Consider the following 55617-nt stretch of genomic DNA (forward strand, 5'->3'; position numbering starts at 1 on the left):
AAACCTTTCAAGACAGCGCCGACGTCACCTTCAGCACCTCGTCCGCCGTGGTCACGCCTTCCACCACCTTCATGGCGCCGGCGATGCGCAGCGGCTTCATCCCATCGGCCACGCTCTGACGTCGCAGCGCCTGGATATCGCCGGACTCGCGCAGCAGCCGCCCGAACCCGTCGCTCACCGTCAGCAGCTCATAAATCCCGGTCCGTCCGCGATAGCCGGTCTGGCGGCACTCGGGACACCCCACCGGGCGATACACGGTCGCAGGCTTGTCGATCTTCCACGCCCCGCCAATGCTCTGCCACACCTCATCGCTCAGTTCGCCACCCGGCTCCTTGCACGCAGGGCAGAGCGTGCGCACCAGCCGCTGCGCCATCACGCCGATGAGCGTCGCCTCGAGCAGGTAATCCGGCACACCGAGCTCGATCAGGCGCACCACGGCCGCCGGCGCATCGTTGGTATGCAGCGTCGAAAACACCAGGTGCCCAGTCAGCGCCGCCTGGATCGCCATCTCGGCCGTCTCCAGATCGCGGATCTCGCCGACCATGATGATGTCCGGATCCTGGCGCATCAGCGAGCGCACGCCGTCGGCGAATGACAGGTCGATTCCCGGCTGCACCTGCATCTGGTTGAACGAGGCTTCAACCATCTCGATCGGATCTTCCACCGTACACACATTGACTTCGCTGGTCGCCAGCGCCTTGAGCGTGGTGTACAGGGTGGTGGTCTTGCCGGAGCCGGTCGGCCCGGTCACCAGGATGATGCCATGCGGGCGCTGGGTCAGCGCATCCCAGCGCTGCGCCTCGATCGGTGGGAAGCCGAGCTCCGGCAGCGTCTTGACCACGACATCGGGATCGAAAATACGCATTACCAGCTTTTCGCCGAACGCGGTCGGCATGGTCGACAAACGCAGCTCGACTTCCTGTCCATTGCCGGTGCGCGTCTTGATGCGGCCATCCTGCGGCCGGCGCTTCTCGATCACGTCCATCCGTCCCAGCAGCTTGATGCGCGCCGTCATCGCGATCATCACCACCGCCGGCACCTGGTACACCTGGTGCAGCACGCCGTCGATACGGAAGCGGATGACCGCGAAGTCGCGCTTCGGTTCCAGGTGGATGTCGGAGGCGCGCTGCTCGAACGCGTAACTCCACAGCCAGTCGACGATGTTGACGATGTGCTGGTCGTTGGCGTCGAACTGTTTATTCGATTTGCCGAGCTCGACCAGCTGCTCGAAGTTGTTGCGCATCGCCACGTCCTGGCCGCTGTTGCGGTTGGCGTCGCGGATCGACTTGGCCAGGGCGAAGAATTGCGAGATGTACTGGGCGATGTCAAGTGGATTGGCCAGCACCAGTTCGATGCGGCGGCGCGAGACCTTGGCGATCTCGGCTTCCCATTCGGTCAGGGCCGGATCGGCGGTCGCCACCACTAGCGTAGTGGCGTTGATCTCGATCGGCAGGATGTTGAAACGCGCCGCGTAGCCGGCCGACATCACGTCCGCCACCCGGGTGAAGTCGATCTTGAGCGGATCGATGCGCATGAAGGGCAGGCCGACCTTGGCGGCGCACCATTCGGTCAGCACGTCCAGCGTCAGCAGCCGGTGCGGCGGCAGGTTCGACACCAGCTTGCACTGCGCCACCGCGGTGAGCGGATGCATGATGCCGGGCGCATTCTTGAGGATGCCCTGGGCCTGGGCGAAATGGGCCTTGACGCTGTCCTTGGTGACGATCCCGTCGGCCAGCAGCCACGAGAAAATCGATTGCAGGTCGAGTTTGCGGAGACTGGCTGGCTTGTGCGGGGCGTTCACGGTGGCCTTATCAGGTAATCAGTCGGTGGCGAACAATCCCTTGACCCAGGATTTGGCCGGCAGCTTGGTCTCGGCCACGATCTGCGCCGCGCGCGCGGCCAGTTGTTCCTTGTCGAGCACTGGCCGGTTCTTGAAGCACAGCGCCACCACGTTACCGTCGTGCACCTCCGGCAGGCAGATCACGTGGCCGAAGGCGAATTTCATGGCCTTCAGGTTCTTGGCGAAGCTCGGGTGGTCGCCGAACAGGTTGACGGTCATGATGCCGTTCTCCGTCAGGCAATTGGCGCACGCCTGGTAGAACTCCGGCGTGTCCAGCACCGGGCCGCGCGCGGTGGCGTCGTACAGGTCGCATTGCAGCACGTCGAACGCCTCATGGTTGGCCGGATCCTCGACGAAGTCGAGCGCATCCATTTCCAGCACCTGCAGGCGCTCGTCCTGCGGCGGCAGCTTGAACATCGAGTTGCAGATCGCGATCACCGACTCGTTCAGCTCGACCGCAGTCACGGTCGCTTCGGGGAACTGGCGATAGCAGAACTTGGTCAGCGTCGCCGTGCCCAGCCCCAGTTGCGCGATGGCGCGCGGATTGTCGAGGAACAGCATCCAGGCCATCATCTGCTGCGCATACTCGAGCTCAGGCCAGTCGGGTTTGCGGATGCGCATGGCGCCCTGCACCCATTCGGTGCCGAAGTGGAGGTAACGGACGCCGTCCTGTTCGGACAGGGTAACGGGGGCGAATTTGGGCTTGCGGGCGGGACGGCGCGAGGACTCGGCCAGTTCGATGGATTTGCGTTTGATGAGCATAGGACAGCCTGATGGAATCGCCCTATTATCGGGGCGCTAGTTCCCGTAGCGCAAGCACGCATGAAACAGAACGCAAAACGCGGGAACGCAAAACGACAACGCGGCCGAGGCGTCGCCGCCCGGCCGCGCTGCTTGCAACTATTTCAAAGAAGCTCAGTACTGGCTATAGGCCTGGCTGGCCGTATCGACCGGCTGCACCGAGACGCGCAGGCGCACGCGGTTGCCTGGATCGCTGTTCATCAGCGAGGTATAGGTCTGGCCGCGGTATTCATAGGTCACGTTGTAGCCGGCGGTACGCTGCTCGATCGCTTCCACGGTGCGGCACTGGCGCACGGCTTGCTCCTGCACGGTGCTCGGCTGGCCGTTACGGTTGTCGACGCGGTCGCCGACCATGGCACCGGCGATCGCACCGGCCGCAGTGGCTGCCACGCGGCCATTGCCGCTGCCGATCTGGTTACCCAGCAGGGCGCCGGCGATACCGCCGACGATGCCGCCGCCGGCGCTGCGTTCCTGTTGCACCGGCACTTGCACGTAGTCGGTACGGCATTCCTGGCGCGGGGTGCGCACTTGCTCGACGCGCGGCTCGACGCGCACCACGCGGCCGAAGTCTTCGAAATCGGCAGCCTGCGCCAGCGGCAGGGCGGCAATGCCAAGGGCCGCGACGATGAATTTGGCTTGGATGTTCATGGTGTCCTCGTAGGTGGTGCGGCCAGCGAGCCGCGAATTCTTTTTCAGGCCTTCATGGTAATCCTTTCGCTGAAAACCGTTCGAATCCGCGTGGCAACAAAATGTAACAGCGATATAGGGTCGTTACGAGTCGCGCCAGAATGAGACAAGGCAATCCAAGCTGACTTTGTGTGACAGTCTCTCCTACCATTTCTTACAAATGGGTATGTGAAACTCACATTTGGGTTGCTTCCAATACCACAAAACGTTACCCTTACACAAATCATGGATTTATTGGCGTATAGCAACGACAGCGGGGGAAGCAACAGCGGCGTCATCGGGCGCCGCGACGGGTGGCGCTTCGGCGCGGGTCTGACAGGTCAACTTGAGGAAAAAATGAGTTTGTTGATGAGGGTGGCGCCAAATCTTGTGCAAGCAATCCGCGCGTTTCGCGTTGACGATCTGCAACAGGAGGCCGGGAAACTGGGCCATCACTTCTTGTATGCGCATTGCGCCAATACGCTGACCAAGCAGCAAGTGTGCGCGCGCATCGGCGAGAACTTCCACTTTCCCAAGCCTTGCAGCAAGAATTTCGATGCGCTGCGTAAGTGTCTGACCGAAACCATCCATGAAGCCGGACCACAGCCGGGCTTCCTTGTTGTGCTCGAACAACTACCTAGCGCCCAGAAATTCGACAAGGAAGCGCGCGAAAACCTGCTTGACGTGTTCCGCGACGCGGCCGAATTCTGGGCCGAAAAGAAGGTCCCGTTCCGCGTGTTCTACTCGTTCGCCACGGTCCTGCAGACCGACGTCCAGCCCGGCTGAAGCGGGCTGAAGCCCTGCTAGTACCTCGGTAAAACCCGGCCCAAGGGCCGCGGTTGGCCGGCGGCGATACGGTACAATGTCGGCCATGAAAAACATCGTGATCCTCATTTCCGGCCGCGGCAGCAATATGGAAGCGGTCGTGCGCGCGGCCGAAAGCCAGCAATGGCCGGCGCGTATTGCAGCGGTGATCAGCAACAAACCCGAAGCCGGCGGCCTGGCATTTGCCCAGGCGCGCGGGATTCCCACCGCCGTGGTCTCGAACAAGGATTACGCCACCCGCGCCGAATTCGACGACAAACTGCAGGAAACCATCGACGGCTTCGCGCCCGACCTGGTGGTACTGGCTGGCTTCATGCGGATTCTCACCGCGCCGTTCGTCGAGCATTACGCCGGGCGCATGCTGAACATCCACCCGTCCCTGCTGCCGCTGTTCCCGGGGCTGGGCACGCACCAGCAGGCGATCGATGCCGGCGTGACGGAGCACGGCGCCACCGTGCACTTCGTCACCGCCGAACTCGACCATGGTCCGGCGGTGCTGCAAGCCCGGGTGCCAGTCTTGCCGGGCGATACCGAAGACAGCTTGTCAGCACGCGTGCTGGTCGAGGAACACAAGATTTACCCACGGGCGGTGCAGCTGTTCGTGGAAGGGCGCCTGAGCATCGAAGACGGCGCCGTACGCATTCTCGATCGTGCTCACACCGAGCAGACGACCGACACCATCAGTATTTAATCAAGGATTTACATGAGATTGCCTCCAGCGATCGTCACCAAGACCGAAGAAGTCTTGCGTGACATTCTGCGCTTTACCGCTCCCGCCGACGTCACCCTGTCGCGCTTCTTCAAGGACAACCCGCGTTTTGGCGGCCGCGAGCGCGGCGTCATCGCCGAGGCGGTCTACTCCGTCCTGCGCAATAAATCGTTCTTCACCGATTTCGCCAGCGGCGGCAACACCCCGTCGATGCGCCGCCTGGCACTGCTGGGCCTGGCCGAAACGGCCGGCATCGATTCGATCGGCGGCCTGACCGAAGACGAAACCCATTTCCTGACCCGCATCCAGGAAGTCGACCGCAACCTGCTGCCGGCGCCGATCCGCGCCAACCTGCCGCAATGGCTGCTGGACAAGCTGGTGAACCAGTTCGGCGAAGCCGAAGCACTGGAACTGGCCGCCGTGCTGAACACCCCGGCGCCGCTCGACCTGCGCGTCAATTCGATCAAGGCCGAGCGCGACGAGGTGATCGCCAAGCTGGCCGAAGCGCCGATCGCGGCCGAGCCGATGGCCTATGCGCCGCTGGGTCTGCGCGTGTTCAAGAAGCCTGCGCTGCAGAACCTGCCGCTGTTCAAGGAAGGCGCGATCGAGGTGCAGGACGAGGGCAGCCAGGTGCTGTCGCAGATCGTCGGCGCCCGTCGCGGCGAGATGGTGGTCGACTTCTGCGCCGGCGCCGGCGGCAAGACGCTGGCCCTGGGCGCCTCGATGCGCAACACCGGCCGCCTGTACGCCTTCGACGTATCTGAGAAGCGCCTGACCAAGCTCAAACCGCGCATGGCGCGCAGCGGTCTGTCGAACATCCACCCTGTGCTGATCGCGCACGAGCGCGACGCCAAGGTAAAACGTCTGGCCGGCAAGATCGACCGCGTGCTGGTCGATGCGCCATGCTCGGGTCTGGGCACGCTGCGCCGCAATCCGGACGTCAAGTGGCGCCAGCAGCCGGGCGCCGTGGCCGAGATGCAAGAGAAGCAGGCCTCGATCCTGGATGGCGCCTCGCGCCTGGTGAAGGGCGGCGGCCGTCTGGTGTACGCCACCTGCAGCCTGCTGAACGAAGAAAACGACTTTATCGTCGAGCAATTCCTGGAAAGCCATCCGGACTTCGAACTGGTGCCGATGAACAAAGTGCTGGCCGAACAGAAGATTCCGCTCGAAATGGACAAGTACCTGAAACTGCTGCCGCACAAGCACCAGACCGACGGCTTCTTCGCCGCGGTGCTGGAGCGCAAGGCCGTGGTCAAGGCGCCGAAGGCAGCCCCTGCGGCTGAAGCCGAAGGCGACGACGCCGAATAAGGGACCAGGTAAGGAATCCGGATGCCGCTGTCAGACCTGCTGGGCGACCTGCTCGCCGACTTCCGCAATCCCGCCATCCTGTGGCAGGCCCTCGCCATCGTCGCCTGCGTGGCGGTGGGCTGGGGGCTGGCGCGGCTGATCCACGGTTCGCTGCTCAAGGACCGCGGCCAGCAGGGCGGCCTGCTCAGCGTCGGCCTGGGCAGCTTCAGCCGCGTGCTGGGGCCGCTCCTGATCGTGGGCCTGCTGGCGCTGGCCAAGACCATCATGGAGCGCTATTACAGCGTGCACCTGTTGCGGGTGGCATTGCCACTGTTCATGTCGCTGGCGGTGATCCGCACCTTCTTCTACCTGCTGCGGCGCGCCTTCTCCCGTCGCGGCCAGCTGGGCGCTGCGCTGCAGACCTTCGAGCGTGTGTTCGCTTTCGTGGCCTGGATCATCGTCGCGCTGCACCTGACCGGCGTGCTGCCGGACGTGATCCATGCGCTCGAGCGCACCGTGCTGCCGATCGGCAAGAACAAGGTCTCGATCGCCGACCTGCTGCAGGGCGCGATCTCGATCGTGGTGCTGATGATGCTGGCGCTGTGGGCCGGCGCCGCGCTGGAAGAACGCCTGATGGGCTTCGAGCGCATGCACAGTTCGCTGCGGGTGGCGATGGCGCGCGTCGGGCGCGCGGCGCTGATCCTGATCGCGCTGCTGTTCAGCCTGTCGCTGGCGGGCCTCGATCTGACGGTGTTGTCGGTGTTCGGCGGCGCGCTTGGCGTCGGCCTTGGTCTGGGCATGCAGCGTATTGCCAGTAACTATGTGTCCGGTTTCATCATCCTGTTCGAGCGCAGCCTGTCGATCGGCGATCCGATCACGCTCGACAAATACTCCGGCAAAGTGGCGCGCATCAACACCCGCTACACGGTACTGCGCAGCGCCGACGGCACCCAGACCCTGCTGCCGAACGAAATGCTGATCACCGGTGTGGTGCTGAATCAATCGGGTACCAACCGCAACGTGCGCGCGATCACCAAACTGGTCGTATCGTACGACAGCGATCTGTCGGTCGTGATGCCGCTGCTGGAAGAATTGCCGAAGGACGTGGCGCGGGTGCTGGAAACGCCGGCGCCGAACGTGCTGCTCAACGCCTTCGCCGCCGACGGCTACGAACTCGAGGTCGGGTTCTGGCTGGGCGACCCGGAAAACGGGCAGGGCGGGCCTATCTCCGAAGTCAACCGCAAGATCTACGCGCTGGTGCAGGCCGGCACGATCAAGCTCGGCCATCCGTCGATGGATACGCGCCTGCTCGACGCCCATATCACCTCGGTCGTGGCGCGCACGCCGCACGCCGAAGATCAAACAAGCGCAGACTTGCGCAAATAATGCGTCCGGCACGCACGTGCCTACATCTGCACTACAAAACTTGCGTGCCGCGTGTCAGTAGAACCGCGTAAAATGCCCGGGTTATGCACGTGCAGTCGCGGTGGTTGCACGTCATACAAGACCCCTTTGGAGACTGAATGAATTTCTTTAACGACGCCTGGCACGCTGTGCTGTCGTTCCTGTCGACCGGCCTGCTAGACTTTTCGGCATGGGAAGTCGTGCTGTACACGCTGGTGGTGACCCACATCACGATCGCCAGCGTGACGATCTATCTGCACCGTCACCAGGCGCACCGTGCGCTCGACCTGCATGCGATCCCGAGCCACTTCTTCCGCTTCTGGCTGTGGCTGACCACTGGCCAGGTGACCAAGGAATGGGCGTCGATCCACCGCAAGCACCACGCCAAGTGCGATACCGAAGAAGATCCGCACAGCCCGCAGACGCGCGGCATCCGCAAGGTGCTGCTCGAAGGCGCCGAGCTGTACCGTATCGAGAGCAAGAATAAAGAGACCATGGAGAAGTATGGCCATGGCACGCCGGACGACTGGATCGAGCGTAATGTGTACACCAAGCACAGCGCGGCCGGCGTGGTGGCACTGCTGTTCATCAACGTCGCCCTGTTCGGCGTACTCGGCCTGACCGTGTGGGCGATCCAGATGATGTGGATCCCGATCACCGCGGCCGGCATCATCAATGGCCTGGGCCACTGGTGGGGTTACCGCAACTACGATTGCAACGATGCCGCCACCAATATCTTCCCGTGGGGCATCCTGATCGGCGGCGAAGAGCTGCACAACAACCACCACACCCACGCCACCTCGGCCAAGCTGTCGAGCAAGTGGTACGAGTTCGACCTGGGCTGGGGCTATATCCGCACCCTGGAAATCCTGGGTCTGGCCAAGGTGAAGAAAGTGGCGCCGAAGCCGAAGCTGGACAAGAACAAGGCGCAGGCCGACTTCGACACGCTGCAGTCGGTGATCGCGAACCGCTACGATGTGATGGCCAAGTACGCCAAGTCGGTGCGCCATGCCTTCCGCGAGGAATTCGAGCACCTGAAACACAAGGCTGAGCTGGAAGCGCGCTTCCTGAAGAGCTCGCGCAAGCTGATGCAGCGCGAGCCGGGCAAGCTGGAGCTGTCGCAGAAGCAGCAGCTGGTCGAGCTGTTCCAGCACAGCAAAGCGCTGGAAACGATGCATCAGATGCGCGTCGAGCTGGGCGCGATCTGGGAACGTTCGCACTCGACCCGCGATCAGTTGCTGCATCAGCTGCAGGACTGGTGCAACCGGGCGGAAGCGTCGGGGATCAAGGCGCTGCAGGAGTTTTCGTTCAGGCTGCGTAGTTACGCCTGATTCGGCGGCTTGATTGTCAAACGGCTCCTTCGGGAGCCGTTTTTTATTGGACTACGGTCCCACGTAGGGTTGGCGGCTTTGCCGCCGACGCGGTGATCGCTACCGGCTCCGATGTCGTGCTTGATGATCGTGCTTTTAACTATCACCGCGTCGGCGGCGGAGCGCGGGGCCGCCTAGGCCAACCCTACGATAATTCTGTCCAAAATAAAAAAGCCGCCAGGCTTGCGCCGGCGGCTTTTTCAAAGAACCGAGGATCAATTACTTGATCTTGGTTTCTTTGTAGATCACGTGCTTACGTGCTTTCGGGTCGAATTTGGTGATTTCCATCTTCGCCGGCATCGTGCGCTTGTTCTTGGTGGTGGTGTAGAAGTGACCGGTACCTGCGGTCGATTCCAGCTTGATTTTGTCGCGGCCAGTTTTTGCCATGATAGCTCCCTAATTAAACTTTTTCGCCACGGGCACGCATGTCGGCCAGCACGGCGTCGATGCCGAGCTTGTCGATCACGCGCAGGCCGGCGTTCGACAGACGCAGCGAAACCCAACGGTTTTCGGATTCGACGTAGATACGGCGATTCTGCAGGTTAGGCAGGAAACGACGCTTCGTTTTGTTGTTAGCGTGGGAGACGTTGTTACCAACCATCACACCCTTGCCGGTTACTTGGCAAACACGTGCCATAGCGCACTCCTTAAATATGTTCCAGACTTGGAAAAAAGAGAGTATAGCGTGAAAAACGAAGCGGAATCAATCACTTGCGAAAAACAATGGTGTCTTTTCGGACTAGTAAAATTTAACAATTCCTGTCGAGTGTCGTAACTCGCTGTTTACGTTGTGTAATTTCGTGCAAATGTCCATACCACCATGCTGTCGCCTGTAGCGTCTGGTGCAGCATCCGCGTCACAACTGCCCACTCTCGGCAAAGGAATGCACCTGCGTACCCGCCACCACGAAGTGATCCAGCACCCGTACGTCCACCAGCGACAGCGCCTGCACCAGGCTCGATGTCAGGCGCAGATCGGCCTCACTCGGCTCGGCCACGCCGGACGGATGGTTGTGCGCCAGGATTACCGCCGCCGCATTGCGCCGCAGCGCCGCCTTGACCACCTCGCGTGGATAGACACTTGTATGTGTCAAGGTACCCCTGAACATTTCCTCGCAATTGATCAGGCGATTCTTCACATCCAGGAACAGCACCATGAACGATTCATGGGTCTGCAGCGCGAACTGGCTGCGCAGAAACTGGCGCACCGCTTGCGGCGAGCACAGCGCTTCGCGGCGGAACTGTTCGGCCACTGCGCGCCGCGCCAGCTCGAGCGCCGCCTGCAGTTGCGCGTACTTGGCCGGACCGAGCCCGTGCAAGGTACCGAATTCGTTGGAGTCGGCATGCAGCAGCCGGTGCAGCGATCCGAAGTGGCTAAGGGCGTCGCCCGCCAGCGTCACCGCGCTTTTGCCGGCCACGCCGACGCGCAGGAAGATCGCCAGCAGTTCGGTATCGGACAGGGCGCCGGCGCCGTCGCGCAGCAGCCGCTCGCGCGGGCGATCCTGTTCCGGCCAATCGCAAATTCCCATAGTTGATCCTTCGCCAAAAAAAGAGGCACCGAAAAGCACTACCGGGGGCGCAAGGCGCGCGCGTGGCTTACAATAGCGGTTTGCCTGATCAGGTATCCCTGTCACCACAAAGAACATGTCCATCGCACCAGCCGTCGTCACCGAATCGTCGTATCTGACTCTGCATTACCGTCTGGCAGTTGCCGGCGGCGCAGATATCGTCACCACCTTCAATGGCACGCCAGCAACGCTGCTGCTGGGCCAGGGCCAGCTGGCGCCGTTCCTGGAGCAACGCCTGATCGGCCTGCCGGAAGGTACGCACCAGACGTTCGAGCTGAATGCGGGCGAAGGCTTCGGCGACCGTAATCCGGACCTGATCCAGTCGGTGTCGAAGGCCACGCTGGAAGAGAACTCGGTGCCGGGCACCGATTACACGGTGGGCGAAGTGGTCGAGTTCAACGCGCCGAAAGGCGGACGCTTCGCCGGCGTGCTGCTCGAGATGCGCGACACCACGGCCCTGTTCGACTTCAACCACCCGCTGGCCGGCCAGCCGCTGCAATTCGAAGTGAAACTGATTTCGGTCCTGTAACACCGGACACCAGGAAAACAAATGGAAAATGAAATTCTGCTAGCCCAGCCGCGCGGTTTTTGCGCCGGCGTGGACCGTGCCATCGAGATCGTCGAGCGCGCCCTGCGGCAATTTGGCGCCCCGATCTATGTTCGTCACGAAATCGTGCACAACGCCTATGTGGTCGATGACCTGCGCAACAAGGGCGCGATCTTTATCGAAGAGCTGGAAGACGTCCCGCCCGGCAATACGCTGGTGTTCTCGGCCCACGGCGTCTCGAAAGCCGTGCGCGCCGACGCCGAAGCGCGCGGCCTGACCATTTTCGATGCCACCTGCCCGCTGGTGACCAAGGTCCACGTGGAAGTGGCCAAGATGCGCAAGCAGGGCGCCGAGATCATCATGATCGGCCACGACGGCCACCCGGAAGTCGAAGGCACCATGGGCCAGGCCGAAGAGGGCATGCACCTGGTCGAGACGGTCGAGGACGTGCAGAAACTGCAGGTGCGCAACCCGGACCTGCTGGCCTACGTGTCGCAGACCACCCTGTCGGTCGACGATACCGCCGAGATCATCGAAGCGCTGAAGGTCCGCTTCCCGAACATCATCGAGCCGAAGAAGGGCGACATCTGCTACGCCACCACCAACCGCCAGGAAGCCGTGAAATTCCTGGCGCCGCAGGTCGAAGTCGTGGTCGTAGTCGGCAGCCCGAACAGCTCGAATTCGAACCGCCTGCGTGAGGTGGCCGACAAGATGGGCACGCCGGCCTATATGGTCGATAACGCGAGCAAGATCGATCCGGCCTGGATCGCCGGCAAGAAACGCATCGGCGTTACCGCCGGCGCCTCGGCCCCGGAAGTGCTGGTGCAGGCCGTGATCGATCGCCTCAAGGAACTCGGTGCTGCCAGCGTGCGCGCGCTGGAAGGCGTCGAAGAGCATGTCACCTTCCCGCTGCCGAAAGGCCTGGACGGCATTCGTCATGATGCCAAGACGGATAGCGCGGAGCCGGCGGCCGGAACATTATTTGCCGTTGCCCCGGAAAACGAAAATACCCCCGCGCGTTGATTAACCGTTGTTAGTTTTCCAAAAGCCAAGCTATGATTGCGACGCTCGGAAATATGTCATGCCGGTGGTGAACACACCGCCCGGCTAATCGCAGATCACGGTACACACCATGAACGGCACTTCGAGATTCTCGATGTGCCGTTTTTTGTTGTCGGTCCACGCAGGCGGAAAACGATGGAAACTTTTCTCCAACAATTACTTAATGGCCTGGTGCTGGGCAGCATGTATGCCCTGGTCGCGCTCGGCTACACGATGGTGTATGGCGTCCTCAACCTGATTAATTTCGCCCACGGCGACGTGCTGATGATCGGCGCCATGATCGGTCTCACCATCCTGCAATTGCTCGACAGCGCTTTCCCTGGCTTGCCCGGCTATGTCCAGCTGGCCGTGGCGATCATCGGCGCCATTCCCGTCACCATGCTGGTCAATATCCTGATCGAACGCGTGGCCTACCGCCGCCTGCGCAACGCGCCGCGCCTGGCGCCATTGATCACGGCGATCGGCATCTCGATCCTGCTGCAGACCTTTGCCATGATGATCTGGGGCCGTAGCCCGATTCCGTTCCCGCAACTGCTGTCGCCGGAACCGATCGTGATCGGCGGCGCCATGATTTCGCAGACCCAGGTGCTGCTGCTGGTGCTGGCCGCCGTCGCCATGGGCGCGCTGGTGCTGCTGGTCGAGCGCACCCGCATGGGCCGCGCGATGCGCGCAGTGGCCGAGAATCCGCGCGTGGCCGGCCTGATGGGTGTCGATGCAAACCGCGTGATCGTCGCCACCTTCGCCATCGGCGCCGCGCTGGCGGCCGTGGCCGGTGTGATGTGGGGCGCCAATTACGCCTCGATCACGTTCACCATGGGCGTGCTGCCGGGCTTGAAAGCGTTCTGCGCCGCGGTGCTGGGCGGGATCGGCAATATCTACGGCGCCATGGTCGGTGGCCTGCTGCTGGGGATCATCGAAGCGCTCGGCGCCGGCTATCTGGGCGACCTCACCGGCGGCTTCCTCGGCAGCCATTACCAGGACATCTTCGCCTTCGTGGTGCTGATCCTGGTGCTGACCCTGCGTCCGTCCGGCATCATGGGCGAGCGCGTCGCCGACCGCGCCTGATGCGCTCGAAAGGAAACTGACATGGCTCTCCTGACCTTCGACACGCGCCACAAGCCGCGCCAGGCCTATATCAGCATGGCCGCGCTCCTGGGCGTGATGCTGGTGTTCCCGTTTTTCGCTTCCCAGTTCGGCAATTCCTGGGTGCGCATCATCGACATGGCGCTGTTGTACATCATGCTGGCGCTGGGCCTGAACATCGTGGTCGGCTTCGCCGGCCTGCTCGATCTCGGCTACATCGCTTTCTTCGCCGTCGGCGCCTACCTGGTCGGGCTGTTCTCGTCGCCCCAGTTCGCGGCGCTGCTCGAGTCGCTGATCTATTACTTGCCGGCAGTCGGCGAAGCGCTGGTGGCCTTCTTCGGTCCCGAGATCCAGCAGAACGGCATCCACCTGTCGGTGTGGGCAATCGTGCCTCTCGCCGCGCTGGTCGCCGGCCTGTGCGGTGCACTGCTGGGCGCGCCGACGCTGAAGCTGCGCGGCGACTACCTGGCCATCGTGACGCTCGGCTTCGGCGAGATCATCCGCATCTTCATGCTCAACCTGAACGACCCGATCAATTTCACCAACGGCTCGCAGGGCATCAATATGATCGACCCGATCCGCGTGTTCGGGGTGTCGCTGGCGGGCGAAGCGGGCACTAACTCCACCGTCTATATCGGCAGTTACGCGATGCCGTCGGTGAATGCCTACTATTTCCTGTTCCTTGCCTTGGTGATCGCCACCATCTTCGTCACCAGCCGCCTGCAGCATTCGCGCCTGGGCCGGGCCTGGGTGGCGATTCGCGAAGACGAGATCGCGGCCAAGGCGATGGGCATCAATACCCGCAACGTCAAGCTGCTGGCGTTCGCCATGGGCGCCTCGTTCGGCGGCGTGGCCGGCGCGATGTTCGGCGCCTTCCAGGGCTTTGTGTCTCCGGAATCGTTCTCGCTGACCGAGTCGATCGCGGTGCTGGCGATGGTGGTGCTGGGCGGTATCGGCCACATCCCGGGCGTGGTGCTGGGCGGCGTGCTGCTGGCGGCCTTGCCCGAAGTGCTGCGCCACGTGGTCGATCCGGCCCAGCAGGCGCTGTTCGGCCGCATCGTGATCGAGGCCGAAGTGCTGCGCCAGCTGCTGTACGGCCTGGCGCTGGTCCTGATCATGCTGGTGCGCCCGGCCGGATTGTGGCCGTCGCCCAACAAGGAAGAGCGCCCGAATGCGGCACTGGCGCGTGAAGACGAAGAAGCGTCGACCGCCTGAGGAACAGAACATGAGCGAACAAGTCCTCCTGAATATTTCCGGCGTCAATAAGCGCTTCGGCGGTTTGCAAGCACTGACCGACGTCGGCATCCGCATCCTGCAAGGGCAGATCTATGGCCTGATCGGGCCGAATGGCGCCGGCAAGACCACCTTCTTCAATGTCATCACCGGCCTGTACCAGCCGGACAGCGGCAGTTTCGAATTGGCCGGGAAACCGTATTCTCCGTCGGCACCGCATGCGGTAGCCAAAGCCGGCATCGCGCGCACCTTCCAGAACATCCGCCTGTTCGGCGAGATGAGCGCCTTGGAGAACGTGATGGTCGGGCGCCACGTGCGCACTAAACAGGGCGTGCTGGGCGCGATCCTGCGCCACAAGGCGGCGCGCGAGGAAGAAGCGGCGATCGCCGCGCGCGCCCAGGAGCTGCTCGACTTCGTCGGCATCGGCGGGTTCGCCCATCGCACCGCCAAGTTCCTGTCCTACGGCGACCAGCGCCGCCTGGAAATCGCGCGGGCCTTGGCGACCGAACCGCAGTTGCTGGCGCTGGATGAGCCGGCGGCCGGCATGAACGCCACCGAAAAACTGGCCCTGCGCGAGCTCCTGGTGAAAATCAAGGCGCAAGGCAAGACCGTGCTGCTGATCGAGCACGACGTCAAACTGATGATGGGCCTGTGCGACCGCATCACGGTGCTCGAGTATGGCAAGCGCATCGCCGAAGGGCTGCCGGCCGAGATCCAGAAGAACCAGGCCGTGATCGATGCTTATCTCGGAGGAGCGCACTGATGCAAGACATCATTCTGAACATCGCCGGCCTGAAGGTCGCGTATGGCGGCATCAAGGCGGTCAAGGGCGTTGACCTGACCGTCGCCAAGGGCGAACTGGTGACCCTGATCGGCGCCAACGGCGCCGGCAAGACCACCACGCTGAAGGCGATCACCGGCACCCTGCCGCCATGCAAGGTCGAAGGCGAGATCACCTATCTGGGCCAGCCGCTGCGCGGCACCGAATCGCACCGCCTGGTGCAGCAGAAGCTGGCCATGGTGCCGGAAGGGCGGGGCGTATTCACCCGCATGTCGATCCACGAAAACCTGTTGATGGGCGCTTACACACGCAACGACAAGGGCGGCATCGAGGCGGATATCGAAAAGTGGTACGCGGTGTTTCCGCGCCTGAAGGAGCGCTCGACGCAGCTGGCCGGGACCTTGTCCGGCGGCGAGCAGCAGATGCTGGCGATGGCGCGTGCCCTGATGTGCCACCCGACCCTGCTGCTGCTGGATGAGCCGTCGATGGGGCTGTCGCCGATCATGGTCGAGAAGATTTTCGAGGTGATCCGCGACGTGTCGGCGCAAGGGATCACGATCCTGCTGGTGGAGCAGAATGCCAAGCTGGCGCTGCAGGCGGCGCACCGGGGTTACGTGATGGATTCGGGGGCGATCACGATGACGGGCAATGCGCGCGATATGCTGAACGATCCGCGCGTGCAGGCGGCGTATCTGGGCGAGTGATATTCGGATGCAGTAAAGAAAAAAGGCCGGAACGCGCTTGCGTTTCCGGCCTTTTGCTTGAAGCTGAACGACTTAGGCAGCTGCAGCCGCGGTAGCAGCGCTGGCGGCGTTGGTCGCCTTGCTGGCGGTGGTCGAGAACTGCGACACCGCGGCGTTCATATTGTTTTCCATCGCTTCGACCGCCTGCTTGGTGGTCTTGCTGAACTGCTCGTAACCGGCGTTGGCGTTGCTGATCGCGGTCTTGACAGCGGCGACGAAGCTTTCCGAACCGGCCGGGGCATTCTTGCTCACTTCGTCGACCAGCGAGATCACCTTGCGGTTGGCTTCGACGATCTGGCTTTCGGCGGCTTTCGAGAATTCGGCGCCGGTGCCGGTGGCGATGGCGGCCACCTGGCGGGTGTACGACACGGCTTTTTCGGCGTTCGGCTGGGCTTGCGCGGCGGTCACCGAGAAGAATTCCTGTGGGTCCTTGGCGCCCAGCAGCTGGCGGGTGACGGCCGACGAATTTTCCAGATTGGCGCGGGCGGTGGCAATGTTCAGTTCAACCAGTTTTTCCACGCCTTCGAACGTCTTCGAGGTCAGCGACGACAGCAGAGCGAACTGCGATTCCAGGCTGGCTTTGGTGGCATTCGAAAACTGTTCAGGGATTGCAAACATGTGGCTCTCCAAAATTGTTACGTTTCATGAATGGACTATTGCTCAGGTGTGGGCAGGTTCTTGTGAAAAATCGTCGAAACTCTTTTTTGTGCACCGCAACAGGGCAGATTTTTAACCAGTTCTGTTGAAGCGTCAAGCGTTTTTTGGTGCGATGCACCATCCGCGCTACATAAAATATTTGAATGCATTTCTTACAAGAAATGTCAATTGATGGATGTCAAACGAATGTCACTTATAGCCAGCTGACACATGCTGCTGGACGGCATGCTAGACTCGGCGCTTGTGTTTTCTTCAACGGCGGCGCGCCGCCGATGCTCCGGACCATGTTCAGCCGCGCATCCAATTCTTCCAGCCAGCTTGCCGGTGCCACTCCCGGCTGGCTCTCGCCCATCCCGCTGTTTTTCGTCTTCCTGTGGAGCACCGGCTTCATCGTCGCCAAGCTGGGCTTGCCGTACGCGCCGCCGCTGACGTTCCTGATCGTGCGCTGCCTGGGCGTGCTGGCCGTGCTGCTGCCGGTGGTGCTGATCTGGCGCGCGCCATGGCCGCCGCGGGAACAGATCGGTCATCTGGCTGTGGCCGGCCTGCTGCTGCAGGCAGGCTACCTGGGCGGCGTCTGGGCCGCGATCAAGCTCGGCATGCCGGCCGGACTGACTGCCCTGATCGTCGGCATGCAGCCGATCCTGACCGCCACCGCCGCGCCGCTGATCGGCGAACGCGTGCGTCCGCTGCAATGGCTTGGCCTGCTGCTCGGCCTGGCGGGCGTGGCGCTGGTCGTGTATGCCAAGCTGACGCTGACCGGCTTGTCGCTGCCGGCGCTACTGCTGTGCGTGCTGGCCTTGCTCAGCATTACCGCCGGCACCATGTACCAGCGCCGCTTCTGTCCGCGCTTCGACCTGCGCACCGGCACCGTGGTGCAGTTCGGCGCCACCGTGCTGGTGCTGTTGCCGCTGGCGGTGTGGCTGGAAGGACTCGATCCGGCGCTGTCGCACGTCACCTGGAGCCATGACTTCATCGTCGCCTGGCTGTGGTCGGTGTTCGCGGTGTCTATCGGCGCCATCTTCCTGCTGTTCCGCCTGATCGGACGCAGCCAGGCGCTCAACGTTACCAGCCTGATGTACCTGACCCCGCCGACCACGGCGGTCATGGCCTGGCTGCTGTTCGGCGAATCCTTCGGCCCGCTGGCCCTGGCCGGCATGCTGGTGGCCGTGACCGGCGTCGCCTTCGTGGTCAGGAAACCCTAGTCAACAACCGCAAGGAGGTTCCATGCTGTCCAGTCCCCAGCAAGAAGCGGTCGACGCCGCCATCACTTCGCGCCGCTCGATCCGCGCCTTCCTCGACAAGCCGGTCGAGCGTGAGGACATCGCGCGCATCCTCGACGTGGCGGCGCGCGCGCCGTCGGGCACCAATACCCAGCCATGGAAAGTGCATGTGCTGCTTGGGGCTGCGCGCGAGCGGCTGTCGGACGCGATCCTGGCGGTGAACGCCGATCCGGAGCAGGCGCGTGCCCACGCCGAAGAGTATCCGTATTACCCGCGCGAGTGGGTGTCGCCCTATATCGATCGCCGCCGCAAGGTCGGCTGGGATCTGTACAGTCTGCTCGGACTGACGCGCGACAACAAGGCCGGGATGGCGGCCCAGCACGCCCGCAACTATGCGTTTTTCGACGCGCCGGTGGGCCTGATCTTCACCATCGACCGCATCATGGAGCAGGGCTCGTGGCTCGATTACGGCATGTTCCTGCAGAACATCATGGTGGCGGCGCGGGGACGCGGCCTCGATACTTGCCCACAGGCGGCTTTTACCCAGTATCATCGGATCATCGCCGATCAACTGGCCTTGCCCGAACACGAAATGGTGGTGTGCGGCATGGCGCTGGGCTGGGCCGACCCGGCCAAGATCGAGAACACGCTGCTGACCGAGCGTGAGCCGAGCAGCGGCTTCGCGCGCTTCCTGGAATAGCGTATTTACGCTATCTCATTGATATCAAAAGGAAGTTTTTTGCTGCCGGGGCTGTTGTTTTGGTGGGATTGTTTCCGCACAGAACCAGAATCCGCTTGCGATCGGGGTCTGTTCGGCTACACTTCAGCAGTACCTCATCAGTTTGCGTCCAAGGGCTTTACCATGTTTAAACTTGCTTTGGCTGCCATCGTTTCCGCACTGTTCGCCTTGACGCCAGTGCAAGCCGCCGGGGCTGGCGCGGGCGCCACCGAAAAAGCCCAGACCTCCAAGACCAAGAAGGCCGCGAAGAAGGCGCCCAAGCGCAAGGTCGTGCGCAAGGCCAAGCGTGCCAAGCGCCAGGATGTGGCCAAGGCCGACGAAGACCGTCCGCGCATGGTGCGCCGCGTGAAGACCGTGCGCGGCAAGCGTGTGGTGACCTATGTGCCGGTGCGCCGCGCCGCGGTCGCCGGCGCCGCCGTCGCTGCTGCCGCTTACGCCCCGCGTACCATGGGCGATATCGCCGGCCTGAATAAAACCGAGGATCCGCTCGCACTGCGCTCCAGCGTCGCCTTCGTGATCGACCAGAACAGTTCGGAAGTGCTGTTCGAAAAGAACGCCAACGTGGCGCTGCCGATCGCCTCGATCACCAAGCTGATGACCGGTGTGGTCGTCACCGATGCCAAGCAGGACCTGGACGAAGTGCTGCAGGTGACCGACGCCGACGTCGACCGCCACAAGTTCAGCAGCTCGCGCCTTCCGGTGGGTGCGCGCATGACGCGCCGCGAACTGCTGCACATCACCCTGATGAGTTCGGAAAACCGCGCCGCCTCGGCGCTGGGCCGCAACTATCCCGGCGGCAAGGAAGCCTTCGTCGCGGCGATGAACGCCAAGGCCAAGGAGCTGGGCATGAACGACACCCGCTACGTCGATACCAGCGGCCTGTCGAGCCAGAACGTGTCGAGCGCGCGCGACCTGGCCAAGCTGGTCACGGTGGCGCACCGCGAACCGCTGCTGCGCGAATTCTCCACCACGCCGAAGTCGACCGTGAGTGCCAGCGGCCGCACCATGCACTACAACAATACCAACTACCTGGTGGCGCTGCCGGACTGGAATATCGGCCTGCAGAAGACCGGCTTCATCAACGAAGCGGGGCGCTGCCTGGTGATGCAGGCCATGATCCATGGCCGCAACGTGGTGATGGTGTTCCTCGATTCGAAGGGCAAGATGTCGCGTACCGCCGACGCCGGACGCATCCGGCGCTGGATCGAAGCGCTGCCGGACCGCATGGATGTGGATGCGGTGCGTACGCCGACGATCACCGCCAGCGCGCCTGCGGCGCCTGATCTGCACTGATGCGCGCTTGATTGCGTAAGGTTGGTGGCGGAGCTGCCAACCCTACGGTGTTCACACCGCCGCGACCGGCCGATAACCCAGCGTCGACGAAATCCTGGCCGCCGTCTGCACCAGGTCTTCCAGCCAGTCTTCCTGCAACCGGTCCGCCGGCGCCGAGATCGACAGCCCCGCCACCAGCTTGCCGCTGTCGTCGTGAATCCCGGCCGCCATGCAGCGCACGCCCAGTTCCAGTTCCTCGTTGTCGCGCGCATAACCGCGCGCCCGCACCAGGCTCAGTTCGCGCTCCAGGCGCGCCAGTTCGGTGATCGAATTGCGCGTGTGCCCGGCCAGGCCGGTGCGGGTCGAATATGCGCGGATCGCCTTGACGTCGTCCACCGACAGGAACAGCTTGCCGGTCGAGGTCAGGTGCAGTGGCCCGCGTCCGCCGATCGCACGTACCACTTGCATCCCCGAGCGTTCCGAGAATGCGCGGTCGATGTAGACGATCTCGTCGCCCTGGCGCACCGACAGGTTCACCGTCTGCTGGGTCTTGCGGTGCAGGGCGCGCATCGCGTCCAGCGCCGCTTCGCGCACCGACAGCCGGCTCTTGACCACATTGCCCAGTTCCAGCAGGCGCATGCCGAGGCGGTAGGTGCCCGGCTCGACGCGGTCGACGAAACGCGTCACCACCATATCGTTCAGGATGCGGTGCGCGGTCGATGGATGCAGGCCCGATACACGCGACAATTCCTTGAGGCTGACCGGGTCGGAATAACTGGCCAGCGCATCGAGCAGGCCCATCATGCGTTCGATCACCTGGATCGAGGTCTTGGCTGGAGCGGGATTTTCCATTTTCATGATGTGTTGGTGCAGTGCAGTATCGCTTCCTTTATACCATGATGTGAAACGGCGATGCAAACCTGGAGTGGTGCGCCGGTTGCGTAAATCGCCGGATTGCCACATGCTGATCCGCGGCAGGCATAATGGCGTTCTTGCATGTCCATCTGATAAGACGAGACCGAAACGCCATGGAACACCCGACCAGCGAATTCAAGACCCTGCGCGGCATCGCGCGCATCGCCGCGGCTTGCCGCAACACCTATGACGGCCTGGCCTGGGCCTGGCGCAGCGAAGCGGCGTTCCGGCAGGAAGTGGTAGTGATCGCGCTGGCGACCGTGGTGGCGCTGCTGCTGCCGGTGTCGGGCTTCCAGAAGCTGGCACTGATCGGCGTGCTGGGACTGGTGCTGGTGGTCGAGCTGATCAATTCGGCGATCGAAGCCATCGTCGACCGCATCTCGCTCGAGCGCCATCCGCTGTCGAAAGCGGCCAAGGACATCGGCAGCGCCGCGGTCGCGATCACGCTGCTGATGGCCACCGCCACCTGGGCCGTGGTGCTGTACAACCGATTCATGTGAGCCGCACGCGATCAACGCGCTCACGTTCGATAGACCTCAACGATAGACTTAACCGATAGACTTAACTAAGGAGAAGACGATGACCTTACGCCTCGGCGATACCGCCCCCGATTTCGAGCAGGATTCCAGCATCGGCAAGATCCGCTTCCACGAATGGGCAGGCGACTCCTGGGTGGTGCTGTTCTCGCACCCGGCCGACTTCACCCCGGTCTGCACCACCGAACTGGGCCTGACCGCCAAACTGAAACCCGAATTCGACAAGCGCAACGTGAAGGCGATCGCGCTGTCGGTCGACGCCGCCGAATCGCACCTGGGCTGGATCAAGGACATCGAAGAGACCCAGCAGACCGTGGTCGGTTTCCCGATCGTGGCCGATGCCGACAAATCGGTCTCGCAGCTGTACGACATGATCCACCCGAACGCCTCGGCCACCGCCACCGTGCGCTCGCTGTTCGTGATCGACCCGGCCAAGAAAGTGCGCCTGATCATCACCTACCCGATGAGCACCGGCCGCAACTTCGACGAAGTGCTGCGCGTGATCGATGCGCTGCAACTGACCGACGGCTATACGGTCGCCACCCCGGGCAACTGGAAGGATGGCGATCCGGTCATCATCCCGCTGACCGTAACCGATCCGGAAGTGATCAAGCAAAAGTATCCGAAAGGGTATGAAGCGCCGAAGCCGTATCTGCGCCTGACCCCGCAACCGAACAAGTAATCCGGCATACGCGGCTGCGGCTGCGTAACGATGAAACGGCGACCTGGGTCGCCGTTTTTTTTCGTCGTAGTGCGAATTTCTTCGCATAAGAACATGCGGAATTCATTGCAAAAGCCGGGCTTTACATAACATTTGGTGTCTATACAAATAAGTATTCTTTCGTTTGTTTTATAAACTTCGCGTGAGAGCATGCCAGTCCGTTAGAAGAATTTGTAATAAGGACTCGCATGGACCTTGCAATGCCAGGCAATGCGCAGGTGGGCGTGAAACCGGGCAAGCGGCCGGGCCGGGTGATTCCCGGCTTCGGGCTCTCGCTCGGCTTCACGCTGTTCTACCTGGCGCTGATTGTTTTGATCCCGCTGTCGGCGGTCTTCCTGAACACCTTCAACCTGACCTGGGAAGGGTTCTGGAGCGCCGTCACGTCCGAACGCGTGGTCGCTTCCTATCGCCTGAGCTTTGGCGCGTCCTTCATCGCCGCCCTGATCAACGTCGTGTTCGGCGGCATCGTGGCCTGGGTGCTGGTGCGTTACCAGTTCCCCGGCAAGCGCTTCGTCGACGCCCTGGTCGACCTGCCGTTCGCGCTGCCGACCGCGGTGGCCGGCATCACCTTGACGTCGCTGTACTCGCACAATGGCTGGATCGGCCAATACCTGGCCGAGTGGGGCATCAAGGTCGCCTTCAGCCCGCTGGGCATCGTGGTGGCACTGACCTTCATCGGCCTGCCGTTCGTGGTGCGCACGGTGCAGCCGGTGCTGGAAGAAGCCGAACGCGAACTGGAAGAAGCCGCGGCCAGCCTGGGCGCATCGCCGCTGCAGACCTTCATCCGCGTGGTGCTGCCGTCGATCACGCCGGCCCTGCTGACCGGCTTCGCGCTGGCCTTCGCACGCGCCACCGGCGAATACGGCTCCGTGATTTTCATCGCCGGCAACCTGCCGATGGTGTCCGAGATCACGCCGCTCCTGATCATCTCCAAGCTGGAGCAGTACGACTACGCCGGCGCGACCGCGATCGCGGTGGTGATGCTGATCTTCTCGTTCATCCTGCTGCTGACGATTAATCTGCTGCAGGCGTGGACGCGCAAACGGGCGGGCAAGCCATGAGCGCGGTGTTGGACAATAAGGGCCTGCCGCGCCAGGCCGCGGCACCCGCACGGCGCGTGGTCACCAATTCGCTCGAGCCGCGCTGGGTACGTTACGCGCTGATCGCGGTCGCACTGCTGTTCCTGACCCTGTTCCTGTTCGTGCCGCTGGTGGCGGTGTTCGCGGAAGCGCTGAAAAAGGGATGGGACGTGTACGTGGAGTCGGTGCTCGACCCCGACGCCATCTCGGCCATCAAGCTGACCCTGATCGCGGCCGCGATCTCGGTGCCGCTGAATCTGGTGTTTGGCGTGGCGGCGGCGTGGGCCATCGCCAAGTTCGAATTCCGCGGCAAGAGTATCTTGCTCACCTTGATCGACCTGCCGTTCTCGGTCTCGCCCGTGATCGCGGGCCTGATGTACGTGCTGCTGTTCGGTGTCGAGGGCTGGTTCGGTCCGTGGCTGGCCGAGCACGACATCAAGATCCTGTTCGCGGTGCCGGGCATCGTGCTGGCGACCGTGTTCATCACTTTCCCATTCGTGGCGCGCGAGCTGATTCCGTTGATGCAGCAGCAGGGCACCGAAGAAGAAGAGGCCGCGCTGGTGCTGGGCGCCTCGGGCTGGTCGACCTTCTGGCGCGTGACGCTCCCGAACATCAAGTGGGGCCTGCTGTATGGCGTGATCCTGTGTAACGCCCGTGCCATGGGCGAGTTCGGCGCGGTGTCGGTGGTCTCGGGCCACATCCGCGGCGAGACCAACACCATGCCGCTGCAGGTCGAGATCCTCTACAACGAATACAACTTCACGGCCGCGTTCGCGATCGCGTCGCTGCTGGCGCTGCTCGCGCTGGTGACGCTGGCCATCAAGTCCTTTATCGAATGGCGTCTGCACGCGGCTCGCAAGGCCTCGACCGACACGCCAACGCATTAATCCGGAGCCAAGTCGAATGACGATCGAAGTCCAACACATCCGCAAGCAGTTCGGCCAGTTCACCGCGCTCGACGACGTCTCGCTGCAGTTCCCGGACGGCGAACTGACCGCGCTGCTGGGCCCATCGGGCTGCGGCAAGACCACGCTGCTGCGCATCATCGCCGGCCTCGAACACCCGGATTCGGGCGCGGTGCTGCTCGACGGCCAGGATTCCTCGCACCGCCACGTGCGCGAGCGCCAGGTCGGCTTCGTGTTCCAGCACTACGCACTGTTCAAGCACATGACCGTGTTCGAGAACGTCGCTTTCGGCCTGCGTGTCAAGCCGCGCAAGGAGCGCCCGAGCGAAGACCAGATCCGCGACAAGGTGAAAAAACTGCTGGAGCTGGTGCAGCTGGACTGGATCGCCGACCGCTATCCGCCGCAGCTGTCCGGCGGCCAGCGCCAGCGCATCGCCCTGGCGCGCGCGCTTGCCGTGGAGCCGCGCGTGCTGCTGCTCGACGAGCCGTTCGGCGCGCTCGACGCCAAGGTGCGCAAGGAACTGCGGCGCTGGCTGCGCCGCCTGCACGACGAGCTGCACGTGACCTCGATCTTCGTCACCCACGACCAGGAAGAAGCGCTGGAAGTGGCGGACCAGGTGGTCCTGATGAACAAGGGCCGCGTCGAGCAGCTGGGCAGCCCGGACGCGGTGTACAACCAGCCGGCGTCGCCGTTCGTGTACGGCTTCCTCGGCAACGTCAACCTGTTCCACGGACGCGTGCAGGACGGCGTGCTGGCCTCGGGCGACGCCTCGTTCCAGGCGCCGCAATTCGCCGGCGTGCGTGACGGCGCCGGTATCGGCTACGTGCGTCCGCACGACCTCGACGTCGAGCGCTACACGCCCGGCGCCGCAGGCGTGGTGGCCAAGCTGCGCCGCGCGCATGCGATCGGCCCGCTGGCCCAGCTGGATCTGGAGCGCGCCGACAACCAGCAGCTGATCGAGGCGGTGATGCCGAACGAGCGCTTCGCCAGCCTGGGCCTGAAAGAGGGCGAGACGCTGGTGGTGCGCCCGCGCCGCATCGAAGTGTTCGTCGACGAAGGAAACAATATATGAACTTCCAGCAGCTGCGCTCCGTGCGTGAAGCCGCCCGGCGTGATTTCAACCTGACCGAAGTGGCGAATGCCCTGTTCACGTCGCAGCCCGGCGTGTCGCGCCAGATCCGCGAACTGGAGGACGAGCTGGGCGTGGTCATCTTCGAGCGCAACGGCAAGCGCCTGACCGGCCTCACGCCGCCGGGCAAGGGCATCCTGCGCATCGTCGAAAAGCTGCTGGTGGAAGCCGAGAACCTGCAGCAGGCCAGCCGCGAATACGCGGCCCAGGACAGCGGCACCCTGACCATCGCCGTCACCCACACCCAGGCGCGCTACGCGCTGCCGCAAGTGGTGCAGGGCTTCCGCCAGGCCTTCCCGGACGTGCGCATCGCCCTGCAGCAAAGCGCGCCGGAACACATCGCGGAATGGGTCGCGTCGGGCAAGGCCGATATCGGCATCGCCACCGAAGGCCTGTCGGCGTTTCCGGACCTGGTGTCGTTCCCGTGCTACCGCTGGAGCCACCTGGTGGTGGCGCCGGAAGGGCATCCGATCTTCGCGAGTAAAACGCCGCTGCGGCTGGAGGACCTGGCCGAGCATCCGTTGATCACGTATGACGTCGGCTTCACGGGGCGCAGCCACATCGATGCGGCGTTCGTCGAGGCCGGGCTGGCGCCGGACATCGTACTCACGGCGATGGATTCGGACGTGATCAAGCAGTACGTGTCGCTGGGGCTGGGCGTGGGGATCGTGGCGTCGATGGCATTCGATCATGGACGCGACAAAGGACTGCGCGCGATCGAGGCGTCGCATCTGTTTGCGCAGAACGTGACGCGGCTTGCGGTGCGGCGCGGCGCCTACCTGCGCGCGTATGCGTTTCACTTCATCGAACGCTTCGCGCAGGGCTACACACGTGCGGACATCGAGAAGGCGATCGCGACGGAGTGAAGCCGGTTCCGCCTCAATCACCAGGGCTGCTTACTGCCCCGGATTGGTATAGCGCGCGTGGATCTCGTCGATGCGCTTCATGACGTCGACCGGCAGCACGGTCTCGAACGCATCGATGTTTTCCTTCAGCTGCGCCAGCGTGGTCGCCCCGATGATGGTCGAGCCGACGAACCAGCGCGAATAGCACCACGCCAGCGCCATCTGCGCAGGACTCATCCCGTTCTCGCGCGCCAGCGCCGCGTATTCGCGCGTTGCATCCAGCACCGCCGGCCGCAGATAGCGCGGGCTCCAGGTCGGCGGATAAATCGACAGGCGCCCGACCGCCTTCGGATCGTCGATGTACTTCGCGCTCAGCTGCCCGAACGCCAGCGGGCTGTACGCCAGCAGGCTGACCTCTTCGCGGAAGCACACCTCGTCCAGCAGCGTCGATTCGAAGGCGCGCGCCGTCAGGTTGTAGAGGTTCTGGATGGTGGCGATGCGCGGCAGGCCCTTCATCTCGGCCTGCTTGATGTACTCGCACACGCCCCACGGGCTTTCGTTCGACACGCCGATGTGGCGGATCTTGCCTTCCTTGATCAACTCGCCCAGCACCGCCAGCGTGTCCTCGATCGGCACGCCGTTGCGTTCCTTACGTGGATCGAACTGGTTGGCGCCGAAGATCGGCACGTTGCGGCTCGGCCAGTGCAGCTGATAGAGGTCGATGTAGTCGGTCTGCAGGCGCCCCAGGCTGGCGTCGACCGCGGCGCGGATATTCGCCGCGTCCAGATTGTGCTTGCCGCCGCGGATCCAGGTCTGGCTGGCATTCGGGCCCGCGGCCTTGGTCGCCAGCACAATGCGCGCGCGCGCGCCGGATTTCTTGAGCCAGCTGCCGATGAAGCGTTCGGTGCTGCCTTGCGTCGCGGCGCTGGGCGGCACCGGATACATCTCGGCGGTGTCGATGAAGTTGATGCCGCGCTCGATCGCATAGTCGAGCTGGCTGTGGGCATCCGCTTCGGTGTTCTGCTCGCCGAAGGTCATCGTGCCCAGGCAGACCTTGGTCACCGACAGGTCGGTGCGGCCTAACGTCGTACGTTCCATATTCAGTCCTTCTTGCGCAGGGCGTTGGCGCATTCGCGCACCAGCGCCGGGCCGGCGTAGATCAAGCCGCTGTACAGCTGTACCAGCTGGGCGCCCGCCGCAATCTTCGCCTTCGCGTCCTGGCCGCGCAGGATGCCGCCGACGCCGATGATCGGGACCTCGTCGCCCAATTCCTTCTTGAGCGCGCGGATCACGATGTTCGACAGCTCGAACACCGGCTCGCCCGACAGGCCGCCGGTCTCGGTCGCATGCTTCATGCCTTCGACGCCGCGCCGGTTGAGAGTCGTGTTGGTGGCGATCACGCCGTCGATCTTGTGGCGCAGCAGGGCGCCGGCGATGTCGCGGATCTGGTCGCCGTCGATATCGGGCGCGATCTTGAGCGTGACCGGCACGTAGCGGCCGTGCTGGTCGGCCAGGCGCGTCTGTTCTTGCTTCAGCTGCGACAGCAGGGCGTCCAGTTCCGACGCGCCCTGCAGCTGGCGCAGGTTCTTGGTATTCGGCGAGGAGATGTTGACCGTGACGTAGCTGGCGTAAGGGTAGACCTTGCGCAGGCAGTGCAGATAGTCGTCGGCGGCGCGCTCGATCGGGGTATCGGCGTTCTTGCCGATGTTCAGGCCCAGCACGCCCTGCTTCTCCTGGTAGAAGCGCGACGCCTGCACATTGGCGACGAAGGCATCGACGCCGCCGTTGTTGAAGCCCATGCGGTTGATGATGCCGCGCGCGCGTGGCAGGCGGAAGATGCGCGGCTTGGGATTGCCGCCCTGGCCGCGCGGGGTCACGGTGCCGATCTCGATCGAGCCGAAGCCGAGGGCCGCCAGGCCGTCGATGTAGGCGCCATCTTTGTCCAGACCGGCGGCCAGGCCGACCGGATTCGGGAAGGTGATGCCCATGACGGTGCGCGGGTCGGGCGCCGGCTTCTTGAAGGCGCCGGTCAGGCCGAGCGCATCGAGGCGGCGCAGCAGGGGCAGGGTCAGGTTGTGGGCGGCTTCCGCATCGAGCGAGAACAGGGCCGGGCGGGCGAGGGTGTAGAGGAGTTTGTCGGGCATGGGATACTCAATCGGGATATCCCCGCCATTCTAACGCGCTGGCGGGCCCGGGTCCGTAATCGAATGTCATGACGCGAATGTCATGCCGCCGGCCGCGGGCCGCGTACGATGTCAGCGCTCCAGCACGCCCCATTCGCCGTCGATGCGCGCTTCCAGCGGGCGGAAGTTGATCTTGTAGGCCATCTTCGGGCTCTGCTCGATCCAGTAGCCGAGGTAGACGTAGGACAGCCCAAGTTCGTGCGCCTGGTTCACCTGCCACATGATGTTATAGGTGCCGTAGGAGGCCCCTTCGACGTCCGGGTCGAAGAAGGTGTAGACCGAGGACAGGCCATCGGACAGCACGTCGATGATCGAGACCATGCGCAGGGTGCCGTCCGGCTCGCGGAACTCGACCAGGCGCGTGTTGACGCGGCTTTGCAGCAGGAACTGGGCATATTGGTCGCGGCTGTCCTGGTCCATGCCGCCGCCGACGTGGCGCGTGGTCTGGTAGCGCAGGTACAGCGCGTAGTGCTCGTCCGAGAACGCCAGGTTGGCCACCATCGCCACCAGGTCGCCGTGGCGTTTCCAGGCGCGGCGCTGGGTGCGGTTGGGCTGGAAGTCGGCGCATTTGACGCGCACCGGGATGCAGGCCTGGCAGCCGTCGCAATACGGACGGTAGGTGAAGATGCCGCTGCGGCGGAAACCGTTCTTGACCAGTTCGGAATAGACGTCGGCGTTGATCAGGTGCGATGGCGTGGCGACCTGCGAGCGCGCCTGGCGCGCATCGAGATAGCTGCACGGATAGGGCGCCGTGGTATAGAACTGCAGCGTGGCGAAGGGCAGGTCATGTAGGTGCGTCATGCAAAAGACTCTCGAGACGGCGTTCGGTACCCCTATTCTAACGAAAACCCACGCGCGCCACTGTTAGGCAGGCAACGGTGTCGTGACCTTCCACGGGCCAATTGCCGGCTCATGAATGGCGCTGCGCAAGTGCTCCAGGAACTGGCTGCGCGCGATCGGCGCCGCGCCCAGCGAAGCCAGGTGGCCGGTCTCCTGCTGGCAGTCGACCATGCGCACGCCCTGGCTGCGCAGGAAGGCGACCAGGTAGCTCAGTGCCACCTTGGACGCGTCCGAAACGCGCGCGAACATCGATTCGCCGTAGAACATGCGGCCGATGCACACGCCATACGCGCCGCCGACCAGTTCGCCATCGAGCCAGACCTCGGACGAATGGGCGTAGCCGAGGGCGTGCAGGCCGGTGTAGCCGTCGATGATGTCGTCCGAGATCCAGGTGCCGGGACCGTCGCGGCGCGGCGCGGCGCAGGCGCGCATCACGGATTCGAAACTGCTGTCGAAGCGCACGTCCCAGCGGCCGCCTTCGAGGCGGCTGCGTTCGACCTTGCGCAGGGTCTTGGCCAGGCTGGCGCTGATCTTGAAACGGTCGGTGTACAGCACCATGCGCGGGTCGGTGCTCCACCACAGGATCGGCTGGCCTTCGGAGAACCAGGGGAAGATGCCGTTGCGGTAGGCCAGCAGCAGCCGCTGCGGAGACAGGTCGGCGCCGGCCGCCAGCAGGCCGGGCGCTTCCACCGTCAGCGCCTTGGACACGTCGGGGAAGGGCGAGTCGGACTCGAGCCAGGGGATCATGGTGGTTGTATTTCTCGAGCCAGGGCCGTCAATCCGGTTCGCGCGGGGCGATCATCGGGCGATGGATGTCCTGGCTGTGAAAGCCGTAGCTGCCGCCCTCGCGCACTTTGATCCGGTCGGCGAAGAACAGTTCCAGCGTGGTGCGGATGGTGGGGAAGGCCAGTTCATCCCATGGAATCTGGTCTTCGGTGAACAGCTGCACCTCCAGGCTTTCGATGCCCGGCGCGAAATCGAGGTCGCGCAAAGTCGCCAGGTAGAACAGATGCACCTGGTGTACGTGGGCGACATTGAGCAGGGTGAACAGGTTGCCGAGTTCGACGTTGGCGCCGGCTTCTTCCTCGGTCTCGCGCACGGCGGCCTGGGCGGTCGTCTCTTCGTTTTCCATGAAGCCGGCCGGCAGCGTCCAGTAGCCGTAGCGCGGCTCGATCGCGCGCCGGCACAGCAGCACCTGCAGCTGGCCGTCGCGCTCCCAGACCGGAATCGAGCCGATCACCAGCTTCGGATTCTGGTAGTGGATGGTGTGGCACTGGGGGCAGACGTAGCGCGGCCGGTTATCGCCTTCGGGGATGGCCAGAGAGACGGGATGGGCGCACTCGGAACAGAATTTCATGACGGTTTGACGAATTGGCATTGCCCTTACTTTACACCGAATGCAGGTCCGGTTGGCGGCGTATGGTGCTCTGCCGTTACGTGGCCGGCCGACCGTGCGTGTTTATTGATGAGCAATTTACTGTTGCAATTGCGGACGGCGGCAGGATTGGCATTGCCTAAATATGACAAGCGGCGTATAATTCATTCCATCAGACGCGGGGTGGAGCAGTCTGGCAGCTCGTCGGGCTCATAACCCGAAGGTCACAGGTTCAAATCCTGTCCCCGCAACCAAATTCAGAAAGCCCCTGATTTTCAAACGAGAATCAGGGGCTTTTGCCATTTCCGGCAGCGTTACTCTGCGCTGCTGTCCTGGGTTGCCGCTTGCACGGCGAACGCGAGCGCATCCTCGAGCCGGTCGTCGCCCCAGAACATTTCTTCACCGACGAAAAAGGTCGGTGCACCGAAGATGCCGCGTGCCTGCGCCTGGCCGGTCTGTTCGCGCAGGCGCGCCTTGATGTCTTCGGCCTGTGCCGCCGCCATATAGCGTTCGGGATCGGCGACCAGGCCGTCCAGCGCGCGCCGCGTATGTTCAGCTTGATTGATGTCGAGGTCGTCGACGAAGTTCTGCTGCATCACGCGCTGGCAGAAGCGGCCGATCCACGGCTCATCCGCGCCCAGCAGGGCGACGCGCATCGGCAGCAGCGCGTTGCGCGGAAACACCGATGGCCGCTGGAAGGCCAGCCCGTACTTTTCGGCGCGGCGCCGCATGTCGTTCCAGACATAGCGGCCTTTTTCGGGCTGCAGCACGAAGGGCGAGGTATTCCAGCCGAAATCGCGGAAGATCGGCCCCAGCAGAAAGGGGCGCCACACCACCTGTACGCCGGCCTGCGCCGCCAGCTGCTCGATGCGCATGACGGTCAGGTAGCTATAGTTGCTGGCGAAATCGAACCAGAATTCCAAACGGGGTTGAACGCCGGGTGCATTGCTCAAGATCTGGCTCCTTTGCTCGACGCGGGAAGATCCATGTTGAGCGAGCGCCGGTGGACTGTCAATACGGATGAGCGGGCGAGCGTTTGTTTCGTTGCTCTCCTTTAACGGCCTCGACGCAGGTCAAGTCCGCTCGCGTTCGCTGCAATGACGGCGATCCGGCCCGGTCCAACAGTGCGAGGGCCGGATGGCGGCACGTTCATCCTCCGGCCGACAAGCGAAAGGCACATCATGATCCATGTTGACGACATCAACGAGTCCTGGGGCTGGGTCGGCCTGACGGCGGTCGAAGTCCTTGGCGCCAATGCCTTCGGCAATCTGATCATCCGCGACGAGGACGATCATTACTGGCGCCTGCGGCCGCAAGACCTGTGTTGCGAACCGCTGGCCAGCAACCGCGAGGCGCTCGATGCGCTCGCCTATAACCAGGATTTCCTGGACGACTGGTACATGCCGGAAGCGGTGCGCCTGGCCGAAGCCGCGCTGGGCCCGCTGCAGGAAGGGCGCAAGTACTGTCTCAAGATTCCCAGTGCGCTCGGCGGGCATTACGGCTGCGACAACCTGGCGATGGCGCCGCTGGCCGAGCTGATCCGGTTTTCGGGGGAGGGCGCGCAGCAGTATGACGGGCTGCCTCGCTGGAACTAGCCGGCCGGGTCTGGCTTTTCGCCAAGGCTGGCCCACAGGTAGGCGGCGGCCATGGTGCGGTGCGGCTGGTAGCGCTCCAGCAGGCGCTCGGCTTCCTGCACGCTGGGGCGCTCGGCGCTGGCACCCAGCTGGTGCAGGGCGGCGCGCACGGCGACGTCGCCGTGCAGCGAGCAATCCGGATAGCCGAAGCCGCGCAGCAGCACGTAATTCACGGTCCAGGGGCCGATGCCCTTGATCGCCAGCAGCTCGGCGCTGACCTCGGCCGCGTCGCGGGTGCGGTCGAGCGACAGACTGCCGTCCTCGACCATGCGGGCCACGCGCAGGATGGTGTCGGCCTTCGCCTGCGAGAACTTGCGGCTGGTAAGTTGCTCGACGTCGAGACGAGCGACGTCGCGCGCTTCCGGGTAGCACCACAGGCCGCTCGCATGCCGGCGGCCGGCTTGCAGGATCAGCGTGCGGCGCAGGGCAATGGCGAAGGTGAGGTTGATCTGCTGGCCGATGATGGCCCAGGTCAGGGCTTCGAACACGGTGGCCGATTGCACGATGCGCAGGCCGGGCTGGCGCGCCAGCACAGGGCCGAGCAGCGCGTCGTCGCGCGCGAAGGCGGCGAACGGGGCCGGGTCGATGCGCAGGCCGAGGATGTTCAGCAGGGCGTCGTGGGCGAGCGTTTGCAGCCGGATGGGGAGGGCGGGGGCGGCGTCCGTACCGGCGGCATTGGATTCGGCGCCGGGCAGGTCGCAGTCGATGCGGCAGCGGGCACGGTCGCTGTCGACAGTGATGTCGAACAGGGTGGGTATGCCGTCCAGCAGCACGCCCTTGCGCAGGCCGTGCGTTTCGACCTGCTCGGCCACGCCTTCGGCATCGCGGCCGTGAAAGGCGAGCACGTCCGCGATACGGTAGCCGGAGGGGAGGTCGATGACGACGGAATGTTCCATCTTGGCGTTGTCCTTACTTGCCGCCGGCGGCGGCCGGCGCGCGCAGCCAGGATGGCAGGAAGCCGGTCACCAATGCCGTCCCAAGCAGGACGATGGCCGAGCCCAGCACCGTGTGCCAGCCGATCGCTTCGTGCAGGAACAGTGCGCCCCACAGGATGCCGAACAGGGGATTGAGGAAGGTGACCGTCAGGGCCGAGGTGGTGCCGACTTCCTCGATCAGCTTGAAATAGATGATGTAGGCGATGCCGCTGCACAGCACGCCCAGCGCGAGCACGGCGGCCATGATGCCCATCGTCGGCTCGCCCGGCGCCGGGAAGAAAACGACCAGCGGCAGCACCAGGATGGCCGCGGCCCACATCGAGCCGTGCGCATTGGCGAACGGCGCCACCGCCTTGGCGGTCTTGGCGTACTGGCTGGCGATGCTGTAGCTGAACGCCGCGACCAGCGCCGCCGCCACCGCCAACGCGGCGCCGGGACGCTCGGCCGCGTGGTCGAAGCCGACCAGCAGCGCCACGCCGCCGGTGCCGAGCAGCAGGCCGAGTGCGGTGCGTCCCGCCACCGGCTGGCGCGCCCACACGGCACCGACCAGCGCGCCCCACATCGGCGCGGTGGCGTTGAGTACCGACAGCACCGAGGCCGACAGCGTACGCGCGGCGAACGCGAACAGCAGGAAGGGCAGCGCCGAGTTGAACAGGCCCAGTACCAGGTAATGCTTCCAGTGCTGGCGCACGGCCAGCGGCGCACCCTTGCCGCGCACCCGCAGCACCCAGGCCACGGCGGCCAGGAACAGCGCCGCGAAGCCGACCCGGTATTCGATCAGCACCGCCGGTCCCAGCACCGGCGCGGCGATGCGCATGAAGAGGAAGGACCCGCCCCAGATGGCGGCCAGCGCCACCAGGCGCAGCATGTTCGCGGTATTCATTGTTGGGTTGAAATAATGGTCTGCCAGGAAACAGTCCATTGTGGCAGCGCGGCGCGGTTCGCGCCAGCCGGTTATTGCGGTTGAATTGGCGGAGCGCGGGGCCGCCGAGGCGAACCCTACGCGGCGCTTGCCAGCGTCGGCGCTGCCGCATGCGGCACCAGCATCGCTTCCGGCACTGCGTTCTTCACGGCGGTCATTTCGGCCATGATCGAGATCGCGATCTCGGACGGCGTCTTGCTGCCGATGTAGAGGCCGATCGGGCCGTGCAGGCGCGCCAGCTGGGTGTCGGTCAGGTCGAACAATTTCAGGCGTTCGCGCCGCTTCATGTTGTTCAGGCGCGAGCCGATCGCGCCGACGTAGAAGGCGTCGGACTTGAGCGCTTCCATCAACGCCAGGTCGTCCAGCTTGGGGTCGTGCGTCAATGCCACCACCGCGCTGCGGGCGTCGAGCTTGGCTTCCAGCACCAGGTCGTCGGGCATGGCATGCACCAGCGTCACGCCGGGGATGTTAAAGCCGCTGCGGTATTCCTCGCGCGGGTCGCACACGGTGACGCGGTAATCCATGCCGGCCGCCACCTGCGCCAGGAAGCGCGACAGCGGGCCGGCGCCGATGATGTACAGGCGCCAGCGCGGGCCGTGCAGGGTGTGCAGCACGTCGTTCTCGATACGCTGGATGGCGCTCGGCTGGGCCGGGTGCAGGCTGACGGCGCCATCGGCCAGGCGCACGCGCCGTTCGACCAGTTCGCCACCTTCCAGGCGCGCCAGCAGCGCGTCGATGCCACTGGCCGGCGTCAGTGGTTCGATGGCCAGTTCGATGGTGCCGCCGCAGGGCAGGCCGAAGCGGTGCGCCTCGTCGGCGCTGATGCCGTAGCTGAGGATTTCCGGGCGCGTGATCTGGATGCCGTTGTCGCGCACCTTGGCGATCAGGTCATCCTCGATGCAGCCGCCCGAGACCGAACCGACCACGCTGCCGTCTTCGCAGATGCCGAGGGTGGCGCCAATCGGACGCGGGCTCGAGCCCCAGGTCTTGATCACGGTGACCAGTTGGCAGCGCCGGCCCGCTGCCAGCCAGGCGGCGCAGGTTTTGAGCACGTCGAGGTCGATACTGTCCATGGTAAGGCGGGCCGCGTCAGGCGGCGGTTGGTGCAAGATGGACAATCATACAAAAAAAGCGGGGAGGGCGTCGGATGGGGGCGTGCGCGGTGGTGCGGATGATGCGGCGTTGTGGGATGGGTGCGTGGTGTGAGGTGCAAGCGGGCGTTTGGTCTATGCGAGGAAACTTGGGTCCCCTTGGCGGGGACCCAAGTCCGCAGCATCACGTTAGCGCATGCGGTTCAACGCGAACCATGCGCATCAACCATCAAGGCACCAGCGCCTTCTTCCCGCTCTTCTTGGCCTTCACCTCCGCCACCGCCTTGTCGATCGCGGCAACCCGCGCCGGCGTGGCCGGGTGATTGGCCGTATACCCATTGAGCACCTTGGCCGGATGCACCGCCGCCACACGCTTCCAGAACGCCGACGCACCCTCGATGCGGTAATCGGCGCGTGCCAGCAGATAGATCGCGAGGCGGTCGGCCGCCGCGTCGGCATCGGCCGGCATGGCCTTGACGCCGCCGCTGCCGATCAGCATCGAGGTATCCGGATTGATGGTGGTGAGGTTGTCGATGATGCTGCCGATGGTAGCGGCATTGCGCTGGGTGCCGGCGTGGCCGAGCATATTGTGCGCCATGGTGCGCGCCACCACGTACGCCAGTTCGTCGTCGTTCTGGGTGAAGCCGATCATGCCGCGCGTGACCATCACGCGGCTGCCGTCGGCGTAGGCGTTGACGTTGTCGGCGTTGCCCAGTTCGATGGCGAAGGCGCAGGCGCGCGTTACCGGGATGCTCAGGTCGCGCGGCTTGCCGTCACGTTCGATCGACAGCGGCAGCGTGGCCTGTTTCGAGACGATCGGGCCGAACACGGCGCCGGCGCCGCTCAGGGCGTTCGGGCCTTCCGGCAGCGGCGTGGCGCCGGCCGCCAGCAGGCGGTCGCCCTGGCGCAGGCCGGCGCGGGCGGCGCCGCTGCCCACCAGCACATTGGTCACCTGCAGCCGTTCGCCCATGCCCAGCACCAGGTGCGCGGCTTCGTTGTACTGGCCCGGATAGGCGTAGCGGTTCTTGGCGGTGAAGCCGAGCAGGTTGCGCGCGTGCTTGGTGCACAGTTCCGCGTTGTCGATCAGGAGCGGAGCCGCGACCCGGTACAGGCGGTCCTGCTGGGCCGCCATGCGGGTCAGGACTTCGGCGGCGGCCGCCACCTGCGGCGTGACTTCGGCCTGCGCCGGCGCGCCGGCCTCGGGGATCACGCCCGGGACGGTCGACGTCTGCATGGGGCCCGGCGTGGTGCAGGCCGCGAGCAGGGCCGCCATGGCGGTCAGGACGACGGTATTCAGGCGGGGCAGGCGTTGGATGCGGATCATGGGGCTCCTTTGTTGCTGAGGCGTTGTTATTGTTTGCCGGTGCTGCCGAATCCTCCGGCGCCACGGTCGCTCGATGCGAACTCCTCCACCACGTTGAAACCAACCTGCAGTACCGGCACCACGACCAGTTGCGCCAGCCGGTCCATCGGCTGCAGCACGAACGTGGTCTGGCTGCGATTCCAGGTCGAGACCATCAGCTGGCCCTGGTAATCGGAGTCGATCAAGCCTACCAGATTGCCGAGAACGATGCCGTTCTTATGGCCGAGCCCACTGCGCGGCAGGATCATGGCTGCATAGCCCGGGTCGCCGATGTGGATCGCGAGACCCGTCGGCACCAGCACGGTCTGTCCCGGCTCGATGGTCAATGGCGCGTCGAGGCAGGCGCGCAGGTCCAGGCCGGCGCTGCCCGGGGTGCCGTAGACCGGCAGCAGTTCCTTCATGCGCGGGTCGAGGATCTTGAGGTCGATATTCTTCATGCTTCTTCTTTACGTTCTTCTTTGCGTTTTTGTTTGCGTTGATGCTTGCGTATTCAGGTCAGCAGCGAGCGCCGTTCCAGCCGCTTGGCGATCTCGGACACCAGCTGGCGCGCCAGCGTCAGCTTGTCGGCGCGTTCGAGCACCGTTTGCCCGCCTTCGTCGAACAGGATCACGGTGTTGTCATCCTGGCCGAAGGTCTGGTGACCGATATTGCCCACCAACAGAGGGATGCCCTTGCGTTCGCGCTTGGCCGCGCCGTACTGTTCCAGGTTTTCGGATTCGGCGGCGAAGCCGACGCAGTAGGGCCAGCCGGACAGCGACACGGTGGCCGCCACCGAGGCCAGGATGTCGGCGTTCTGCGCGAACTCCAGCTGCGGCGGGGCGCCGTCCTCGGTCTTCTTGAGTTTCTGGCTGCTGGCATTGACCACGCGCCAGTCGGCCACCGCCGCCACGCCGATGAACACGTGCTGGCCTTCCACGCCCGCCATCACGGCGTCGTGCATCTGCTGCGCGGTCAGCACGTCGATGCGGCGCACGCCATGCGGCGTGGGTAGCGACACCGGTCCCGAGACCAGCGTGACCTCGGCGCCGGCTTCGCGCGCGGCGCGCGCGATCGCATAACCCATCTTGCCCGACGAGAGGTTGGTGATGCCGCGCACCGGATCGATCGGTTCAAAAGTAGGGCCGGCCGTGATCAGGACGCGGCGTCCGGCCAGCACCTTGTGCTGGAAGGCGGCGATCAGTTCTTCCACCAGTTCTTCCGGTTCCAGCATGCGTCCGAGGCCGGTCTCGCCGCAGGCCTGCGAGCCGCTGGCGGGACCGAACAGGCAAATGCCATCCTCGCGCAGCTGCGCCACGTTGCGTTGCGTGGCCGGGTTTTCCCACATCTCGACGTTCATGGCCGGCGCAACCAGGAGCGGCACGTGGCGCGGGCGCGCAACGCACAGCAGCGACAGCAGATCGTCGCAGGCGCCGTGCGCCAGCTTGCGGATCATGTCGGCCGAGCAGGGCGCGATCAGGACCGCGTCGGCGTCGCGCGTGAGGTCGATGTGGACCATGTTGTTGGCCATGCGCGCATCCCACTGGTCCAGGTAGACCGGGTGGCCGGACAGCGCCTGCATGGTCACCGCGCCGATGAAGTGGGTGGCGGCGTCGGTCATCACCACCTGCACGCTGGCGCCCTGCTTGACCAGGGCACGGCACAGTTCCGCCGCCTTGTAGCAGGCCACGCCGCCGGACAGGCCCAGCACGATGCGCTTGCCTTTCAGGTCCATGCTCATTGTTTGACTCCTTACGACTTGTTCACCCTGAGCAGTTCGTCCAGGACGAACAGGATGGCGCCGACCGAGATGCCGATGTCGGCGATGTTAAAGGCCGGGAAGTGGCCCACGCCCTTCCAGTAGAAATCGAGGAAGTCGATCACGTGGCCATAGGCCAGGCGGTCGATCAGGTTGCCGATGGCGCCGGCCATGATCAAGGAAAGCGCGAAGCAGAACAGGCGCTGGGTGGCGTTCTTCTTCATCATGTACAGGCAAAAACCGACCGCGCCCAGTGCGATGGCCGAGAACAGGTAGCGCTGCCAGCCGCCGGCGTCGCCCAGGAAGCTGAACGCCGCCCCCGGGTTGTAGACCTTGATCAGGTTGAAGAAGCCGGTGATCGGCAGTGTCTCGCCATAGGCGAAGCTGCGTTCGACGGTGATCTTGGTGACCTGGTCCAGGAGGACGATGATCAGGGCCAGGCCGAGCCACGGCAGCATGCCGGGCGTGCTCTTGTTGACGAGTTTCAGGCCGGGAGGGCTGGTTTTCTTTTTGGTTGCCATGATTGAAGGTAGGAGGCACGCCATGGCCGCCGGGAGGCGGCATGGCGCAGGAACCCGCGGCCCTGATCAGGTCAGGGCCGCGGGGCTCGGTACATCAGGCGTAGCGGCGTAGTTCGCCGGCGCCGAACAGATTGCTGGTGCAGCGGCCGCACAGGCCAGGGTGCGCGTGGTCGTGGCCGACGTCGCGGCGATAGTGCCAGCAGCGCTCGCACTTCTCGGCCTGCGACGGCGTCACTTCCACCGCTTCCTCGGCTTCGCCCGCGACTTCGACCACGTTCGCCTGCGAGGTGATGAACACGAACTTCAGGTCGTCGTCCAGGCTGGCCAGCGCGCGGTACTTGTCGCCCGAGGCTTTCACCGTCAGTTCGGCCTGCAGCGAGGAACCGATCGCGCCCGAAGCGCGCACTTCTTCCAGCTGCTTGGTCACATCGGTACGCACCGCGCGCAGCAGGGCGTACTTGGCCAGCAGAGCGTCGCCATCTTGCAGCTCAGGGAAGCTCCACAGGGTCTGGGTGAAGATGGTCTCGTCGCTGTCCGCGAACGCTTTGTCACCGGCGAACACGGCCCACGCTTCCTCGGCGGTGAACGACAGGATCGGCGCCATCACGCGCAGCAGCGCATGGGCGATGTGCCACAGCGCGGTCTGGGCCGAGCGGCGTGCGTGCGAGGTGACGCCGGTGGTGTACAGGCGGTCCTTCAGGATGTCGAGGTAGAAGCCGCCCAGGTCTTCCGAGCAGTAGTTCTGCAGGCGCGACACCACCGGGTGGAACTCATAGCGCTCGAAGTGCGCCGCCACGTCGCTTTGCAGCTGGGCCATCGAGGCGATCGCATAGCGGTCGATCTCGAGCAGCTCGGCTACCGGCACCGCGTCCTTGGTCGGATCGAAGTCCGAGGTATTCGCCAGCAGGAAGCGCAGTGTGTTGCGGATGCGGCGATAGCTTTCCGTCACGCGCTTGAGGATCTCTTCGCCGATCGACAGTTCGCCGGTGTAGTCGGTCGAGGCCACCCACAGGCGCAGGATGTCGGCGCCCAAGGTATCCGAGATCTTCTGCGGCGCCATCGTATTGCCCAGCGACTTCGACATCTTCTTGCCGTTTTCGTCGACCGTGAAGCCGTGGGTCAGCAGCGCCTTGTACGGCGGGGTACCGTTCAGCATCGACGACGTCAGCAGCGACGAGTGGAACCAGCCGCGGTGCTGGTCCGAGCCTTCCAGGTACAGGTCGGCCGGGAACGCGGACTGTTCCTTGTGCGAGCCGCGCAGCACGGTCTGGTGGGTGGCGCCCGAATCGAACCAGACGTCGAGCGTGTCCTTGTTCTTTTCATAGATGGCAGCGTCCTCGCCCAGCAGCGTGGCCGGGTCCAGCTTGTGCCAGGCGTCGATGCCTTCCGCTTCGATCAGCTTGGCCACCTGCTCGACCAGTTCCGGGGTGCGCGGGTGCAGCGCGCCGGTTTCCTTGTGGATGAAGAAGGCCATCGGCACGCCCCACTGGCGCTGGCGCGACAGGGTCCAGTCCGGACGGTTCTCGATCATGCCGTGCAGGCGCGCCTGGCCCCAGTCCGGGAAGAACCGGGTCTTCTCGATGCCGGCCAGCGCGGTCTGGCGCAGGGTGGCGCCGCCGTCTTTTGGCGTGACGTCCATGCCGGCGAACCACTGGCTGGTGGCGCGGTAGACGATCGGGGTCTTGTGGCGCCAGCAGTGCATGTAGCTGTGGTCGAACATCTTGAGTTCGAACAGGGCGCCCGCTTCTGTCAGCGCGGCGCAGATCGGCTTGCTCGCTTCCCAGATGGTCAGGCCGCCGAACAGCGGCAGGGTCGAGACATAGCGGCCATCGCCCATCACCGGTTTCAGGATGTCGTCGTCCTTCATGCCGTGTTCCTTGCACGACTGGAAGTCTTCCAGGCCGTAGGCAGGGGCCGAGTGGACCACGCCGGTACCGCTGTCAACGGTCACGTAGTCGGCCAGGTAGACCGGCGAGGTGCGGTCATAGAACGGGTCTTGCGCGTGCAGCGGGTGCTTGAAGCGCAGGCCGTCCAGCTTGTCGCCCGTGGTGGTGGCGATGGTGCTGCCTTCGAGCTTGTAGCGCTGCAGGCACGATTCCACCAGCTCGGTGCCCAGGATCAGCAGCAGCGGCTGGCCGTCGCGCTCGGTCTGCACCAGCGAGTAGCTCACTTCCGGGCCCACATTCAGAGCCTGGTTGGACGGGATGGTCCATGGGGTGGTGGTCCAGATGACGATGAAGCCTTTGTCGGTCGGCAGTTGTGCCAGGCCGAAAGCGGCCGCGACTTTTTCAGGCTCGGCGAACGGGAAGCCGACGTCGATCGCCGGGTCGCGCTTGTCCTGGTATTCGACTTCGGCTTCGGCCAGCGCCGAGCCGCAATCGAAGCACCAGTTCACGGGTTTCAGGCCACGGTAGACATAGCCTTTTTCCAGCAGGGTGCCGAGCGCGCGCAGCTCGTCGGCTTCATTGCTGTAGGCCATGGTCATGTACGGATTGTCCCATTCACCGAGGACGCCGAGGCGGATGAAGCCGGCGCGCTGGCGGTCGATTTGTTCGAGCGCATAGGCACGTGCCTTTTGCAGCACTTCGGCGGTCGGCAGGTTCTTGCCGTACAGTTTTTCGATCTGGATCTCGATCGGCATGCCGTGGCAGTCCCAGCCTGGGACATACGGCGCGTCGAAGCCGGCGATGGTGCGCGACTTGACCACCATATCCTTCAGGATCTTGTTGACGGCGTGGCCCAGGTGGATGTCGCCGTTGGCGTACGGTGGGCCGTCGTGCAGGATGAACTTCGGACGGCCGGCCGCGGCCTTGCGCACGCGCTCGTAGATCTTTTTATCTTGCCATTGCTTGACCCAGCCCGGCTCGCGCTTGGCGAGGTCGCCGCGCATCGGGAAGGCGGTGTCGGTCATATTGACCGGGTATTTGCTCTCAGGCTTTTTCGCACCCTTGGGGGCGTTGTTCTGTTTAGTGTCGGACATAAGCTTCTTCTGGTGGGTGTTCGTGGTCGGGGTCGCGGCGCTGTTCGTGCTCGGCCGGACACCGGATACAGGTTCGGAGTCGTGCGGAGACCGGCCCCGCACGGGTTCAAATTCGGTCGGTCGCGGTCAGCGCGCCGTTGCGGCGCGCGAAGAGGGCGCGCGCCTGGGCCGCATCGTTGTCGATGGCGGCGGTGAGGGTGGGCAGGTCGACGTATTTTTCTTCGTCGCGCAGCTTGGCCAGGAATTCGACGCGCACCAGTTCGCCGTAGCACTGGCGCGCATAGTCGAAGATATGAACTTCAAGCAGGGTACGACCGGCATCCTCGACCGTCGGACGCACGCCCAGGCTGGCCACGGCCGGAAGCGGCTGCTGTTCCAGACCATGCACCTGCACCACGAAGATACCGTGCACGGCGGGGCGGTGCGCGACGCGCAGGTTCAGGGTCGGGAAACCCAGCGTGCGGCCCAGTTTCTGGCCGTGGATCACGTGGCCCGACATGGCGTACGGATGGCCCAGCAGTTCGGAGGTGGCGCCGAAGTCGCCCTGGGCCAGCGCGGCGCGCACGGCGGACGAGGAGATACGCACGTCGCCGTGCATCACGGCGCTCAGGGTATGTACCTCGAAACCGAATTCGCGGCCGGCCTCGACTAGCATGGCGATGTCTCCAGCACGGCGTGCGCCGAAGCGGAAATCGTCGCCCACCATCAGCCATTTGACGTGCAGGCCGTCGACCAGCACGCGCTCGATGAAGTCGCGCGGGCTCATGGAAGCAAAGTGCTCGTTGAAGTGTTCGACGATCACGCGGTCGATGCCGGCGTTGTCGAGGTCTTTCAGCTTGTCGCGCAGGTTGGCGATGCGCGCCGGCGCCTTCGACGGGTCGCCCGATTTGAGGGCGAAGTATTCGCGCGGATGCGGCTCGAACGTCATCACGGCCGCTTCGATGCCGAGCGCGGCGGCGGCGCCGCGCACCTGGGCCAGCAGGGCCTGGTGGCCACGGTGGACACCGTCGAAATTGCCGATCGTCAGCGCGCAGGGAGCGCGCGCCCGGTCGTTGGGAAGTCCGCGAAATACCTTCATCAATTGTGGTCCGGTTGAGCGCCGCGCAGCGTCTGGGCAGCGCCAAAACCCTGATTATACGGTAACTGCGATGTTACACAGCGGCGATGACCGCCGCAGAGGGGGGATGCCAACCCCACATTCCAAATAAAAACGCCGCCCGAAGGCGGCGTTGTGAGATCAAACGCGCCCGGCTTATGCCAGCGGCTTGTTGATCGCCATGATCCAGTAGCGGGCCAGGTCGGCGGTGCCTTCCTTGCCGCCCACGGTCTTGAGCGTGGCGATGGCTTGCTGCTTCTTGCCGGCCGCGGCGTAGGCTTCGCCCAGGCGCAGCTTGGCTTCGTCGGCGTACTTCAGGCCACCGGCCTTGATCGCCGATTCCATCATCTTCAGGCCCTTGTCGGCCTGGCCTGCCTGCACCAGCGCGTAGCCGAGGCCGACCAGAGCGTCGTTGTCCTTGGCGGCGGTGTATTCGGCCTCCAGCGCGGCGAAGTTCTTGTTCTGCTCAGCCAGGTTCTTCTCGGCCAAATCCTTCAGACGCTGGTGACGCGCGGCTTCGGCGCCGGTGCCCAGGGCGCCGGCCTTGTAGCCCTTGTCGATGATCTTGATGGCTTCGGCAGGAGCCTTGGCTTGCAGCACCAGCTGGGCCATTTCCATGTACTCGCTCGGCTTCTTGAGCAGGTTGTTGGCCAGCTGCAGACGGTAGACGTCGACGCGCAGGCGGCTCGAGAAGCCAGGCTTGCCCTGCACGCGGTTCAGCAGGTCGGTCCAGTACTGGGCTTTCGGATAGCTGGTGGCCAGCTTCTCGATGGTGTTGACGTAGCCGACCTTGTCATTCTTTTTCAGCTGGATGTTGGCCAGCATGCCGAGCTGGTCTTCGCTGAGGCGACCGGCTTTTTCGGCGTTGCGCAGTTCCTGTTCGAGCGCGGCGACGTTGCCTTGCTTGTAGTAGTTCTGCATCAGGTAGGCGCGCAGCTTCGGATCGTCCTTGTCCTTCAGCAGGCGCTGGATGGTTTCGTTTGCCTTGTTCAGGTCACCGGCGCGCATGTAGATGCCAACCAGGCCTTCGGCGAAATTCGAACGCTCGGCGGCGCTCAGTTTGCCCGAAGCGAGCAGGGCTTCGAACGATTTGGCGGCGGTGGTGTAGTCGCCTGCCGACGAGGCTGCCGCGGCGCGCACGCGCTCAATCAGGTAGCTTTCGTTGGCGGTCTTGTTGCTCACCTTGTCCGCATCGCGCAGAGTTGCCAGTGCACCCTTGTGGTTACCCGATTTCATCTGGGACTGGGCTTGTTGCAGCGGCTTGCCGATTTCCGGACGCAGCGCTTCGGCAGCGACAGCGGAGGACAGACCGATCACTGGCGTAGCGGCCGTGAAACCCAGGGCTGCCAGTGCGATGCTGAGGTGTGCGAGACGGAACTTGATCATCTGAAAAATCCTTATTTCAAAATGGACACGGCAGGGATAGCCCTGCCGTGTAGGTCAAACATGGAACGATTACTGGAACTGCTCGTTACCAACCATGCCGATCTTGGTGACGCCGAGACGCTGGGCGGTTGCCATGACGCCGGCAACTACCTTGTACTCTACCAGCTTGTTCGGACGCAGGTGCACTTCCGGCTGGTTGGCCATGGCGGCCACGCTGTTCATCTTGGCTTCCAGGGCAGCACGATTCGGAATCGTTTCGCCGTCCCAGATGATGGTGCCGTCGAAGTCGACGTCAATCGTGACCACGACCGGCTTTTCGGTCATCGGCGGTGGATTGCCGATTGGCATGTTCAGATTGACCGAGTGGTTTTGCTTCGGAATCGTGATAATCATCATGATGATGAGAACGAGCAGGACGTCGATCAGCGGCGTCATGTTCATTTCCATCATTGGTTCCGGATCAGCTGCCTGAGAGGAACCCGAACCTACGTTCATACCCATGGTATTTCCTTTTCAAATGTCGGGGGAGAAGGGCGCGGCGCCAGCCCGAAGGCCGGCGCCGCGTGCAGGCTTATCAGCCCGGTGGTTCGATCACGAAACCAACCTTTTGCACCCCAGCACGTTGTGCCGTGTAGATGACCCGGCCGATCGATTCGTAGCGGGTTTCCTGGTCGCCACGAACTTTCACCGCCGGTTGCGGCACCTTCACCGACTGCTCCGCGAGGAACTTGAACAGCTCGTCCGTGTTCGCGATGCGCGTCTGGTTGTAGTACATCTCGCCGTCTTTGTTGACGGTGATATTCACGTCTTCCGGCTTGGTCTTGGTGACCTGGTTCTCTTCCGAAGGCAGAGCAACTTTCTGCAGGTTGAGAACCACCGGGCTGGTGATCAGGAAGATGATCAGAAGAACCAACATGATGTCGACGAGCGGCGTCGTGTTGATCTCTGACATCACGGCATCTTCATCTCCGGAATCGGAGCCGACACTCATCGACATAGATTATCCAATCTTTTTAGCTTGGGCAGCTGCGCTCGAGGTCGACATGGCGCCCGAGATCAGGACCGAGTGCACGTCGGCCGAGAACGAACGGACATCTTCCATGACCGACTTGTTACGACGCACCAGCCAGTTGTAACCCAGAACCGCAGGAACCGCGACGAACAGACCGAAGGCGGTCATGATCAGTGCTTCACCGACCGGACCTGCAACCTTGTCGATCGATGCGTTACCCGACATGCCGATGGCGGTCAGTGCGTTGTAGATGCCCCAGACGGTACCGAACAGGCCGATGAACGGCGAGGTCGAACCGACGGTTGCCAGGAACGACAGGCCGTCTTGCAGACGCGACTGGACGCGGTCCACTGCGCGCTGGATCTGCATGGTGACCCAGGTCGACAGGTCGATCTGCTCGAGCAGGGCGCCGTCGTGGTGCTGGGTTGCCTTGGTGCCGGTTTCAGCGATGAAGCGGAATGGCGAGCCTTCTTTCAGCTGAGCCGAACCTGCAGCGATCGACGGTGCTTTCCAGAACTTGGCTTGCATGTCTTTCGACTGCTTCATGATCTTCTGCTGATCGATCAGCTTGGTGATGATGATGTACCACGAACCGATCGACATCAGCGACAGGATGATGATGGTGCCCTTGTTGACGAAGTCGCCTTCTTCCCACATGGCGCCGATGCCGTACGGGTTGTGGACTTCTTCGGTCGCTTCGCCACCGGCGGCAGGTGCCGCGTCGGTTGCAGGAGCAGCGGCAGCGTCAGCAGCCGGTGCGGTTGCGTCGGCAGCCGGTGCAGCTGCGTCGGTGGTTGCCGGAGCCGCGTCCGTTGCTGCCGGCTGCTGGTCTTGGGCGAAGGCCGGTGCGGTCACCAGGGCCGATGCCGCCGACACCGAGAACAGGACAGCCGCCAGGAAAGCGGACAAACGGGTATTCTTAAACATGCTTCCTCCAAAATATTAAATAGACAGTTCGCTGAACTTAGTGACAACGAAAATCATAGATTGAGACGATGATCTGTCTCGGTTTTATTCCAGCGTCCAGACGTACTGCACCGCTGTCCACGCCTGTTCCGGCTTGCCATCAACCATGGCGGGCTTGAATCGGCATTTGCTCAGAGCCGATTGAGCGGCCCGGTCCAAATCACGGAAGCCACTCGACTTCTGCAATTTAGCTTCCATCACGCGACCATCGACACCGATCAGGAACTGCAGGGTCGTGGTACCCGTTTCTTCGTTGCGCTGCGACGAACGCGGATATTCCGGACGTGCGCAGGTATTAAAGTCAGCGACTGCCTCGCTACGGCTCGGACCACGTGCCGGCGGGGCCGGCGGTGCCGGAGGAGCCGGTGGTGCCGGCGGTGCCAGCTGGGTGGTCGGCGGCGGCGTATTGGTCGCGGCGGCGATCGTGTTCTGTGGTGGCGGCGGCTGCTGCACTTGCACTTCGACCGGCGGGATGAACGGCGGCGGCGGCGCTTTCATTTCTGGCGGCGGCGGCGGCGGCGGGGTTTCCGGTGGAGGAGGAGGAGCCACCTCTTCAATCAGTTTGGTTTCCACGGATTCCGTCACCTTGGTGACGATCCGGGTACCCAGGCCGCTCACGATCGCCCATGCCACCAGAACGTGCAGCACGAGTACAATGATGAATCCTGTGAAATTTTTCCCGGGTTGCTTCTCATTCGAAAAATTCATGCCATATTTCTCCAATACCAACTCTTTTTTGTTGCTACCAAACCCACTAAACACGACGCAAAGCTAGGAGCCGCATCCGGGACATCGAAGAATTATACCTACGAATTCTTTTTTGCACATACATTTTTACAGCATCGAAAGAGGTGCTAACTGCCTGTAAATGCAGGCAAACAAGCTCATCTATACAAGCTCGGAAGGGGTGTCGTATGGGGTCTGGAAGGCCAGAAAATGTGTAGTTTTATGTATCAACACTCCTCATTCTGTGGAAGATCAATGTACATGCCTCTTTGACCAAATTTCCGATGCTAAATCGCCAGTCTGGCAAATTTCATTTAACCCAACAATGGTCTTTCTGCAAACTATAGCCAAGCTCTACTGCCGGGTACGTACTTCGAATCTTCCCGAACCCATCGCTGGCGGCCACAAGCTATAGATAAAAGTGAAAGCCCATTTTGTACTTGAGCTTACTCAACCGTGTGCCAACCATGCCCTTCATCTTGACGGGAATGAAAGATGCGCGCTGCTGAACCTCCCACGACGAGCAATATTACCTAAGATTGCTAGGTTAATCACCCAAGAATTACCAGTGCGTAGTTGTGTCAGCGCTAACATGTGATGTCGGCAACATACCATGAAATCTGTATGTTGGCGATACTGAACAGTGCTATTGAACATGCATACCGGCTGAGCACTCTCAGCGGTAGATGCATGAACCGTGCCGGGGAGCATTCAAGACCGGTTGTAAAAGCCGGTTTGGTGCGCGAAACCGCCGCTGACGAACGCAAGCGCAGGCCGTCGCAGGCGGTGGCGCGGCATTACCTCCAGGGCGTGAGGGTAAAACAGGAAGACAGGGTCATCGGACGCGACCGGGCGCCCGATATCGACAGGAGTGAGCGAGAACGGTGCGCAGCGGCCTCGGCACCAATGCTGCGCACCAGGATGGTGCAACCGTTCAGCGACCGCGTTTTTCGCGTCGGCACTCGATGAAGCTGACCACGTGGCCGTTGGGGTCGACCGTTTCCAGCCGCACGTCGAATCCCCACAGGCGGGCGACGTGCTTGAGGACTTCCTGGGCCTGTTGGTTCAGCGGACGGCGGTTGTACTGCGTATGGCGCAGGGTCAGGGCGCGGTCGTCGCGTGTATTGACCTGCCATACCTGGATGTTCGGCTCGCGGCTGCCCAGGTTGTACTGCTCGGCCAGCTTCTGGCGCACGTAGCGGTAGCCGGACTCGTCGTGGATGGCCGAGATGGTCAGCTTGTCGCTGCGATCGTCGTCCAGCACGGCAAAGAAGTGGAATTCGCGGATCAGCTTGGGCGACAGGTACTGGGCGATAAAGCTCTCGTCCTTGAAGTTGCGCATCGCGAAGTCGAGCGTCTTGAGCCAGTCGCTGCCGGCCATGTCCGGGAACCAGGCGCGGTCTTCCTCGGTCGGGTCTTCGCAGATGCGGCGAATATCGCTCATCATCGCGAAACCCAGCGCATACGGATTGATGCCGCTGTAATAGGGACTGGTGGCGGGCGGCTGGTACACCACATTGGTGTGGCTCTGCAGGAATTCGAGCATGAAGCCGTCGCCGACGATGCCCTCTTTATAAAGATCCTGCAGGATCGTGTAGTGCCAGAAGGTGGCCCAGCCTTCATTCATCACCTGGGTCTGGCGTTGCGGATAAAAGTATTGCGAGATCTTGCGCGTGATGCGGACCAGCTCGCGCTGCCACGGTTCCAGCAGCGGCGCATATTTCTCGATGAAGTAGAGCAGGTTTTCCTCGGGCTCGGGCGGGAAACGCACCGGCGCCGCGCTCGCCACCTGTTCTTCGCGCTGGGGCAGGGTGCGCCACAGGGCATTGACCTGCGATTGGGCATATTCCTCGCGCTCTTTCTGGCGCGCCGTTTCCTGGGCTACCGACAGCTTGGCCGGCCGCTTGTAGCGGTCGACGCCATAGTTCTGCAGCGCGTGGCAGGAATCGAGCAGCTCTTCCACCGCGTCGATGCCGTAGCGCTGCTCGCATTCGGCGATATAGTTCTTGGCAAACACCATGTAGTCGACGATGGCGTCGGCATCGGTCCAGGTGCGGAACAGGTAATTGCCCTTGAAGAAGGAATTATGGCCGTAGGCGGCGTGGGCGATCACCAGCGCCTGCATGGTCAGGCTGTTTTCCTCCATCAGGTAAGCGATGCAGGGATTCGAATTGATGACGATCTCGTAGGCCAAGCCCATCTGGCCGCGGCGATAACTCTTCTCGGTAGAGAGGAAATGTTTGCCGAACGACCAGTGATTGTAGGACACCGGCATCCCGACCGACGTGTAGGCGTCCATCATCTGCTCGGCGGTGATGATCTCAAGCTGGTTTGGATAAGTGTCCAGGCCGTAACGTTTGGCCACGCGCTTGATTTCGTCGTGCGCCTGCTCGATCAGGTCGAAGGTCCATTCGGACTGTTCCGGCAGCGCGCGCGGATTGTTCGGGTCTCTTGGCATGGCATGCCTCGCTATTTGGCCTGTTTCTTGAACAGTTCGCGGAATACCGGATAGATGTCGGCCGGGGTCACGATCTTCTGCATCGCGAAGTTGCGGTGCTGGGCCGCGACTTCGCCGTATTGTTCCCACAGGTTCTGCGGCGGGCCGTCGGTGATCTCGACATAGGTGTAGTACTGGACCCGCGACATGATGGCGTTGTTCAGGATCTGCTTGCACAGCACCGAGTCGTTGTCCCAGTTGTCGCCGTCCGAGGCTTGCGCCACATAGGCGTTCCAGTCGGCGCTGCCGTAGCGCTCGGTGATCACCTTTTGCAACAGGTGCAGCGCCGACGACACCACCGTGCCGCCCGACTCGCGCGAATGGAAGAATTCGTTTTCGTCGACCTCGGCCGCCGCGGTATGGTGGCGGATGAAGACCACGTCGATCTTTTCGTACACCCGCTTGAGGAACAGGTACAGCAGGATGAAGAAGCGCTTGGCCGTATCCTTGCGCGTTTCGTCCATCGAGCCGGACACGTCCATGATGCAGAACATCACGGCCTGGGTGCTCGGTTTCGGCACCTTGATCCGGTTCGAGTAGCGCAGGTCGAACGGATCGATGAAGGGAATTGCGTTGAGGCGGATATGCAGGTGGTGGATGCGGTCCTTGAGCGCGACCACGCCCTCGTCGTCCAGCGGGGCGCCGGCGTCGAGCAGCGCCTGCAGCGCTTCCTCGGCCTCGGCCAGCTGGCGCCGCGCTGGTCCGCCGACGGCGATGCGGCGTCCCAGGGCGCCGCGCAGCGAGCGCAGCACGTGGATGTTCGAGGGCGTGCCCGACACGTTGTAGCCGGCGCGCTGGTTCTTGTATTCGATGGTCTGGGTCAGCTGCGTCTTGACCATGTTCGGCAGCTCGAGATCCTCGAAGAAGTAATTCATGAATTCTTCGCGCGACAGTTCGAAGATGAAATCGTCCTCGACCGTCTGGTCGCTGTTGCCGGCGCGTCCGCGCCCGGCGCCGCCGGCCCCGCCGCGCGGGCGGTTGAACTGGTCGCCTTTCTGGTATTCGGTATTGCCCGGGTTGACGGTTTCCCACACGCCGCCATGGGCGTGGCCGAAATGGGGTTCGTTCACATCCTTCACCGGGATCGTGACTTTTTCGCCATTTTCGATGTCGGTGATGGAACGGCCTTTGATCGCGCGGCCGACCGCGTCCTTGATCTGCGATTTATAGCGGCGCAGGAAACGTTCGCGGTTGACCGCTGACTTGTTCTTGCCCTGCAAGCGACGGTCGATGAGGTAAGTCAAAACAGGCCTCCTGCTATATATAAGCGCGGTACGGCTTTCTGTTCGGCGGCGCGTCTCGATGCGATGAGTTCGCCGTCTTGCGCTTCGATGCCGCCTTGAGCGGCAGCACCCCTATCTTAATACGCTGCGCGAACGAGCGTGCGGCGCGCACGCGCAGCGTGGCGCGCCTGCCGCTGGCGGCCTGCGGCCAGCAGCAGGCGCACTGGCACGCGTCACGACGACTTGCGCACGCGCAGGTACCATTCGCACAACAGGCGCACCTGCTTCGGCGTATATCCCTTTTCCACCATGCGCGCCACGAAGTCGGCGTGCTTGTTGGCATCCTCGGCGCTGGCCTTGGCATTGAACGAAATCACCGGCAACAGTTCCTCGGTATTCGAGAACATCTTCTTCTCGATCACGCTGCGGAATTTTTCGTAGCTGGTCCAGGCCGGGTTCTTGCCGGCATTGGTGGCCCGCGCCCGCAGGCTGAAGTTGACGATCTCGTTGCGGAAATCCTTCGGATTCGAGATGCCCGCCGGTTTTTCGATCTTTTCCAGTTCGGCATTCAGCGATTCGCGGTCAAAACTTTCGCCGGTATCGGGATCGCGGAATTCCTGGTCCTGGATCCAGAAGTCGGCGAACGTGACGTAACGGTCAAAGATATTCTGGCCGTACTCGGAATAGCTTTCGAGGTAAGCGGTCTGGATTTCCTTGCCGATGAAGTCGACATAGCGCTGCGCCAGGTGTTCCTTGATATATGACAGGTAGCGCTGCTCGGTTTCGGGCTGGAACTGCTCGCGTTCGATCTGCTGCTCGAGCACATACAGCAGGTGCACCGGATTGGCCGCCACTTCGGTATTGTCGAAGTTAAAGACCTTGGACAGGATCTTGAAGGCGAAGCGGGTCGACAGGCCGTTCATGCCTTCGTCCACGCCGGCATAGTCGACGTACTCGTGCAGCGATTTGGCTTTCGGATCGGTGTCCTTCAGGTTCTCGCCATCGTAAACCAGCATCTTGGAGAACACGCTGGAATTCTCCGGATCCTTCAGGCGCGACAGCACCGCGAACTGCGCCATCATGCGCAGCGTGCCGGGCGCACACGGCGCCCGGTCCAGCGACGAGTTGCGCAGCAGCTTGTCATAGATCTTGGTTTCGTCCGACACGCGCAGGCAGTACGGGACCTTGACGATATAGATGCGGTCCAGGAAGGCCTCGTTGTTGCGGTTGTTGCGAAAGGTCTTCCATTCGGACTCGTTGGAGTGCGCCAGCACGATGCCTTCGAAGGGGATGGCGCCGAAGCCCTCGGTGCCCTTGTAGTTGCCTTCCTGGGTGGCCGTCAGCAGCGGATGCAGCACCTTGATCGGCGCCTTGAACATCTCGACGAATTCCATCAGGCCCTGGTTGGCCAGGCACAGGCCGCCGGAATAGCTGTAGGCGTCCGGATCGTCCTGGGCGAAGTCTTCCAGCTTGCGGATATCGACCTTGCCGACCAGCGAAGAAATGTCTTGGTTGTTTTCGTCGCCCGGCTCGGTCTTGGCCACCGCGATCTGCTTCAGGATCGAGGGGTAGCGCTTAACCACGCGGAACTTGTTGATGTCGCCGCCGAACTCGTGCAGGCGCTTGACCGCCCATGGGCTTGGCACGGTGCGCAGGTAGCGGCGCGGAATGCCGTAATCTTCTTCGAGGATGGTGCCGTCTTCGGCTTCGTTGAACAGGCCGAGCGGCGACTCGTTGACGGGCGAACCCTTGATCGCATAGAAGGGCACCAGTTCCATCAGGCTCTTGAGCTTTTCGGCGATCGACGATTTGCCGCCGCCGACCGGTCCCAGCAGATACAGGATCTGCTTGCGTTCTTCCAGCCCTTGCGCGGCGTGGCGGAAGTAGGAAACGACCTGTTCGATCACTTCCTCCATGCCATAGAACTCGCGAAACGCGGGATAAATCTTGATCACCTTGTTGGCGAAGATGCGCGACAGACGCGGGTCGAGCCGGGTGTCGACCAGGGTCGGCTCCCCGATCGCGGCCAGCATACGTTCCGGCGCGCTGGCATAGGTCAGCGGATCTTTCTTGCACAGGGCCAGGAACTCGGACATCGAGTATTCCTCTTCCTTGGTGCGCTCATAGCGGGCTGCGTAGTTTTCAAAGATGCTCATTGAACTGTCCTTTAGTGTGCCAACGACTGTGCCAACGACGGTGCCAACAACATGTGTCTACAACGATGACTGTGACTGCAGCCGGGAGTCAATTGCTCACGCGGCTGCCTACGCCCCCGCTCATTATTTTTGTTAGTACTCCTTGTTCGGTCGTCACGTGTCCGGGTCCGGGATGGCCGGCCTGGATTGGCGTGCGATGCATATATGTGCTTGTCATGGTCCCGGCGGGTAACCGGGCCGCTCGCAGATTGGAGAGCGTCTTTTGCGTTACTGAAATTTATTATGTGCCTAATAGTTTCCGAAGTCAAAGCAGTGTCGAGCAATGTCGTACAGGCTGGTGAGGCAGTAGCAAGTGCTTGATTCAACTATAGAAAGTCGGTTTCTGCAGGCGCAGCGGCGGCACCGTGAACGGGTGGCGAAATGCGGCGTCGGGGCCGGTCCGGACGGGGCCGGCAGGCCGCTCGTGACCGCCTGTGTTTGACCCCATCGTGAGTCGATAGTGCACGAACTGTTCAACACGCGGCGCACGCGAATCGTGCATCGCGCACCGTCATACCGCAAGCAAACGCAGCGGCAAAACGCCGCTTTTCGCTCTGGCGCGAGCCGTTTGCGCGCATGGGTTACACTTGTCGGTCGTATTTCGATTCACCCGTATTTACCTGTATTTAGTTGGAGAAAACCATGCTCGACGACCGGCTGCGCACCCTGCTGCAGAACATGCCAAAGGCGGAATTGCACATCCATATCGAGGGCTCGCTCGAGCCTGAACTGATATTTGCGCTCGCACAAAGAAACGGCGTAGAGCTGTCCTACCCCTCGGTCGAAGCGTTGCGCCAGGCCTACGCTTTCACCGATCTCCAATCGTTCCTCGACATTTACTATGCCGGCGCCAGCGTCCTGCTGACCGAGCAGGACTTCTACGACATGACCGCCGCCTACCTGGCGCGCGCCCATGCCGACAACGTGCGCCATGTCGAGATCTTCTTCGATCCGCAAACCCATACCGCGCGCGGCGTGCCGTTCGCGACCGTGATCAACGGCATCTGGCGCGCCTGCCAGGAAGCGCCGCTCAGCGCCAGCCTGATCATGTGCTTCCTGCGCCACCTGTCCGAAGACGAAGCGATCGCCACGCTGGAAGAGTCGCTGCCGCATCTGGACAAGTTCATCGGCGTCGGGCTCGATTCGTCCGAGGTCGGCCATCCGCCGGAAAAATTCGCGCGCGTATTCGAACGCGCCCGCAATCTCGGCCTGCGCCTGGTGGCGCATGCCGGCGAAGAGGGCCCGCCGGCCTATATCGAGAGCGCGCTCGACGTGCTCAAGGTCGAGCGCATCGACCACGGCGTGCGCAGCCTGGAAAGCGAAGAGCTCACCAAGCGCCTGGCGCGCGAAGGCATGGCGCTGACCGTGTGCCCGCTGTCGAACATCAAGTTGCGTGTGTTCGACAAGATGGACAGCCACAACCTGCGTCGCCTGCTCGACGCCGGCCTGGCGGTCACCATCAATTCGGACGACCCGGCCTATTTCGGCGGCTACGTCAACGACAACTACTTCGCCACCTTCGAAGCGCTGCCGCTCGATGCCGGCCATGCGCGCCAGCTGGCGCGCAACAGCTTCGAAGCGGCCTTCGTCGACCCCGAGCGCAAGCGCGCCTTCCTCGGCGAAGTCGACGCCTTCTTCACCAACGCGTAAGTTTTTAATAAGGACTCTTCATGTTCGTCCAGGCTCTTCGCATGACGGCGCGCGACTGGCGCGCCGGTGAGCTGCGCTTCCTGCTGGTGGCGCTGGTGGTCGCGGTGGCGGCGCTCACTTCCGTGAGCTTCTTCATCGACCGCATGCGTGCGGGCCTGGACCGCGATGCGCACCAGTTGCTCGGCGCTGACCTGCTGGTCAACGCCGACGATCCGGTGCGGGCCGAATGGCGGCAGGAAGCCGAACGGCGCGGCCTGCTGCTGGCCGATACCGTCACCTTCCCCAGCATGGCGCAAGCGGGCGAGGGCGACGACTCGATGGCCCAGCTGTCGTCGATCAAGGCGGTGTCGAACGGCTATCCGCTGCGCGGCCAGCTGACCATCACCACCGATCCGGAAGCCGCCGGCGGCGCGCGCGGCGCAGCGACGCGCGCGGTACCGGAGCCCGGCACGGTGTGGGTCGACGCCAATTTGCTGCCGGCGCTGCGCGCGAAAGTCGGCGACAGCATCGTGCTGGGCAACAGCCAGTTCCGCATCGCCCAGCTGATCGCCACCGAACCGGATAAAGGCGCCTCGTTCGCCAACTTCGCGCCGCGCGTGATGCTGGCGTTGAGCGACCTGAAGGCCACTGGCCTGGTCGACGACTTCGCGCGCGTCACCTATCGCCTGCAGGTGGCGTCGAAGGACCGCAACGACCTGGCCGCGGTGCGCGACTACGAAACCTGGCTGCGCGCGCAGATTCGTGACAACAACGTCAAGGGCGTGCGCATCGAGACGCTGGAAAGCGGTCGCCCCGAAATGCGCGCCACCCTGGACCGCGCCGGCCTGTTCCTGTCGCTGGTGGGCCTGCTGTCGGCGATGCTGGCGGCGGTCGCGGTGGCGATGGCGGCGCGCCGCTTCATGAGCCGCCACCTGGACGCCTGCGCCATGCTGCGTTGCCTGGGGCTGACCCAGAACCAGGTCGGCCTGTTGTACCTGACCGAATTCGCGCTGGTTGGCCTGGCGGGCAGCGTGATCGGCGTGGCGGTCGGCTTCGGCGCCCACTTCGTACTGCTCGAGATGATCGCGTCGCTGATCCGCACCGAGCTGCCGCCGGTGTCGATGCTGCCGGCGCTGCAGGGCGTCGCCACTGGCATGCTGCTGCTGCTCGGCTTCGCCCTGCCGCCGATCCTGCAGCTGCGCAACGTGCCGCACAACCGCGTGATCCGGCGCGAGCAGGGCGCGCCGCGGCCGGCCGCGCTGGCGACCTATGGCCTGGGCGTGGGCGTGTTCCTGCTGCTGCTGTTGTGGCAAGCCGGGGACGCCAGGATGGCACTCATGATCGCCGGTGGCTTCCTGGGCGGCTTCGCGGT

54 protein-coding genes and 1 tRNA gene (1 of these 55 cut by a window edge) are annotated in these 55617 nt (G+C 63.4%); 24 read left to right on the forward strand and 31 right to left on the reverse strand.

Annotation, left to right across the window (positions count from 1 at the left end):
* Positions 1–7 precede the first annotated feature (7 nt).
* The 3 genes from RTQ83_RS06060 to RTQ83_RS06070 all read right to left on the reverse strand — a co-directional run bounded on the left by RTQ83_RS06060 (position 8) and on the right by RTQ83_RS06070 (position 3289).
* Positions 8–1801 carry a GspE/PulE family protein gene (locus RTQ83_RS06060; RefSeq protein WP_312512142.1) on the reverse strand — a complete coding sequence of 598 codons (1794 nt, stop codon included), beginning with the start codon at positions 1799–1801 and terminating at the stop codon, positions 8–10.
* An 18-nt stretch (positions 1802–1819) separates the two neighbouring features.
* Positions 1820–2602 (reverse strand): spermidine synthase, encoded by a 783-nt coding sequence (locus RTQ83_RS06065; protein WP_312512144.1) that lies wholly within the window; start codon positions 2600–2602, stop codon positions 1820–1822.
* A 153-nt stretch (positions 2603–2755) separates the two neighbouring features.
* The gene (locus tag RTQ83_RS06070) at positions 2756–3289 is read right to left on the reverse strand and encodes a glycine zipper 2TM domain-containing protein (RefSeq protein ID WP_312512147.1); all 534 of its coding nucleotides are present in this window, start codon (positions 3287–3289) and stop codon (positions 2756–2758) included.
* 264 nt (positions 3290–3553) lie between these two features.
* On the opposite strand from RTQ83_RS06070, the gene RTQ83_RS06075 reads away from it, so the two are divergent.
* The 5 genes from RTQ83_RS06075 to RTQ83_RS06095 all read left to right on the forward strand — a co-directional run bounded on the left by RTQ83_RS06075 (position 3554) and on the right by RTQ83_RS06095 (position 8863).
* Positions 3554–4093 (forward strand): barstar family protein, encoded by a 540-nt coding sequence (locus tag RTQ83_RS06075; RefSeq protein WP_312512150.1) that lies wholly within the window; start codon positions 3554–3556, stop codon positions 4091–4093.
* 85 nt (positions 4094–4178) lie between these two features.
* Positions 4179–4823 (forward strand): phosphoribosylglycinamide formyltransferase, encoded by a 645-nt coding sequence (gene purN, locus RTQ83_RS06080; RefSeq protein ID WP_312512153.1) that lies wholly within the window; start codon positions 4179–4181, stop codon positions 4821–4823.
* 12 nt (positions 4824–4835) lie between these two features.
* The gene (locus RTQ83_RS06085; RefSeq protein WP_312512156.1) at positions 4836–6149 is read left to right on the forward strand and encodes an RsmB/NOP family class I SAM-dependent RNA methyltransferase; all 1314 of its coding nucleotides are present in this window, start codon (positions 4836–4838) and stop codon (positions 6147–6149) included.
* 21 nt (positions 6150–6170) lie between these two features.
* Positions 6171–7514, forward strand: coding sequence for a mechanosensitive ion channel domain-containing protein (locus RTQ83_RS06090; protein ID WP_312512158.1), 1344 nt, complete (start codon positions 6171–6173; stop codon positions 7512–7514).
* A 137-nt stretch (positions 7515–7651) separates the two neighbouring features.
* Positions 7652–8863, forward strand: coding sequence for a fatty acid desaturase (locus tag RTQ83_RS06095; protein WP_312512160.1), 1212 nt, complete (start codon positions 7652–7654; stop codon positions 8861–8863).
* A 258-nt stretch (positions 8864–9121) separates the two neighbouring features.
* Here RTQ83_RS06095 and rpmG read toward each other — a convergent pair whose 3' ends face one another.
* From rpmG to radC, 3 genes are all read right to left on the reverse strand, one after another.
* Positions 9122–9289, reverse strand: coding sequence for a 50S ribosomal protein L33 (gene rpmG, locus RTQ83_RS06100; RefSeq protein WP_005665735.1), 168 nt, complete (start codon positions 9287–9289; stop codon positions 9122–9124).
* A gap of 13 nt (positions 9290–9302) precedes the next feature.
* Entirely contained in the window at positions 9303–9539 is a 237-nt protein-coding gene (gene rpmB, locus RTQ83_RS06105) for a 50S ribosomal protein L28 (RefSeq protein ID WP_005665737.1), read from the reverse strand.
* A gap of 219 nt (positions 9540–9758) precedes the next feature.
* The gene (gene radC, locus RTQ83_RS06110) at positions 9759–10430 is read right to left on the reverse strand and encodes a RadC family protein (protein WP_312512162.1); all 672 of its coding nucleotides are present in this window, start codon (positions 10428–10430) and stop codon (positions 9759–9761) included.
* Positions 10431–10545: 115 nt separating this feature from the next.
* Between radC and RTQ83_RS06115 the strand changes: the two genes are divergently transcribed.
* The 6 genes from RTQ83_RS06115 (at position 10546) to RTQ83_RS06140 (ending at position 15879) form a co-directional block, all read left to right on the forward strand.
* Positions 10546–10998 (forward strand): FKBP-type peptidyl-prolyl cis-trans isomerase, encoded by a 453-nt coding sequence (locus RTQ83_RS06115; RefSeq protein WP_312512164.1) that lies wholly within the window; start codon positions 10546–10548, stop codon positions 10996–10998.
* Positions 10999–11019: 21 nt separating this feature from the next.
* Positions 11020–12039, forward strand: a complete 1020-nt coding sequence (gene ispH / locus RTQ83_RS06120; RefSeq protein WP_312512165.1) for a 4-hydroxy-3-methylbut-2-enyl diphosphate reductase — start codon at positions 11020–11022, stop codon at positions 12037–12039.
* A gap of 174 nt (positions 12040–12213) precedes the next feature.
* Positions 12214–13143, forward strand: coding sequence for a branched-chain amino acid ABC transporter permease (locus tag RTQ83_RS06125; protein ID WP_312512167.1), 930 nt, complete (start codon positions 12214–12216; stop codon positions 13141–13143).
* A gap of 21 nt (positions 13144–13164) precedes the next feature.
* A complete protein-coding gene (locus tag RTQ83_RS06130) occupies positions 13165–14376 on the forward strand; it encodes an ABC transporter permease subunit (RefSeq protein ID WP_312512169.1) in 1212 nt (403 codons plus the stop codon).
* Positions 14377–14386: 10 nt separating this feature from the next.
* A complete protein-coding gene (locus RTQ83_RS06135; RefSeq protein WP_312512171.1) occupies positions 14387–15157 on the forward strand; it encodes an ABC transporter ATP-binding protein in 771 nt (256 codons plus the stop codon).
* A complete protein-coding gene (locus tag RTQ83_RS06140; protein WP_312512174.1) occupies positions 15157–15879 on the forward strand; it encodes an ABC transporter ATP-binding protein in 723 nt (240 codons plus the stop codon). Before RTQ83_RS06135 ends, RTQ83_RS06140 begins: the two co-directional genes overlap by 1 nt.
* Positions 15880–15951: 72 nt before the next feature.
* On the opposite strand, the gene RTQ83_RS06145 is transcribed toward RTQ83_RS06140, so the two are convergent.
* Entirely contained in the window at positions 15952–16536 is a 585-nt protein-coding gene (locus tag RTQ83_RS06145) for a phasin family protein (RefSeq protein WP_312512176.1), read from the reverse strand.
* Positions 16537–16859: 323 nt separating this feature from the next.
* Between RTQ83_RS06145 and RTQ83_RS06150 the strand changes: the two genes are divergently transcribed.
* The 3 genes from RTQ83_RS06150 (at position 16860) to pbpG (ending at position 19827) form a co-directional block, all read left to right on the forward strand.
* Positions 16860–17777 carry a DMT family transporter gene (locus RTQ83_RS06150; protein WP_312512178.1) on the forward strand — a complete coding sequence of 306 codons (918 nt, stop codon included), beginning with the start codon at positions 16860–16862 and terminating at the stop codon, positions 17775–17777.
* Between the two features lie 22 nt (positions 17778–17799).
* On the forward strand, positions 17800–18495 hold the full coding sequence (locus RTQ83_RS06155) for a nitroreductase (RefSeq protein ID WP_312512180.1): 696 nt from the start codon (positions 17800–17802) through the stop codon (positions 18493–18495).
* A 162-nt stretch (positions 18496–18657) separates the two neighbouring features.
* Positions 18658–19827, forward strand: coding sequence for a D-alanyl-D-alanine endopeptidase (gene pbpG, locus RTQ83_RS06160; protein WP_312512182.1), 1170 nt, complete (start codon positions 18658–18660; stop codon positions 19825–19827).
* Between the two features lie 51 nt (positions 19828–19878).
* Here pbpG and RTQ83_RS06165 read toward each other — a convergent pair whose 3' ends face one another.
* On the reverse strand, positions 19879–20664 hold the full coding sequence (locus tag RTQ83_RS06165) for an IclR family transcriptional regulator (RefSeq protein ID WP_312512184.1): 786 nt from the start codon (positions 20662–20664) through the stop codon (positions 19879–19881).
* Between the two features lie 170 nt (positions 20665–20834).
* Between RTQ83_RS06165 and RTQ83_RS06170 the strand changes: the two genes are divergently transcribed.
* The 6 genes from RTQ83_RS06170 to RTQ83_RS06195 all read left to right on the forward strand — a co-directional run bounded on the left by RTQ83_RS06170 (position 20835) and on the right by RTQ83_RS06195 (position 25957).
* Entirely contained in the window at positions 20835–21221 is a 387-nt protein-coding gene (locus RTQ83_RS06170) for a diacylglycerol kinase (RefSeq protein ID WP_312512186.1), read from the forward strand.
* A 79-nt stretch (positions 21222–21300) separates the two neighbouring features.
* Positions 21301–21939, forward strand: a complete 639-nt coding sequence (locus RTQ83_RS06175) for a peroxiredoxin (RefSeq protein ID WP_290416404.1) — start codon at positions 21301–21303, stop codon at positions 21937–21939.
* Between the two features lie 227 nt (positions 21940–22166).
* Positions 22167–23039, forward strand: a complete 873-nt coding sequence (cysT, locus tag RTQ83_RS06180) for a sulfate ABC transporter permease subunit CysT (RefSeq protein ID WP_312512189.1) — start codon at positions 22167–22169, stop codon at positions 23037–23039.
* Positions 23036–23944 carry a sulfate ABC transporter permease subunit CysW gene (gene cysW, locus RTQ83_RS06185; RefSeq protein ID WP_312512191.1) on the forward strand — a complete coding sequence of 303 codons (909 nt, stop codon included), beginning with the start codon at positions 23036–23038 and terminating at the stop codon, positions 23942–23944. The genes cysT and cysW overlap by 4 nt, the downstream gene beginning before the upstream one ends.
* Before the next feature lie 16 nt (positions 23945–23960).
* Complete coding sequence (locus RTQ83_RS06190; protein ID WP_312512193.1) at positions 23961–25034, forward strand: sulfate ABC transporter ATP-binding protein; 1074 nt, start codon at positions 23961–23963, stop codon at positions 25032–25034.
* Complete coding sequence (locus RTQ83_RS06195) at positions 25031–25957, forward strand: CysB family HTH-type transcriptional regulator (protein WP_312512195.1); 927 nt, start codon at positions 25031–25033, stop codon at positions 25955–25957. Before RTQ83_RS06190 ends, RTQ83_RS06195 begins: the two co-directional genes overlap by 4 nt.
* Positions 25958–25987: 30 nt before the next feature.
* Here RTQ83_RS06195 and RTQ83_RS06200 read toward each other — a convergent pair whose 3' ends face one another.
* The 5 genes from RTQ83_RS06200 to RTQ83_RS06220 form a co-directional block, all read right to left on the reverse strand.
* Entirely contained in the window at positions 25988–27034 is a 1047-nt protein-coding gene (locus RTQ83_RS06200) for an aldo/keto reductase (protein ID WP_312512197.1), read from the reverse strand.
* 2 nt (positions 27035–27036) lie between these two features.
* Positions 27037–28080 carry a quinone-dependent dihydroorotate dehydrogenase gene (locus RTQ83_RS06205; RefSeq protein ID WP_312512199.1) on the reverse strand — a complete coding sequence of 348 codons (1044 nt, stop codon included), beginning with the start codon at positions 28078–28080 and terminating at the stop codon, positions 27037–27039.
* Between the two features lie 111 nt (positions 28081–28191).
* A complete protein-coding gene (locus RTQ83_RS06210; RefSeq protein ID WP_312512201.1) occupies positions 28192–28920 on the reverse strand; it encodes an arginyltransferase in 729 nt (242 codons plus the stop codon).
* A 63-nt stretch (positions 28921–28983) separates the two neighbouring features.
* Positions 28984–29706 (reverse strand): leucyl/phenylalanyl-tRNA--protein transferase, encoded by a 723-nt coding sequence (gene aat / locus RTQ83_RS06215; protein ID WP_312512204.1) that lies wholly within the window; start codon positions 29704–29706, stop codon positions 28984–28986.
* A gap of 28 nt (positions 29707–29734) precedes the next feature.
* Positions 29735–30316, reverse strand: a complete 582-nt coding sequence (locus tag RTQ83_RS06220) for an NUDIX hydrolase (protein WP_312512207.1) — start codon at positions 30314–30316, stop codon at positions 29735–29737.
* A gap of 195 nt (positions 30317–30511) precedes the next feature.
* Between RTQ83_RS06220 and RTQ83_RS06225 the strand changes: the two genes are divergently transcribed.
* Positions 30512–30588 (forward strand) — tRNA-Met (locus RTQ83_RS06225).
* 60 nt (positions 30589–30648) lie between these two features.
* Here RTQ83_RS06225 and RTQ83_RS06230 read toward each other — a convergent pair.
* Positions 30649–31290, reverse strand: a complete 642-nt coding sequence (locus tag RTQ83_RS06230; protein WP_409456084.1) for a 2-hydroxychromene-2-carboxylate isomerase — start codon at positions 31288–31290, stop codon at positions 30649–30651.
* Positions 31291–31515: 225 nt separating this feature from the next.
* Here RTQ83_RS06230 and RTQ83_RS06235 point away from each other — a divergent pair, with 225 nt between their 5' ends.
* Entirely contained in the window at positions 31516–31929 is a 414-nt protein-coding gene (locus RTQ83_RS06235) for a T6SS immunity protein Tdi1 domain-containing protein (protein WP_312512213.1), read from the forward strand.
* Here RTQ83_RS06235 and RTQ83_RS06240 read toward each other — a convergent pair.
* From RTQ83_RS06240 to RTQ83_RS06320, 17 genes are all read right to left on the reverse strand, one after another.
* Positions 31926–32864 (reverse strand): DNA-3-methyladenine glycosylase 2, encoded by a 939-nt coding sequence (locus tag RTQ83_RS06240; protein ID WP_312512215.1) that lies wholly within the window; start codon positions 32862–32864, stop codon positions 31926–31928. The two genes, RTQ83_RS06235 and RTQ83_RS06240, sit on opposite strands and share 4 nt — an antisense overlap.
* 13 nt (positions 32865–32877) lie before the next feature.
* The gene (locus RTQ83_RS06245; protein WP_312512217.1) at positions 32878–33786 is read right to left on the reverse strand and encodes a DMT family transporter; all 909 of its coding nucleotides are present in this window, start codon (positions 33784–33786) and stop codon (positions 32878–32880) included.
* A 116-nt stretch (positions 33787–33902) separates the two neighbouring features.
* The gene (locus RTQ83_RS06250; protein ID WP_312512219.1) at positions 33903–34898 is read right to left on the reverse strand and encodes an XdhC family protein; all 996 of its coding nucleotides are present in this window, start codon (positions 34896–34898) and stop codon (positions 33903–33905) included.
* Positions 34899–35145: 247 nt separating this feature from the next.
* Positions 35146–36240 carry a M48 family metallopeptidase gene (locus tag RTQ83_RS06255; RefSeq protein WP_312512221.1) on the reverse strand — a complete coding sequence of 365 codons (1095 nt, stop codon included), beginning with the start codon at positions 36238–36240 and terminating at the stop codon, positions 35146–35148.
* Between the two features lie 26 nt (positions 36241–36266).
* Positions 36267–36716 carry a dUTP diphosphatase gene (dut, locus tag RTQ83_RS06260; RefSeq protein WP_312512223.1) on the reverse strand — a complete coding sequence of 150 codons (450 nt, stop codon included), beginning with the start codon at positions 36714–36716 and terminating at the stop codon, positions 36267–36269.
* Positions 36717–36769: 53 nt separating this feature from the next.
* Complete coding sequence (coaBC, locus tag RTQ83_RS06265) at positions 36770–37990, reverse strand: bifunctional phosphopantothenoylcysteine decarboxylase/phosphopantothenate--cysteine ligase CoaBC (RefSeq protein ID WP_312512322.1); 1221 nt, start codon at positions 37988–37990, stop codon at positions 36770–36772.
* 17 nt (positions 37991–38007) lie between these two features.
* On the reverse strand, positions 38008–38535 hold the full coding sequence (gene lspA, locus RTQ83_RS06270; protein ID WP_312512226.1) for a signal peptidase II: 528 nt from the start codon (positions 38533–38535) through the stop codon (positions 38008–38010).
* Between the two features lie 94 nt (positions 38536–38629).
* Entirely contained in the window at positions 38630–41515 is a 2886-nt protein-coding gene (gene ileS / locus RTQ83_RS06275; protein WP_312512229.1) for an isoleucine--tRNA ligase, read from the reverse strand.
* A gap of 106 nt (positions 41516–41621) precedes the next feature.
* Positions 41622–42593, reverse strand: coding sequence for a bifunctional riboflavin kinase/FAD synthetase (locus tag RTQ83_RS06280; RefSeq protein ID WP_312512232.1), 972 nt, complete (start codon positions 42591–42593; stop codon positions 41622–41624).
* 174 nt (positions 42594–42767) lie between these two features.
* Positions 42768–43997 (reverse strand): tetratricopeptide repeat protein, encoded by a 1230-nt coding sequence (locus RTQ83_RS06285; protein ID WP_312512236.1) that lies wholly within the window; start codon positions 43995–43997, stop codon positions 42768–42770.
* A 69-nt stretch (positions 43998–44066) separates the two neighbouring features.
* Positions 44067–44498 carry a biopolymer transporter ExbD gene (locus RTQ83_RS06290; protein ID WP_312512239.1) on the reverse strand — a complete coding sequence of 144 codons (432 nt, stop codon included), beginning with the start codon at positions 44496–44498 and terminating at the stop codon, positions 44067–44069.
* 73 nt (positions 44499–44571) lie between these two features.
* Entirely contained in the window at positions 44572–44994 is a 423-nt protein-coding gene (locus tag RTQ83_RS06295; protein ID WP_312512242.1) for a biopolymer transporter ExbD, read from the reverse strand.
* Between the two features lie 3 nt (positions 44995–44997).
* Positions 44998–45936, reverse strand: a complete 939-nt coding sequence (locus RTQ83_RS06300) for a MotA/TolQ/ExbB proton channel family protein (protein ID WP_312512245.1) — start codon at positions 45934–45936, stop codon at positions 44998–45000.
* An 84-nt stretch (positions 45937–46020) separates the two neighbouring features.
* Entirely contained in the window at positions 46021–46683 is a 663-nt protein-coding gene (locus RTQ83_RS06305) for an energy transducer TonB (RefSeq protein ID WP_312512247.1), read from the reverse strand.
* 952 nt (positions 46684–47635) lie between these two features.
* The gene (locus RTQ83_RS06310; protein ID WP_312512249.1) at positions 47636–49159 is read right to left on the reverse strand and encodes a SpoVR family protein; all 1524 of its coding nucleotides are present in this window, start codon (positions 49157–49159) and stop codon (positions 47636–47638) included.
* Positions 49160–49170: 11 nt separating this feature from the next.
* Complete coding sequence (locus RTQ83_RS06315) at positions 49171–50442, reverse strand: YeaH/YhbH family protein (RefSeq protein ID WP_312512252.1); 1272 nt, start codon at positions 50440–50442, stop codon at positions 49171–49173.
* 212 nt (positions 50443–50654) lie between these two features.
* Positions 50655–52577, reverse strand: coding sequence for a PrkA family serine protein kinase (locus RTQ83_RS06320; RefSeq protein ID WP_312512254.1), 1923 nt, complete (start codon positions 52575–52577; stop codon positions 50655–50657).
* 681 nt (positions 52578–53258) lie between these two features.
* Between RTQ83_RS06320 and RTQ83_RS06325 the strand changes: the two genes are divergently transcribed.
* Both RTQ83_RS06325 and RTQ83_RS06330 read left to right on the forward strand, forming a co-directional pair.
* Positions 53259–54266 carry an adenosine deaminase gene (locus RTQ83_RS06325; protein WP_312512256.1) on the forward strand — a complete coding sequence of 336 codons (1008 nt, stop codon included), beginning with the start codon at positions 53259–53261 and terminating at the stop codon, positions 54264–54266.
* Positions 54267–54286: 20 nt separating this feature from the next.
* Positions 54287–55617, forward strand: partial view of an FtsX-like permease family protein gene (locus RTQ83_RS06330; protein ID WP_312512260.1) — the 5' portion only. Its footprint extends 1201 nt past the window's final position; the window shows 1331 of its 2532 coding nt (coding positions 1–1331); its start codon is at positions 54287–54289; the stop codon falls past the right edge of the window.

Source organism: Massilia sp. (assembly GCF_031995545.1).
In the GTDB taxonomy this organism is placed as follows: domain Bacteria; phylum Pseudomonadota; class Gammaproteobacteria; order Burkholderiales; family Burkholderiaceae_D; genus Telluria.

What these genes read in the sequence shown, in the direction of transcription:
- RTQ83_RS06065 (WP_312512144.1), bottom strand. Translation starts at nt 2,602, where the DNA reads ATGCTCATCAAACGCAAATCCATCGAACTGGCCGAGTCCTCGCGCCGT.
- RTQ83_RS06070 (WP_312512147.1), bottom strand. Translation starts at nt 3,289, where the DNA reads ATGAACATCCAAGCCAAATTCATCGTCGCGGCCCTTGGCATTGCCGCC.
- RTQ83_RS06075 (WP_312512150.1), top strand. Translation starts at nt 3,554, where the DNA reads ATGGATTTATTGGCGTATAGCAACGACAGCGGGGGAAGCAACAGCGGC.
- purN (WP_312512153.1), top strand. Translation starts at nt 4,179, where the DNA reads ATGAAAAACATCGTGATCCTCATTTCCGGCCGCGGCAGCAATATGGAA.
- RTQ83_RS06085 (WP_312512156.1), top strand. Translation starts at nt 4,836, where the DNA reads ATGAGATTGCCTCCAGCGATCGTCACCAAGACCGAAGAAGTCTTGCGT.
- RTQ83_RS06090 (WP_312512158.1), top strand. Translation starts at nt 6,171, where the DNA reads ATGCCGCTGTCAGACCTGCTGGGCGACCTGCTCGCCGACTTCCGCAAT.
- RTQ83_RS06095 (WP_312512160.1), top strand. Translation starts at nt 7,652, where the DNA reads ATGAATTTCTTTAACGACGCCTGGCACGCTGTGCTGTCGTTCCTGTCG.
- rpmG (WP_005665735.1), bottom strand. Translation starts at nt 9,289, where the DNA reads ATGGCAAAAACTGGCCGCGACAAAATCAAGCTGGAATCGACCGCAGGT.
- rpmB (WP_005665737.1), bottom strand. Translation starts at nt 9,539, where the DNA reads ATGGCACGTGTTTGCCAAGTAACCGGCAAGGGTGTGATGGTTGGTAAC.
- radC (WP_312512162.1), bottom strand. Translation starts at nt 10,430, where the DNA reads ATGGGAATTTGCGATTGGCCGGAACAGGATCGCCCGCGCGAGCGGCTG.
- RTQ83_RS06115 (WP_312512164.1), top strand. Translation starts at nt 10,546, where the DNA reads ATGTCCATCGCACCAGCCGTCGTCACCGAATCGTCGTATCTGACTCTG.
- ispH (WP_312512165.1), top strand. Translation starts at nt 11,020, where the DNA reads ATGGAAAATGAAATTCTGCTAGCCCAGCCGCGCGGTTTTTGCGCCGGC.
- RTQ83_RS06125 (WP_312512167.1), top strand. Translation starts at nt 12,214, where the DNA reads ATGGAAACTTTTCTCCAACAATTACTTAATGGCCTGGTGCTGGGCAGC.
- RTQ83_RS06130 (WP_312512169.1), top strand. Translation starts at nt 13,165, where the DNA reads ATGGCTCTCCTGACCTTCGACACGCGCCACAAGCCGCGCCAGGCCTAT.
- RTQ83_RS06135 (WP_312512171.1), top strand. Translation starts at nt 14,387, where the DNA reads ATGAGCGAACAAGTCCTCCTGAATATTTCCGGCGTCAATAAGCGCTTC.
- RTQ83_RS06140 (WP_312512174.1), top strand. Translation starts at nt 15,157, where the DNA reads ATGCAAGACATCATTCTGAACATCGCCGGCCTGAAGGTCGCGTATGGC.
- RTQ83_RS06145 (WP_312512176.1), bottom strand. Translation starts at nt 16,536, where the DNA reads ATGTTTGCAATCCCTGAACAGTTTTCGAATGCCACCAAAGCCAGCCTG.
- RTQ83_RS06150 (WP_312512178.1), top strand. Translation starts at nt 16,860, where the DNA reads ATGTTCAGCCGCGCATCCAATTCTTCCAGCCAGCTTGCCGGTGCCACT.
- RTQ83_RS06155 (WP_312512180.1), top strand. Translation starts at nt 17,800, where the DNA reads ATGCTGTCCAGTCCCCAGCAAGAAGCGGTCGACGCCGCCATCACTTCG.
- pbpG (WP_312512182.1), top strand. Translation starts at nt 18,658, where the DNA reads ATGTTTAAACTTGCTTTGGCTGCCATCGTTTCCGCACTGTTCGCCTTG.
- RTQ83_RS06165 (WP_312512184.1), bottom strand. Translation starts at nt 20,664, where the DNA reads ATGAAAATGGAAAATCCCGCTCCAGCCAAGACCTCGATCCAGGTGATC.
- RTQ83_RS06170 (WP_312512186.1), top strand. Translation starts at nt 20,835, where the DNA reads ATGGAACACCCGACCAGCGAATTCAAGACCCTGCGCGGCATCGCGCGC.
- RTQ83_RS06175 (WP_290416404.1), top strand. Translation starts at nt 21,301, where the DNA reads ATGACCTTACGCCTCGGCGATACCGCCCCCGATTTCGAGCAGGATTCC.
- cysT (WP_312512189.1), top strand. Translation starts at nt 22,167, where the DNA reads ATGGACCTTGCAATGCCAGGCAATGCGCAGGTGGGCGTGAAACCGGGC.
- cysW (WP_312512191.1), top strand. Translation starts at nt 23,036, where the DNA reads ATGAGCGCGGTGTTGGACAATAAGGGCCTGCCGCGCCAGGCCGCGGCA.
- RTQ83_RS06190 (WP_312512193.1), top strand. Translation starts at nt 23,961, where the DNA reads ATGACGATCGAAGTCCAACACATCCGCAAGCAGTTCGGCCAGTTCACC.
- RTQ83_RS06195 (WP_312512195.1), top strand. Translation starts at nt 25,031, where the DNA reads ATGAACTTCCAGCAGCTGCGCTCCGTGCGTGAAGCCGCCCGGCGTGAT.
- RTQ83_RS06200 (WP_312512197.1), bottom strand. Translation starts at nt 27,034, where the DNA reads ATGGAACGTACGACGTTAGGCCGCACCGACCTGTCGGTGACCAAGGTC.
- RTQ83_RS06205 (WP_312512199.1), bottom strand. Translation starts at nt 28,080, where the DNA reads ATGCCCGACAAACTCCTCTACACCCTCGCCCGCCCGGCCCTGTTCTCG.
- RTQ83_RS06210 (WP_312512201.1), bottom strand. Translation starts at nt 28,920, where the DNA reads ATGACGCACCTACATGACCTGCCCTTCGCCACGCTGCAGTTCTATACC.
- aat (WP_312512204.1), bottom strand. Translation starts at nt 29,706, where the DNA reads ATGATCCCCTGGCTCGAGTCCGACTCGCCCTTCCCCGACGTGTCCAAG.
- RTQ83_RS06220 (WP_312512207.1), bottom strand. Translation starts at nt 30,316, where the DNA reads ATGAAATTCTGTTCCGAGTGCGCCCATCCCGTCTCTCTGGCCATCCCC.
- RTQ83_RS06235 (WP_312512213.1), top strand. Translation starts at nt 31,516, where the DNA reads ATGATCCATGTTGACGACATCAACGAGTCCTGGGGCTGGGTCGGCCTG.
- RTQ83_RS06240 (WP_312512215.1), bottom strand. Translation starts at nt 32,864, where the DNA reads ATGGAACATTCCGTCGTCATCGACCTCCCCTCCGGCTACCGTATCGCG.
- RTQ83_RS06245 (WP_312512217.1), bottom strand. Translation starts at nt 33,786, where the DNA reads ATGAATACCGCGAACATGCTGCGCCTGGTGGCGCTGGCCGCCATCTGG.
- RTQ83_RS06250 (WP_312512219.1), bottom strand. Translation starts at nt 34,898, where the DNA reads ATGGACAGTATCGACCTCGACGTGCTCAAAACCTGCGCCGCCTGGCTG.
- RTQ83_RS06255 (WP_312512221.1), bottom strand. Translation starts at nt 36,240, where the DNA reads ATGATCCGCATCCAACGCCTGCCCCGCCTGAATACCGTCGTCCTGACC.
- dut (WP_312512223.1), bottom strand. Translation starts at nt 36,716, where the DNA reads ATGAAGAATATCGACCTCAAGATCCTCGACCCGCGCATGAAGGAACTG.
- coaBC (WP_312512322.1), bottom strand. Translation starts at nt 37,990, where the DNA reads ATGGACCTGAAAGGCAAGCGCATCGTGCTGGGCCTGTCCGGCGGCGTG.
- lspA (WP_312512226.1), bottom strand. Translation starts at nt 38,535, where the DNA reads ATGGCAACCAAAAAGAAAACCAGCCCTCCCGGCCTGAAACTCGTCAAC.
- ileS (WP_312512229.1), bottom strand. Translation starts at nt 41,515, where the DNA reads ATGTCCGACACTAAACAGAACAACGCCCCCAAGGGTGCGAAAAAGCCT.
- RTQ83_RS06280 (WP_312512232.1), bottom strand. Translation starts at nt 42,593, where the DNA reads ATGAAGGTATTTCGCGGACTTCCCAACGACCGGGCGCGCGCTCCCTGC.
- RTQ83_RS06285 (WP_312512236.1), bottom strand. Translation starts at nt 43,997, where the DNA reads ATGATCAAGTTCCGTCTCGCACACCTCAGCATCGCACTGGCAGCCCTG.
- RTQ83_RS06290 (WP_312512239.1), bottom strand. Translation starts at nt 44,498, where the DNA reads ATGGGTATGAACGTAGGTTCGGGTTCCTCTCAGGCAGCTGATCCGGAA.
- RTQ83_RS06295 (WP_312512242.1), bottom strand. Translation starts at nt 44,994, where the DNA reads ATGTCGATGAGTGTCGGCTCCGATTCCGGAGATGAAGATGCCGTGATG.
- RTQ83_RS06300 (WP_312512245.1), bottom strand. Translation starts at nt 45,936, where the DNA reads ATGTTTAAGAATACCCGTTTGTCCGCTTTCCTGGCGGCTGTCCTGTTC.
- RTQ83_RS06305 (WP_312512247.1), bottom strand. Translation starts at nt 46,683, where the DNA reads ATGAATTTTTCGAATGAGAAGCAACCCGGGAAAAATTTCACAGGATTC.
- RTQ83_RS06310 (WP_312512249.1), bottom strand. Translation starts at nt 49,159, where the DNA reads ATGCCAAGAGACCCGAACAATCCGCGCGCGCTGCCGGAACAGTCCGAA.
- RTQ83_RS06320 (WP_312512254.1), bottom strand. Translation starts at nt 52,577, where the DNA reads ATGAGCATCTTTGAAAACTACGCAGCCCGCTATGAGCGCACCAAGGAA.
- RTQ83_RS06325 (WP_312512256.1), top strand. Translation starts at nt 53,259, where the DNA reads ATGCTCGACGACCGGCTGCGCACCCTGCTGCAGAACATGCCAAAGGCG.